At 40.2% G+C, this 57,671-nt stretch carries 34 protein-coding genes and 1 pseudogene (1 of these 35 running past the window's edge); 12 read left to right on the forward strand and 23 right to left on the reverse strand.

The window, feature by feature from the left end:
* Positions 1 to 336: 336 nt before the first annotated feature.
* Positions 337 to 1,584 carry a peptidase C1 gene (locus tag HYU69_15980; GenBank protein MBI2271841.1) on the forward strand — a complete coding sequence of 416 codons (1,248 nt, stop codon included), beginning with the start codon at positions 337 to 339 and terminating at the stop codon, positions 1,582 to 1,584.
* Between the two features lie 59 nt (positions 1,585 to 1,643).
* On the opposite strand, the gene HYU69_15985 is transcribed toward HYU69_15980, so the two are convergent.
* Together HYU69_15985 and HYU69_15990 are read right to left on the reverse strand one after the other, a co-directional pair.
* Positions 1,644 to 1,814, reverse strand: a complete 171-nt coding sequence (locus HYU69_15985) for a hypothetical protein (GenBank protein ID MBI2271842.1) — start codon at positions 1,812 to 1,814, stop codon at positions 1,644 to 1,646.
* A gap of 165 nt (positions 1,815 to 1,979) precedes the next feature.
* On the reverse strand, positions 1,980 to 3,533 hold the full coding sequence (locus HYU69_15990) for a hypothetical protein (protein ID MBI2271843.1): 1,554 nt from the start codon (positions 3,531 to 3,533) through the stop codon (positions 1,980 to 1,982).
* 357 nt (positions 3,534 to 3,890) lie between these two features.
* Between HYU69_15990 and HYU69_15995 the strand changes: the two genes are divergently transcribed.
* Together HYU69_15995 and HYU69_16000 are read left to right on the forward strand one after the other, a co-directional pair.
* Positions 3,891 to 5,825 carry a T9SS type A sorting domain-containing protein gene (locus HYU69_15995; GenBank protein ID MBI2271844.1) on the forward strand — a complete coding sequence of 645 codons (1,935 nt, stop codon included), beginning with the start codon at positions 3,891 to 3,893 and terminating at the stop codon, positions 5,823 to 5,825.
* A 252-nt stretch (positions 5,826 to 6,077) separates the two neighbouring features.
* Complete coding sequence (locus tag HYU69_16000; protein ID MBI2271845.1) at positions 6,078 to 10,193, forward strand: SBBP repeat-containing protein; 4,116 nt, start codon at positions 6,078 to 6,080, stop codon at positions 10,191 to 10,193.
* A gap of 182 nt (positions 10,194 to 10,375) precedes the next feature.
* Here HYU69_16000 and HYU69_16005 read toward each other — a convergent pair whose 3' ends face one another.
* The 3 genes from HYU69_16005 to HYU69_16015 all read right to left on the reverse strand — a co-directional run bounded on the left by HYU69_16005 (position 10,376) and on the right by HYU69_16015 (position 12,404).
* A complete protein-coding gene (locus HYU69_16005; protein MBI2271846.1) occupies positions 10,376 to 10,585 on the reverse strand; it encodes a hypothetical protein in 210 nt (69 codons plus the stop codon).
* 89 nt (positions 10,586 to 10,674) lie between these two features.
* Positions 10,675 to 11,520 carry a hypothetical protein gene (locus HYU69_16010; protein MBI2271847.1) on the reverse strand — a complete coding sequence of 282 codons (846 nt, stop codon included), beginning with the start codon at positions 11,518 to 11,520 and terminating at the stop codon, positions 10,675 to 10,677.
* Entirely contained in the window at positions 11,520 to 12,404 is an 885-nt protein-coding gene (locus tag HYU69_16015) for a DUF488 domain-containing protein (protein ID MBI2271848.1), read from the reverse strand. The genes HYU69_16010 and HYU69_16015 overlap by 1 nt, the downstream gene beginning before the upstream one ends.
* 163 nt (positions 12,405 to 12,567) lie before the next feature.
* On the opposite strand from HYU69_16015, the gene HYU69_16020 reads away from it, so the two are divergent.
* Positions 12,568 to 12,960, forward strand: a complete 393-nt coding sequence (locus HYU69_16020; protein MBI2271849.1) for a hypothetical protein — start codon at positions 12,568 to 12,570, stop codon at positions 12,958 to 12,960.
* 3 nt (positions 12,961 to 12,963) lie between these two features.
* On the opposite strand, the gene gldC is transcribed toward HYU69_16020, so the two are convergent.
* Complete coding sequence (gene gldC, locus HYU69_16025) at positions 12,964 to 13,299, reverse strand: gliding motility protein GldC (protein ID MBI2271850.1); 336 nt, start codon at positions 13,297 to 13,299, stop codon at positions 12,964 to 12,966.
* A 285-nt stretch (positions 13,300 to 13,584) separates the two neighbouring features.
* On the opposite strand from gldC, the gene HYU69_16030 reads away from it, so the two are divergent.
* The gene (locus HYU69_16030) at positions 13,585 to 14,556 is read left to right on the forward strand and encodes a hypothetical protein (protein ID MBI2271851.1); all 972 of its coding nucleotides are present in this window, start codon (positions 13,585 to 13,587) and stop codon (positions 14,554 to 14,556) included.
* A 65-nt stretch (positions 14,557 to 14,621) separates the two neighbouring features.
* On the opposite strand, the gene HYU69_16035 is transcribed toward HYU69_16030, so the two are convergent.
* Entirely contained in the window at positions 14,622 to 18,173 is a 3,552-nt protein-coding gene (locus HYU69_16035; GenBank protein ID MBI2271852.1) for a hypothetical protein, read from the reverse strand.
* 309 nt (positions 18,174 to 18,482) lie between these two features.
* On the opposite strand from HYU69_16035, the gene HYU69_16040 reads away from it, so the two are divergent.
* Together HYU69_16040 and HYU69_16045 are read left to right on the forward strand one after the other, a co-directional pair.
* Positions 18,483 to 19,043 (forward strand): RNA polymerase sigma factor, encoded by a 561-nt coding sequence (locus tag HYU69_16040; protein MBI2271853.1) that lies wholly within the window; start codon positions 18,483 to 18,485, stop codon positions 19,041 to 19,043.
* Between the two features lie 8 nt (positions 19,044 to 19,051).
* Positions 19,052 to 20,554 carry a gliding motility-associated C-terminal domain-containing protein gene (locus tag HYU69_16045; GenBank protein MBI2271854.1) on the forward strand — a complete coding sequence of 501 codons (1,503 nt, stop codon included), beginning with the start codon at positions 19,052 to 19,054 and terminating at the stop codon, positions 20,552 to 20,554.
* Positions 20,555 to 20,635: 81 nt separating this feature from the next.
* On the opposite strand, the gene HYU69_16050 is transcribed toward HYU69_16045, so the two are convergent.
* From HYU69_16050 to HYU69_16075, 6 genes are all read right to left on the reverse strand, one after another.
* Complete coding sequence (locus HYU69_16050) at positions 20,636 to 21,373, reverse strand: hypothetical protein (protein ID MBI2271855.1); 738 nt, start codon at positions 21,371 to 21,373, stop codon at positions 20,636 to 20,638.
* Between the two features lie 17 nt (positions 21,374 to 21,390).
* The gene (locus HYU69_16055) at positions 21,391 to 21,822 is read right to left on the reverse strand and encodes a GNAT family N-acetyltransferase (protein MBI2271856.1); all 432 of its coding nucleotides are present in this window, start codon (positions 21,820 to 21,822) and stop codon (positions 21,391 to 21,393) included.
* A 19-nt stretch (positions 21,823 to 21,841) separates the two neighbouring features.
* On the reverse strand, positions 21,842 to 22,333 hold the full coding sequence (locus HYU69_16060) for an energy transducer TonB (GenBank protein MBI2271857.1): 492 nt from the start codon (positions 22,331 to 22,333) through the stop codon (positions 21,842 to 21,844).
* 132 nt (positions 22,334 to 22,465) lie between these two features.
* On the reverse strand, positions 22,466 to 22,927 hold the full coding sequence (locus HYU69_16065; GenBank protein ID MBI2271858.1) for a hypothetical protein: 462 nt from the start codon (positions 22,925 to 22,927) through the stop codon (positions 22,466 to 22,468).
* Between the two features lie 13 nt (positions 22,928 to 22,940).
* On the reverse strand, positions 22,941 to 23,255 hold the full coding sequence (locus HYU69_16070) for a type II toxin-antitoxin system HigB family toxin (protein ID MBI2271859.1): 315 nt from the start codon (positions 23,253 to 23,255) through the stop codon (positions 22,941 to 22,943).
* A gap of 111 nt (positions 23,256 to 23,366) precedes the next feature.
* A complete protein-coding gene (locus tag HYU69_16075; GenBank protein ID MBI2271860.1) occupies positions 23,367 to 25,433 on the reverse strand; it encodes a tungsten formylmethanofuran dehydrogenase in 2,067 nt (688 codons plus the stop codon).
* 279 nt (positions 25,434 to 25,712) lie between these two features.
* Between HYU69_16075 and HYU69_16080 the strand changes: the two genes are divergently transcribed.
* The 3 genes from HYU69_16080 to HYU69_16090 are packed head-to-tail and all read left to right on the forward strand — an operon-like array spanning position 25,713 to position 31,554.
* The gene (locus HYU69_16080) at positions 25,713 to 28,148 is read left to right on the forward strand and encodes an OmpA family protein (protein MBI2271861.1); all 2,436 of its coding nucleotides are present in this window, start codon (positions 25,713 to 25,715) and stop codon (positions 28,146 to 28,148) included.
* Positions 28,149 to 28,158: 10 nt separating this feature from the next.
* Positions 28,159 to 29,745 (forward strand): hypothetical protein, encoded by a 1,587-nt coding sequence (locus tag HYU69_16085; protein ID MBI2271862.1) that lies wholly within the window; start codon positions 28,159 to 28,161, stop codon positions 29,743 to 29,745.
* 54 nt (positions 29,746 to 29,799) lie between these two features.
* Positions 29,800 to 31,554, forward strand: a complete 1,755-nt coding sequence (locus HYU69_16090; protein ID MBI2271863.1) for a tetratricopeptide repeat protein — start codon at positions 29,800 to 29,802, stop codon at positions 31,552 to 31,554.
* 19 nt (positions 31,555 to 31,573) lie between these two features.
* Here HYU69_16090 and HYU69_16095 read toward each other — a convergent pair whose 3' ends face one another.
* The 7 genes from HYU69_16095 to HYU69_16125 form a co-directional block, all read right to left on the reverse strand.
* The gene (locus HYU69_16095; GenBank protein MBI2271864.1) at positions 31,574 to 32,338 is read right to left on the reverse strand and encodes an enoyl-CoA hydratase/isomerase family protein; all 765 of its coding nucleotides are present in this window, start codon (positions 32,336 to 32,338) and stop codon (positions 31,574 to 31,576) included.
* 56 nt (positions 32,339 to 32,394) lie between these two features.
* On the reverse strand, positions 32,395 to 32,772 hold the full coding sequence (locus HYU69_16100) for a GxxExxY protein (GenBank protein MBI2271865.1): 378 nt from the start codon (positions 32,770 to 32,772) through the stop codon (positions 32,395 to 32,397).
* Between the two features lie 54 nt (positions 32,773 to 32,826).
* Positions 32,827 to 34,872 (reverse strand): phenylacetic acid degradation bifunctional protein PaaZ, encoded by a 2,046-nt coding sequence (paaZ, locus tag HYU69_16105; protein MBI2271866.1) that lies wholly within the window; start codon positions 34,870 to 34,872, stop codon positions 32,827 to 32,829.
* 205 nt (positions 34,873 to 35,077) lie between these two features.
* The gene (gene sprA / locus HYU69_16110; protein ID MBI2271867.1) at positions 35,078 to 42,481 is read right to left on the reverse strand and encodes a cell surface protein SprA; all 7,404 of its coding nucleotides are present in this window, start codon (positions 42,479 to 42,481) and stop codon (positions 35,078 to 35,080) included.
* 91 nt (positions 42,482 to 42,572) lie between these two features.
* Complete coding sequence (ruvA, locus tag HYU69_16115) at positions 42,573 to 43,160, reverse strand: Holliday junction branch migration protein RuvA (protein ID MBI2271868.1); 588 nt, start codon at positions 43,158 to 43,160, stop codon at positions 42,573 to 42,575.
* Positions 43,161 to 43,419: 259 nt separating this feature from the next.
* Positions 43,420 to 44,634, reverse strand: coding sequence for a GTPase HflX (gene hflX / locus HYU69_16120; GenBank protein ID MBI2271869.1), 1,215 nt, complete (start codon positions 44,632 to 44,634; stop codon positions 43,420 to 43,422).
* Positions 44,635 to 44,648: 14 nt separating this feature from the next.
* Positions 44,649 to 45,260 carry a cytochrome c gene (locus tag HYU69_16125; GenBank protein MBI2271870.1) on the reverse strand — a complete coding sequence of 204 codons (612 nt, stop codon included), beginning with the start codon at positions 45,258 to 45,260 and terminating at the stop codon, positions 44,649 to 44,651.
* Between the two features lie 477 nt (positions 45,261 to 45,737).
* Between HYU69_16125 and HYU69_16130 the strand changes: the two genes are divergently transcribed.
* On the forward strand, positions 45,738 to 50,507 hold the full coding sequence (locus tag HYU69_16130; GenBank protein MBI2271871.1) for a T9SS type A sorting domain-containing protein: 4,770 nt from the start codon (positions 45,738 to 45,740) through the stop codon (positions 50,505 to 50,507).
* Between the two features lie 24 nt (positions 50,508 to 50,531).
* Here the strand turns inward: HYU69_16130 and HYU69_16135 are convergent, their stop codons facing one another.
* From HYU69_16135 to HYU69_16145, 3 genes are all read right to left on the reverse strand, one after another.
* Positions 50,532 to 51,830 (reverse strand): amidohydrolase family protein, encoded by a 1,299-nt coding sequence (locus HYU69_16135; protein ID MBI2271872.1) that lies wholly within the window; start codon positions 51,828 to 51,830, stop codon positions 50,532 to 50,534.
* A gap of 63 nt (positions 51,831 to 51,893) precedes the next feature.
* On the reverse strand, positions 51,894 to 54,995 hold the full coding sequence (locus HYU69_16140) for an amidohydrolase family protein (GenBank protein MBI2271873.1): 3,102 nt from the start codon (positions 54,993 to 54,995) through the stop codon (positions 51,894 to 51,896).
* 94 nt (positions 54,996 to 55,089) lie between these two features.
* Positions 55,090 to 56,070 (reverse strand): hypothetical protein, encoded by a 981-nt coding sequence (locus HYU69_16145; GenBank protein MBI2271874.1) that lies wholly within the window; start codon positions 56,068 to 56,070, stop codon positions 55,090 to 55,092.
* Between the two features lie 320 nt (positions 56,071 to 56,390).
* Here HYU69_16145 and HYU69_16150 point away from each other — a divergent pair.
* Positions 56,391 to 57,671, forward strand: a pseudogene (locus tag HYU69_16150) (2-oxoacid:acceptor oxidoreductase subunit alpha) (it continues 503 nt past the right edge of the window).

Here is a 57,671-nt window from a genome sequence, read left to right on the forward strand (position 1 = left end):
GGTATCTGCATTAGTTGGGTTTATCCCGATTTACTTGTGCCCATGGGTAGAAAATCACCTTGAAGGTTGAATGAAATGAAGCCTGAAAGCCTGATTTTCTTAATCGCTATGCATTAGAGATTTTCTAATGCATAGTTTGGGATAATGACATTGCTCTAAATCCCTGCTACAGGCAGGCTCCAAGTGGGAGACTTTGCTGGCACAATTTCAAGTTCCCGATTTTGGAGATAGATATAGGGGGCAATATCCTCAACTCCCTGTTAATAACAATTCCACGTTCAGTTTCAATAAACATCTTATGTCGTTAATTTTGAGAAATTATCAAAAAAACATATCATGAACAGGAAACTTACAATTATTCTTTTGTCACTCGTAACCTTTACGATTGTTGCACAGGAAAGAAAAGATAAGGCAACGTTTAAACCATACGTAAATGCTTTTTATGAACAGATAAAAAAGGCAAACGAAACTTTTTACAGCGAGAAAAAGGAACCATCAAAGAGATTTTTGATGGATTATACAGCTATTGACGTACCTAAAAGTGCTACAGAGTTTAAAACGGTATGGGCCCATAAGCCGGTATCGCAGGGTGAAACAAATACCTGCTGGAGCTACTCAACTATATCATTCTATGAAGCGGAGATAACCCGTCTGACCAAACAAACGATCAAACTATCGGAGCCGTTTATTGTTTACTGGCAATACGTCGAAAAAGCCCGTGAGTTTGTGAGGACACGCGGCAAATCATTGTTTGATGAAGGTTCGGAGAGCAATGCCGTTACATTTATGATGCGTAAATACGGAGTACTGCCTGGTCATGCGTACACGGGGGTAAAGCCGGGTCAGCAGTATCCAGATCACAGCAAAATGATATCCGAACTGAAAGCGTATATGCAATCGATAAAAGCGACAAATGCCTGGGGCGAAGAACAGGTTGTGGGAACAGTTAAGGGCATCATGAATTTTTATTTAGGCGAGCCGCCGACCGAAGTGACCGTTGATGATAAAAAATTTTCACCAAAGGAATACCTGGTTGCTATTTGCAAATTAAATCCAGATGATTACGTAGATTTTATGTCACTTATGGAAGCTCCCTACTGGACACAGGCTGAATATAAAGTGCCTGATAACTGGAATCATTCAAATGACTATTACAACGTACCCCTCGATGATTTTATGGCAATTGTAAAATCTGCTATCAAAAAAGATTTTTCTATGTCGATAGGCGGTGATGTTTCCGAGAGCGGCATAAGTTCATACACCGGAGTGATGATGATTCCTACGTATGATATTCCATCGCAATACATCGATGAGAATGCGCGTGAATTGCGATTCCTGAATGGTGCCACCACCGATGATCATGGCATGCACCTGGTCGGCTATCTCGAAAAGCCAAACGGCACCTGGTTCCTGATAAAAGATTCCGGCAGCGGCGGACATAACAACGTGAACAGCCCCGGTTATTATTACATGCACGAAGATTTTGTGAAATTAAAGATGATGAACATCACGGTTCATAAAGATGCGGTGAAAGAGTATATAGAGAAGTTCCCGGACAGGAGGATGATAAAGTATACGAAGTAGTTCCGGAGTTATCCTATGAATCTTGATGCTGTGAGGTAAAATGCTCCAGGTTATTTTGATCATTTCCGAAATTTTGCCATCACTTTTTCATGATCAATCGTTTGGCCTTTTTTAGCTTGCTCAAGTCCTTTTTCTACCTTATTATTGAAAACAAGGCGTTCAAGAAGTTCGTCCAGATCAAGTTCTTTAGGAAATTCATTAATAGTATTAATTGCAGATTTCTTTTTCATTACAAATATTCTTTGTTTAAAGTTGCAAACTTTCAAACAAAATGACTAAAGACCATCTCAAAAATGAATTTTTAAATGAAATCAGTGCGGTTGGTCACATTGTCTACGGGGAAGCCTTGCAAGGCAGCTAATTTTTTATCATCCCATTCCCGTTCTACTTCCTCCTCAATGTGCTGCCGACTTTAACTTTTCTTCTACCATCTCTGCAAATGGACAGTTTAAAATTTTACTATCGACCCAGGAAATAAAATCAAAATAATCGAACGGTTTTTTCTCATAGCTGTTTTTCATTAGTTTAAGCAGCTCCTTTTTTAAAGCAACAAAAGCAGCATTTTGTTCCGGTTTATTTTGTTCATCAAAAATGTTTCTTTGAAAGAATGACAACATGATATTTTCAAATTTATATAGCCTTCTTTTTTGTTCCAGATCACGATAAGCCGATCCGGCTTGCAATCGTATCAGGTCAACATTCCCCAGTTCAAAATGTGTCATTATGGAAATTATCCGCGCAATTGACTGTAAATCGCTTCGGATTTCTTCAGTAAACTCATTGAATAATTTATTGATCCATTTCAGACATTTTTTATAGTCTGCGGCAATAAAATAAATACTTATAATATTATAAAATATCACAATCAGGTAGGCCTTTCTGCTGGAATTTATATGCAAGGGTAGCTGTTCATCAAAATCCTTGATCTGGGGTATAATAGCAGAAAAATCATTTGTTTGCAGCGCAATATTTGTCAGGTGTGAATAGTAAAAATTAAAAGCATTTGTCCGGGCAATACCAGGAATAAATGGGTCACTCAGGTATTGTTTTAATTCGACGAGTAGTTCTTCCGATGCTTCTTTGTATCTGCGTAATCTTACCAGGTTTACAATAAAATTATTAAGATCAATAATGTATTGGTCAGTATGTTCATTGATCTGGTGAGGGTTATTTCTGAAATGCTCTATAAGTTTTTTGGTGTACTGAAGAGATCTTTTATTATTTTCTTCAATGTAAGCGATGGCCGCTTTTATATAGTAAAATATACGTTTGGATTTAAATGAAACTGTGTGATTTTCATTCTGCATGATCCCGGATCTTCTTATCGGATCAATGTGTTTCCTGTTTTCTTTTTTGGATCGCGAGGTGCGCTGCTTGTTGAGATAGGTATTTATTTTTAATAATAAATGATCGTACTCTTTCTCAATATTTATTTTCCTGTAAATTTCATTTTCTTCTGTTATTATTTTGTTTTCTCTTTCTGCAGAATACTGCGATACATATAATTTTCTTTTCCATGAATATAATTCGGCCAACAACAGAAAGTTCTCAAACTGCAAAGCGAGCCTGCCGGCTTTGTTTAATATTGTTTTGCACTGCCAATACATTCCTTTTCCAAACAGGATCTGCAATTGATTGATGTGTTTTCGAATAATTATGTCAATTGATGCGCCGGTGTTGCTTTGTTCAAGACTTTCGATAATAATTTTGCACAGGTAATTCTTAAAACCCGGGAGTTGGCGGGGTTTAATTTCTCCGATTGTTTTTAATATACGAGGTTCATTGTAAACTTTCTGTTTGCTTATTGTATCAAATAGTTTGATGTAAAGGCGTTCATCTTTTTTTTGAGGATTGGAGTCTTTCAGAACATGCCATCGGAAAGATCGTTTCTCGCCTTTTGTCATAGAATGAATTAATTGGTGGAGAAACGCAGATGTCTTTCTTGCCATATTTTTGTAGAATGATAATGCAAATTTAGGTATTAAGTGGTTAGATAATAGGATATATATGATTTTTTAGTTCAAAATAAATAATGTTGTTGGTTTAAAATGTTTTGTTAAGATATCTTTATAAACACTTAATAATTAATATGTTAATATATTAAATTGTTTTATGGTGTTTTTAAAATTGGTATTTTAATACATTTTAGTTTCAAATTAATTAAAAATATTTTGTTGACAAGCGCTGGTTTATTATCTAACTTCATTAGGCTCAAGTATTAAAACAATCATCTTTTTTAAAAGCGAGGTACTCATTTGCTTGCATATTATGGGCAACCCTAAGGAGAAAACATAAAAATATGACACATGAGTAAACTTTTGAAAATTATTATTGCAATCGGACTGCTCGGACAAAATTCAGTTAAGGGGCAATCTGTTTTAAATATTTACCCCGACTCTTTAATTGCTCCTGTAAACGAAAATTTTTCTCCCGGTTGTTTTTTTAGTCCTAAGACATTACAGGCTTACAATGACTTTATGGGCAATGGGATTTTTCAGAATGTAATCAGAACAAATGCTATTGAAAGTGCCCTTAATAATTCAACGGACCTGACGAGTTGCCTCAGCTTGTTGTCTTCTTACCAAGCCGACCTGATGGCTCTTTCCTTAAGGTGTGATAAATTCATATTTATTTTTGAAAAAATGCCATTATGGCTGAGCAGTTCAACTGATGGCACTCCGGTTACTGGTATAGCAGGTTATTATGTTTTTAATACAAAGCCCCCTGCAAATTGGAATACATGGCAAACTGTGATAGACAGTATTACAGCAAAGATTGTTAATCAGTTTGGAATTACAAACGCATATTTTGAAATCTGGAATGAACCCGATTTAGGTTCATGGACTGGAACAATGAATGAATATTTTACGCTTTACAAAAGAACCTATGATGGAGTAAAATCAGCAAATCCATCAGCAAAAGTTGGTGGCCCAACAGTAAATTTTTGGGCCAACAATTTAAATTGGCAGCCACCCTATGGGTATATCTCTAATACAAAGGCAGACTCTTCGCTAATTGGTCAATTATTGGATTCTGTGGTAATTTGGAATAAAATTCCCGATTTTATTTCATGGCATAATTTTAATATATCGTATCAGGAATTTACTAATGCTGCAAATTATATTCAGCAAAAATTAACTTCACTTTTTCTTCCTGCTATTCCATTGATTATCACCGAATGGAATGCGCCATCGGCAATAAGGGATACGAGGCTTGCGACACCCTATATGATCAAAGTTCAAATAGAACTCTCCAAAACTGTCATTGCAAATAATTCCATTGCTGCCTGGCAAGATTTTAATTCCAGTACCACAGAGTTTCATAACGATTATGGTTTGTTGACTTATGGTGCAATTCATAAACCTGCTTACAATAGCATTTTGCTTTCAGATAAAATAGATGGAACTACTTGTAAAATGACTTCAATTTCGCCTTATGACGGAGTATCATCAGTTATCAACGACACACTATTCGTTCTTATCTCTAATTATTGTCCTCCACCTTTTGTTGAAGCGTTTAATTATACTTTGTATCAAGGACAATTTAACGTAAATCAATTAGACAGTGCGGGTTACATTGATATTGTCGGTAATAGTGTTTTGCACCTTGACTCTATTTACAAAGGATTGATTATTATCCCAAATTCCAATGTGATGCAAATTGCAATTAATAATTCAATTGGCATTTATCAGCATTATGATTCTATTGCAACTTCACCAAGACAATTTAACTTGAATATTAGCGGATATTCAGGAAGTTATTCTGGACAATTATTCATGGTTGACTCAACTCAAAACAATATGCAATTTAAGTACGACTCACTATTAACGGCTGGCTATACACAACCCTCAGCTATTTCCGCAATACTTCCTAATCAAAATATTAATTTCTCAACAATTTCAGTAAATGCAGGGCAATATTCGTTTTCATTGCAGCCCAATGCAGTTTGTTTATTTAAAATTGGTATTCCTGGCATAAATAGTATTACCGGAAATAATTTTACTAAAAATAATTTTGTTGTTTACCCAAACCCGGGTTCCGAAAGTTTGACAATAGTACTCACATTGCAGCAAGTAAACACAGAGACGATGCTAATTTATAATTCAATGGGAGCTTTAGTAAAAACAGTTCACATAAATCAACCTGCTACAGTAATTGATGTTTCGGAATTATCAAGCGGACTTTATTTTATTCAACTGAAAAATAATCAACAGCAGACAACAAAATTTATAAAACAGTAGACAATAACCATATAACAATAAAAGGGCAGCCCAACAGTGGCTTTAATAAATGCGGGTTGATGTGGGTAAATCAAGTTCAGTTTTTCAATCAACCTTTTGTGCAGGTAAATAGTTTATCGCTCCGAAATCCCATGCTTCTTAAAGCCGCAGAACGATAATAAGCAAAAATTGAATTGATGAGAAGGCCTGTTTGGAGTAAATTTGTTGAATAGAAACATTTAATCCATATAGTTTATTTTAACGGATATCAATATGAGAAGAAAGTTAAACAGTACAGTTTTTATATGCAGCATCATCGGTCTGTCAATTCCGTGTTCAGTATTTTCATTCTCTACAGGAAAAGCCCGGGATAAAGAAAGAGAGGATATTCAACAGTTCTTGAAAAGCCAACCGGTCAGATTTTTGGAGAATAAGGGGCAGATGTATGATATGACGGGTAAACCGGTTTCTTTTGTATTGTTTAAAGCTTCAGTTCCCGGAATGGATATGTATATTACCGAAAAGGGTCTTACTTATTCATTTGTTAAGTATGAGGAAGATCCTAAGGGTGAAATGCACGCTGAAAAATATGATTCAGCAGGTGAAGAGAACCGGAAAGCTGAATTTCGTCGTGTTGACGTTGAGTTAAAAGGTGGCTCTGTTAAACGTGAAAATATTATTAAAGAGTTCCCATCGGTCGCTAACTATCATTTTTTCTATAGCCATTGCCAGGATGGAGTTTACGGCGTTAAAGAATACGAAAAAATAACTGTTAAAGATGTTTACCCTGGTATTGATTGGGTGTTTTACAATTCGGACGAAAAGGGTTTTAAATATGACTTCATTGTTCATCCGGGCGCCAACCCCAGCCTTATCAGACTTGCATACAGCGGTGCCGACCTTAAAAATATTAATGGTAATATTCAGATATCAACCTCGCTTGGTTTTGTTACGGATAACCGTCCTGTTTCTTATATTGCCGCCACTCGCCAAAGTGTGGAATCTTCATTTGATCTTTCTGAACAAAATGAAATATCTTTTTCCATTGATAATTATTATACCTCTCAAACACTTGTTATCGATCCTCAGATAAATTGGTACACCCGTGGGCAGATAGGGGGGTTTGGAGGAGTACTGGATATGGAAGTGAACCAGGTAAATGGAGATTTTGCTGTGACAGGCTATTACCAGGGAATTGGTTATCCGCTGTTAAATCCGGGTGGAGGCGCATATTTTCAGACCAGCGGTCAGATCATTATAATGTTGTTTAATTCAAAGGGTGTTTTAAAATGGTCTACTTTATATGGGTCTCCATCAGGTAATGCAGATAATTATGGTTATTCTATATGCTTTGATGCGGCCGGAAATATTTTTTTATCGGGCAGAGGTACTACAGCTGCTAATGGATTTCCACTACAGAATCCGGGTGGCGGAGCTTTTTATCTGGCTAATAATTCCGGGTTTAATACGATTATCTTAAAGTTCGACCCGAATGGAGTACGTTTATGGGCCACGCATTTCGGTTGGTCCTGGAATACATCCCAGGGTGGTCATGAAGTTGAAGTTGATGCAGCGGGAAACCTTTTTGTGGTTGGATCCTGTGGGGGATCAGGTTCTACCACCGCTTTGCCAGTATTAAATCCGGGTGGAGGAGCCTATTTTCAGGGTACAGGATCTGCAAATGACAATATGTTTATTGCAAAATTCACTAACTCGGGCGTTCTTTTGTGGTCGACCTATTTTGCCGGTAGTGGCGGAAGTTCGGGAGCTGATCTGGCAATAGATAATAATGGAAATATTTTTTGCACAGGTTATGCCGGTACAGGATTTCCTGTTCTATCAGCCGGAGGCTATTTCGATAATACGGTAAATGGAATAAGCGATGTGTTCGTTGTGAAATTCAATAATAACGGAGTTCTGCAATGGTCAACTTATTTTGGAGGTAATGGTAACGCCGATCAGGCCTTCGGAATTGATTGCGACAATTTGAATAATATAATTATAACCGGGGTAACAAATTCAACGGCCGCTTTTCCGCTTCAAAATCCGGGCGGCGGAGCTTATTACCAGGCAACCAATGCGGGAGTGAGTGATATTTTTGTTTCCAAATTCACTCCGGCCACAAACCTGTTTTGGTCAACCTACTATGGTGGTGCGGGTGATGATGTTGGTATAATATCCGCTGTTTTTGTTGGGGATGTTGTTACAGACAATTGCAATAATATATATGTAGTTGGAGCGACCAAAGCGCCCGCCACATTCCCTACGTACAACCCGGGCTGTGGATCTTTCTACTATAATTATGGCAACCAGGCGATTCTACGTTTTTCCCCGGCGGGAGTGCGGAGCTGGGCAACGTTGTATGGGGAAAGTAATTCTCCTGCAAGTCAAAGAGCAACAATGACCTGCGCGTATGATAAAAATTCCCGTTGCTTTTATACAGGTGGCGAAATTTATGGTCCTTCCGGACCTAACCCACCACCGGTTGATCCGGGCGGTGGAGCTTATTTTAATAGCTATTTTGGTCAAACCGGAGATGATTCATTTATTGCCAAGTTCTCTCCCGATACTCTTAAGTTAAGTAGTACATTCTCTCCGCCTTCGGTATGTTCATGTAACGGTAGCGCAACAGTGAATATTACCAGTTGCGGAACACCTCCTTATAATTATAAATGGAGTAATGGAAGCCAGGCGCTGAATGTTTTAACAGCAAGTAACACCCTTACAGGTCTCTGCTCCGGAAATTATTGGGTTGAAGTAACAGATGCCGCTTGCAATAAGGATACTGTTTTTTATACTTTTCCCGGAGGACTTTCTTTGAGCAGTACATCCGGAAATGTTATATGCGCAGGATCCTGCAACGGGAGTTCGACCATAACACCGGCAGGGGGATCTTCTCCTTACGGCTACTTATGGAGCAATGGTCAAACTGCGCAAACCGCTACCGGACTTTGTACGGGCACTTACTCCGTAGTTGTGACGGATGCAGCGAACTGCACTTCGGTTTTGAATGTTACAATAAATAAATTAACCGTCAGTACATCGCAGACCAATGTTTTATGCAGTGGAAATACAACAGGTAATGCTGTTGTATCGGTTGCGGGTAATACTGGAACCGTAACATACAGCTGGCTGCCTACAGGTCAAACTACAAAGTCAGTAACAGGATTGACTGCCGGAATTTATACTGTAAGGATAACTGATGCGAACGGTTGTTCGTTAAATGAAAAAGTATATATTGATGAACCGGAGCCTTTGATCATTACTCCGACCAGTCAGAATATCAGCTGCACCACAAGTGGAAGTGCCTCAATAAGTACAAGCGGAGGAATTATACCATATACTTATAGCTGGAACACTGGTCAGACAAGTTCAACTATTTCGTGTCCTACCGCGGGGGACTATACTGTAACTTTGACAGATGCCAATGGATGTACAAGCAGTCAGGTGTTTAACATAACCGGAACTAGTCCCGTTTCAGCATCATTTACCACTTCATCGACATGCACAGGCAGTTCAGTAACCTTTACCAATACGGGTTCAACGGGCACCTATAGCTGGCTTATTTCACCGTTAAATCCAAACGTAAGCGGTACTACTACTAACTTTACGTATACTTTTTTAACGGCAGGGAGCTACAGCGTTACACATACAGTTAGTGACGGAACATGTAATAACTCCATCACAGAAACTATCACAATGATAAATTGTGCCGGTCCTGCAGTAACTGCAACAGGAAATTCAGTATGTTCAGGTAATTGCGCTACAGTGAGCTCCAATGGAACAGGAGGCTCGGCTCCATACACCTATTCGTGGAGTAATGGTTCCACGACTCAGAATATTAATCCATGTCCTGTTTCAACCGCCACATACACAGTTACAATAAAAGATGCGGGTGGAAATACATCCACTTCAATGGCTGTGGTAACTGTTAATCCTGCTGTGAGCGTGACAACTACTGTAACAAATATAAGTTGTAACGGGGGAACAAATGGCAGCGCCAGTGCAAATGTGAGTAGTGGTACACCTGGCTATACATATAGTTGGAGCAACGTGTCGGGTTCCGGGTCAGTGGTTTCAGGTTTAACTGCCGGAACGTATTCGGTTATGGTAACGGATAGCAAGGGCTGTACTGCCTCATCAACTGTAAATATAGCCGCACCTCCTGCGCTGGCCGGACAATTTGCCAAAGGAACTTCCAATTGTGCAGGTTGCGGGTGTAAAGAATGGATAATGATCAATGCTGCCGGTGGAACTAATCCATATTCTTATTCCTGGCCGGATGGCTATGTGAACAGGTACAAAAATCAACTTTGCCCGGGTGCTTACACTGTAAATATTAAGGATAAAAACGGTTGCAGTGTGAATGTTAACTTTACAACGCCATGAGCTTTTTGGTTTTCCGGTTTTAAAATCGATCAATCTGTCTGCCTGAGGAGGAGCGGAAGCCGATTATTGATTCCGATTTCTATCACTGATCACGGATTGCCAGGTCCTCACTACTTCTGTCTTACGCTTGTGCCGTAGCTTCAGCGTAGGAGCACGGCCGAGGAAGTTGCTCTTCGTCTGATTCAGTCGGCAACTGGCTTGCTCTCAATTTTACTTTTCAGCCATGATATGAAATCAAACATTTCTAAAATCTTTGCTTCAAAGGTGTTTTTAGTGATCGCTTGCAATTCCACTTGAAATTCTTTAAAAAATACAATAAGCTCTTTTCGTGAATTTGATTTGGGCAATTTATTCCGAATAAACCTAAGCATAGCACTTTCGGTTTTATACAATCGTTTTCTTTTATGCAGAAAGCGATAAGTAGAACGAACGAGATAAGGCAACAATTCATCATTCCCTAATTCATAATGAATTATCAGATTTAATATTCTTGCAAAGGCAGACTTGTCTGTATTTCTTTTTTAGGATAGAAAACTCCAATGATTACAAATGGATTGGGAGCTCTGCGTGTGTGCCATTCTTTAGTAGTCCCCAAAAACAAAAAAATATCTTTTTCTTTGAAAAATTCAGTTTCATATCGGTAACGTACTTTTTCCAAAGCCTCTTTTTCATTGCCTTCCGCAGCTCTCAAGCAATTCCAATATAAACTTCCAATTTCCCAATCTTCAATCATAAGTGTGCTGGAAACTCCTGCATCATCCAGAAAAGTGTAAGAGAATTTATAAGGCAATTTTGGAATGAGTATTTCGGGTGATTTATCGGCATCAAATAAATCTTTTTGTTTCCGCAGTTCTTGCCATTCGTTTTTCCATTCTCGCTCATCTTCTTCAATTTCAAAAGAGACAAGTTTCGATGGTTTAAATGTTGCAAGCGAAATATTTGAAGGGGCTTTAGAATCTGCCAGCAATTTAGCTTTGTTCGTATATATATTGGTAAGGCAATATTTTTTACGTTCCTGCCAATTATTTTTAGTGTCGATTTTACCTTCGATTTGAATATTTGAAAAATTATAATCGACAGGAGAGTGACTTTCTGGACGAAAGTCATCCTTTCTTTTTATCACGTCAAGTTCAATCCAGTTATACTTAAAAGATTCTACCTTCCCATCTTTACGAAGACCAGTTAAAAATTTTAATGGAACGGGATAAATTCGTATCCATTGCCCATCTTCTGAAACACCAGCAGTACAAACAAGCTCATCGTAGCTTCGAGAAGGCAGGGGATACGTAGCAACAGTTATTAAGATTTTTTTACGACCAGATTTCATTAAATATGTTTTACTTCATATTCAAAGCTTGGCAGTGATTCGATGGCTTCCGCTAAATGCTTTCTATGACACTGGCATATATTAGCTTCGAAACAAGTTATAGCAATACGTTGATGTTGTTTCAATAGATTTAAAATGGCAGTCTGTGTAGGTTTTGTTTTTGTAAGGTTATCTTTACGATACACAGCAAACAGCTTATCATAGTCGTTTTGCGAATTTAACTCTTGACGCTGATTAGATTGGATACCTACTTCAGGGAAATGTAAATATTGTACGCCTACACTTTCACAATATCTTTTGAGCTGATTTTTACTAAAACCATACTTCATGCTTAGTGGATTGTTGCGAACATCCACCAGTATTTTCACATCGTTTTTAAGAAGGCGGTTTAAATATTCTTCCAGAGAAATACCTTCGTATCCTATAGTAAACAAAACAGTTTTATTACTTTGAGGTTTAGCCTTGTTTACTTTTTCCAGTTCATCCTTTGTCAAGATGCTTGTAGCCTTTACACTTTTAATAGCATAATATGGGTAGTTGATATATGTATGCTTCATCAGTGCAGTACTATCCATTTTACCATATAAGGTTTTTATTTCCATTAACCTTTTTTGGTCATCTTCTTTAAGTGCTTTCAGATAATCCGTCTTATCGGCTCTTTTAAAATGACTATCGGTTTCAGTTAACATACCCTTTTTTACCATCGTGAATAAATCAGCGTAAGCTGAAAAAGAAAAACACCCAAACTTATATGGGACAAAATCGTATTCGGTTTTTAATTGTTTTATGGTAAAGAGGAAAAGGAGTTTTTGAAGGGAAATTTTCTCCAGCTCACCGCCCAAAAGTTGTATTAAACCTAATATGACTTTTCGTCTATAAAACATAATAGTATAAAGTTACGGCTTTAATTTGTAAGCATAATCGAGCCTCTGGAATTTATCTACGATAGCCTGTTAATAAAGACTTTGCCTGAAAAATGTATTTTAAAAAAATGCACAGGGTATTTCTATTATGACGGGGTACACTATGTCAACCAATTTTCCTGTCTTGGCCGGATTCCAAATGTTTTTCGGAGGGGCGGGTGTTGCCGGTACCGGAGATGCCTTCGTTGTTAAGTTTGACCCTGTAGGTAAACGTCTTTGGGCAACTTATTATGGCGGAAACGGTGATGTTAAATTAGTACTCATCACAGTTTGTAAAAAAGATAGCTTAACGAAAAGCAATTACATTACAACCACCAAAGGCACTGCCAACTGTACCGGTTGCGGTTGCAAACAATGGATAATGATTAATGCAACAGGCGGCACAAGCCCTTACTTCTACTCTTGGCCGGATGGGTACGACAAGAGATACAAGAACCAATTATGCCCCGGAAATTACACTGTAAATATTAAGGATAAAAACGGTTGCAGTGTGAATGTTAACTTTACAACGCCATGAGGGCTATTGTTGATCAGGCGCCAGGATTCCCATTTTATCGGCAAAGTGGCTGCAGTAATCTTTCAGATCATCTGTTATTTTGTCTTCTCCTGTAGCTTTTTTAAAAGTATCGGCCATCGATAAAAGACTTTGATGGAAAAAACGTTTCATTTCATCGATCGACATATCTTTTGTCCAAAGATCAATACGCAAAGTATTTTGTTCCCTGGCATCCCAAAGAGCGATCATTACCGATTTGCTCTGACTTTTTTCGCTCCCATCACTCGTTTCCCAGTTTATTATTGAAGGCAGGTTGTGTTCATCCAGGTTGACTGTAAATTTTATCTCTGAGGTCTTCATTTATCTATAACTTTTCTTGTGCTTAACGAAAGTAACAAATTATGTGAATCATTAGAGTTTATATCGAATAAGCTTTTGGCGTTTGTGCTTTAATCGCAATTGGATTTTGGTCACCAAAGCCTGTCTCCATCGGGCGAACTGATTTATCCGAATGAATTTAAAGCAGTCTAGAAGTTTTTCAACCCTCTTTTAGAGAATTTTGGGCCTGCCTGACAGGCTTTCGTCATTTGGTGGCATTTTACTCATAGTAAAATTCTTACATTTGTGCATTAAGTAATTATAAACATGGAAACAAAAGCACCAACGCCCGAAGTAAAACCTGAAGTCCAAAACATTAAGCAGGAGGAGAGGGAGGAAAAAAAATCGGGTAAAAGAATAATTCTTATTTTGCTTTTATTGATTTCGTTTGCAGGAAATGGCATTTTGGCGTGGATGTATTGGCAGGAAAGAAACCGTGCAAATATTGTTATCACTGAGAAAGAAACAATTATTGTTGAACGCGAGAATGTAAAGGCTGATCTTATTCAATTGCAGGCAGATTATGGGGAATTAAAAACCACCGATGAAAAAATTCAAACAGAATTGGAAGAGAAAAGGGCTGAAATAGCCCAATTAATTGTAGAAGCCGACAAGCATAAAAATGATGCCTACTTTATTTCGAAACTTAAAAAGGAAACAGAAACACTGCGTAAGATCATGCAGGGGTATGTTCATACGATAGATTCTTTGGGTACAATGAATAAAACATTGCTGACCGAGAATGTTCATGTACGCACACAATTTTTAAGTGAAAAGGAAAAGGCTGCTCAATTATCAAGAGAAAAGGAAGACCTGCAGGGAGTTGTTAATACTGCGTCAATACTAAGGGCAAACGGAACAAAAGCAATGGGGGTAAATATTCGCTCAGGCGGAAAAAAGGAATCAGAAACAAAACGGGCGCATAAAACCGATAAAATAAAAGTATCGCTGACTATTGGCGAGAATACAATAGCAAAGAAGGGTACCCGCGATGTGTTTCTGCGTATTTTAACTCCTGATGGTAAAGAATTGGCACGTGCGTTGGATGACGCAAATAGCTTTTCTTTCAGAGGGGTAAGAGGCTTTTTCTGTGCACGTCAAACCATCAATTACGATAATAAAGAAGTTCCACTAGTGCTGTATGCCGAGAATAAAGCCGGCTATATTCCCGGAAAATATATTGTGGAGGTATATTGTGAACAAGCTTTGATCGGACAGACCACGCTTTTGTTAGAATAGTTCAAGGTTCAAAGTTCCTGCAAGGTCGAAAATTGAACCTTGAACTTTGAACCCGGAACCAAGTATTAAAAATATGCCCTTACCTGTGCCCCACCTGTATGTATGACTTTGGTATTTTCAGATTGGCGTCCATCGTAATTAATGCTGATCGTTAAATTGTTCGCGAGGTTCTGTTGGTAGGATAATCCCCATGTAATATTTTGTCCTTGTTTTAAACCTTCCATCATCTCATATGCAATAGGTGAGTTGGGTGACTCGCTGAACGCGATCTGAATGTAATTGGCTTTTGCGTTGAAACTTCCTTTTTGCAAAACGTTATAGCGCATTTCTGTTCCGTAGTTCTGTTGCGATAGTTTTTGTGCGCCAAGGTCAGGCGTATTTTGTTTATCCACATATTTAAAGACGAGACTGATCCTGAACGAAGTGTTGGGCTGGTAGCTTATTTTAGGTTCGGCTTCATAATAGTTGATATTGTAATTTCGTGTACTGAAGTATTGTGAGTTATTGTATTTGCTTCCGTTTCTAAGCCCCGCATTAAAGCTGAATGTACGGGTAATGTTCCAGCGTAATTTTACCTCCCGCGAAACTGCAATACGTGTTTCAAGCCCATTGGTCAGAAGTGATCTGCCCCGGACTTCCTGGTAACTGAATTCCATACCAAATACAGAACCCAGCTGATTAAAAAAGATTGAGTTGCGCAGCGAAGAGTTCAGCGACTTTAAAGAGCTGTCGGCGTTGGATCGCCGGAATGGATTATACGCATTTTCAAGATCCTCGTCGGTTGTTTTTTTGTCAACACGATAAGCGGTTTGGTTAGCAAATAATGAAAAGAATCCTTTCACCCCCTTCTTTCCCGACCAGATAGCTGCCGGTCTGATGTTAAGCGCTTCACTGAATTGGTTGGTATATGCGGTAATTGTTTGATCGGTGGGTGTATATATTTTTATATAATGCGCCTGGTCACGGAACACGGCCACCTCAAATTCATTCAATTCCTTTATACCATTCCCATTATAATCAGTCCATGCGTAAACACCTTGTCCGGCAGCTACTTCAAGATAAGAAAATTCTTTTTTCACTTCCTGTCCTGATCCGATCTCGTAAAATGTATTCGTGTTGATGAATCCGCGCAGCGCGCTGAAGTTGTGCTCAATGCGTCCCAACAATGTTTGATCGGGTTTTATTTTTGATATTAATGTATCCATTATCTCAAGTACGCGGTAAGATGTTGTTATGTTCACCTGGTTGTTGGGATTGTTAAAAAAGCCCACACTGACAGCGGTTTCCTGAGCAAATGTACTTTTTCTTAAAAGATTGCTACGGGCGCCATAGTCGCTGCGTTGTTTATAGCTAAGGTTGTATTTAATTTTCGAGGTGTCTGAATTAACGGCGAAGGCTGTCCATTCAAAGAATTCAAAGCTGTTGTATTGCAGGGTATCAGTTGTTTTTTGGCGTACATGGTTGCGTTCGTGCAGTTCTTTTAAGCCCAGTGTAATGAAGCCAAGTCTTTGCGAAACCTTTCCATTATGTCGCAGAAAAGTTGAATTGGTAAGACTGTTTGAACTCATCAGGCTTCCATCGAAATTCATGTTAAAACCTTTATTGGTAATGGTTGTCGTTACTCCCTGCTTAAAGGCATCATACACAGAGCCTTCAAGGAATGAGTTGAAACGATACCCAATGTGAAGCAGTTCCGGTTTAACAAGTGAAAGGCCGGCTCCAATAATATGCTGGTCAGAATTCTGGGTGGTGCCTGTACGGTTCCAGTCGCGTTCAAACTCTACCGCCCTGAATCGTTCAATGGGGTTAAAATATTGCTGAACATATTCATAATTTATGTTTGACACTATTTGTAAATTTTTTCTGCCTTGTTCTGATGAATCATTTTTGTTTCGGAATAATTTAATATTATCAAGCCCCATTTTAATACCGTAACCAATGTCATTCGATTTATCTGATTTCGAAAATGTATTAATATCATTATTTGAGACAGCGGTTTCAAGAGTAAAAGAAGTATTGTTGCCTGTTTTGTATTCACCACCCAGGGTAACCATTTGCCGCTGCTTGGGTGCGATCAGTTGAATTACCGGTTCGTGATCCCCCTGAGGCTCTCCTGCAATGGGTGGTACCCATTGATACACTTTTCCGTTTGCTCCTGAGCTTATTTGACGATAGTTACCCTTTCCCACACGTGAGAATTTAAGTCTGTAATGGGCTTTTGCAGGATCGGTGGAGTAGAGGTAAATGTCTTTGTAGAGAATTGAACTTATTACAGTGTCCTTTTTTTCATACATTACTTCTGTTGTAGAGAATGCAATGCTGTCTATGCCCGGAGAATAGGCCAGGTTGGGGTTATCGCCGGCATTTGCCAGAATTTTTTTCTGATCTTCTGTAAGTTGCTGTTGAACGGGCTTGTTTTTGCTGTCCTGTTCTGAATACACATTGAAGTGTATCCTGAGGTTTCCTTGTTTGTATTCATTGCCAACATGAAACAATGAGCGCGCGAAATTCCTGTCAGAGTACTGAAATTCTACCACAATGCGTTTATCTTTTGTGATGAGCCGTTTGGCGGTGAATATAATTTGCGAGGTGTTGTAATCAATTATGTAATCATTCTGCTGGCCGCGTTGCAGAAGTTGCCCATCGATATATACTTTCTCCGAACCCGACAGAACAATGATGAATTGCTCTCCTTCAGCTCCTCTCAGAAAATAGGGGCCCTGGTTCTTTTCAATTCCAGGTATAACATTGCGCGCGAACTTTCCCCGCGAAACGGCTGCGCTTCCGGTAATGGTCATTATTCCTGTTTTGGAAGTATCTTTTTGTGCGGGTCTAGTTTCAAATCGTGTTGTGAAATTCGCACCTTGGGCTTTTTTGAAATAGCGCATGAAATAGCCGGCCTGGCTGGCTATCTGGTAGTCGCCGGCAATTAGTTTTGTCTTTTTATCATTTAGTTGGATGAACACTTTGTCGAATTCCTGTAACTGTTGTGTATTTCCTTCAGGTTGAATGGGTATGTTGTTATCAGTCGCAGCGAGCAATACCTCAACGTTGTCGGTCAACTTTCCTGCCACTTGTAGATTCAGATTTGAGTTCACAACAATATCCTGGTTATTGCCAAAATTTATTCCGCGCGATATGCTGCCATTCTTGGTAAGCCCCTCGGTTTTAAAAAGATCACCAACAGGTTTGTCGATCACATATTGGAACGGATTTACGGCGCCGGACCGATCAGGTTGAATGCGTTTAATGTCCTTATGCTGAATTATTTGGCTAAAATAAAAAGGGAAAACACGATACGAAAAATAGAGTGTATCAATATTGAAAGCTTGCTCTTTTAATTTTTTACGGTTGAAATAGATTTTGCTTTTGGGAAAGTCGGTCTGGTAAAATGAAGTGTCAATTGCCAATTGTTGTTTATTAGTAATGATGACCGTTCCGGGGATGAGGCTTAAGGTGTCCAATTGTATTGTGTCGGACAGCAGGGGAATTATTTTTTTTCGTTTATTATTTAGATTCTGGGCGAAAGATGAATTTAATAAAGCAAGTCCAAACAATAGAATAAAGGCTATTGACAGCTCACATTTTTTAACTTTATATTTTTTCTTTTTTACCACTACTACGCTTATTACTTGGGCGACATCCGTAAAGGTGTGTTAAGTAAAATTTTAGTTCGTTCTTTCGCAAATCTACAAATTAAAACAGGTAACAATTCTTATGAGAAACGGGCCTGGATACGCTGAAATACAAACGATAAGATCAAAAATTTATTGGTGTAAAACAGGTACAAAGAATTAAAAATTGCGCTATTTATTGCATGAAATTAACTATATTTATCTAATTCATTTTCAACCTGTTGTGTATTCAATTATGCGAAATATGCAACTTTTTTGATCAATCAAGTCTTTAGTGTAGCAGGTAAAGCTATGCTATTGGACGCAGCAGTAATAAATATGGACCTGAACGTTCAATTAATTGATGACTGTAAGAATGGAAGCAGGAGTGCGTACGAGGAATTGTACAGGCTATATGTAAAAGCGATGTATAATGTTAGTATACGCATAACCAATGATCGGGAAGAGTCGGAAGATGTTTTGCAGGAATCATTTTTAAGCGCTTTTCAGAATATAGACCGTTTAAAAGAAAAGGCGTTATTTGGAAGCTGGCTGAAAAGAATTGTGATAAATAAGTCGATTGATTCGGTCAAGAAAAAGAAAGAGAAGTTTATTTCTTTTGATGATATCCGGGAAAAGGATCTTGCGGAAGAAGAAATAACAGAGAATGAAAAGGAAATTGAATATGACATTGAATCGGTCAACAAAGCAGTGCAGCTTTTGCCGGATGGTTTCAGGACTGTACTGACATTATATTTATTTGAAGATTATAGTCATAAGGAAATAGCGGATGTGTTGGGGATAAGTGAAAGCACATCCAAGACACAATATTTAAGAGCCAAGCAAAGATTAATACAATTGTTGAAAAAGTAATAGTTAACATGACCGATAAGCTAAAAAAATTCGTGCAGGAACACCGCGATCAAATGGATGTTCATGAGCCTTCTCCGGAAATGTGGAACGCTTTGAGCAAACAGTTGATTAAAAAATCTTTTCTGAACGGGCTTCTTCAGAACAGTGTAGGGAAATTACTTCTTGTAGGAGCAGCGATAGTTACTGCTGTTGCGGTTTATACATTTGTTTCCAATAAGGATGATCAGAAAAATAACCAGGAAGCAATAACTAGTGCTACTGATCCGGAATCAAATTTATCCGAAGGTACACAGTCGACTGTAATTGGTGATAATAATAACTCAGCTGATGGTGCCGGCATAACGAATGAAACAATAAATAGCACACAGTTTTCAGGGGCAAAACCCGAATCAACTGTTACGGATATCAAACGACATACTGTCATCGTATATTATAACCTGGATCGTATGTCCGGTGGCGGTGTGAGTAATAATTTTTACAATGGTGCTGGAACAAAGGTCGACCCCAGGGCTTTATCCTCCGGTAATAATGGGCCGTCCAAATATTTTGTTTCTACCGCTGTTAAAAATCTCACATGCAGCGGCAATAAGTCAGGACAAATTGATATTACTCCGATCGGGAACAAAGAGTCGTATTCATTTCTCTGGCTTCCGGTAAATAAAACCACAGAAGACATCAGTGGCTTAAATGCAGGTACATATACTTTATCCATTACTGATTCTCATGGTTCTGTCGGAACATTCACCTATACAGTTACTGAGCCAACTCCCATTTCATTATCGGTTTCTTCTGAACAGGCACATTGTGGTTTGAATAATGGTTTGGCTGTGGTTACGGTAAATACAGGCGGGCCGGGTCCCTATGTCTATTCATGGAATAATGGCGGGACTGATGCTTCTATCAATAACCTGGCAAGCGGATCATATAATGTAACTGTAGTTGATAACCTCGGATGCAAAGGGGTTACATCCGTGAATATAGGAAGTGCTGCAGGTGTCAGATCTGTGTTTACCGCATCGCTTCCTGGTGAAAATGCTCCGCTAAAGGTTAATTTTTCCAATACCAGTTTCGGCGCCACAATGTGGACATGGAAATTCGGAGATGGTGAAACTGATTCGAACAGGAATACCAGTCATACGTATGCCAGGGAGGGGACATACAATGCCTGTTTAATAGTTCAAAATGCAGCAGGATGTAAAGATTCATCGTGCAGTAATATTATGGTAAACCCCGCACATTCTGTTATGGTGCCAAATGTTTTTACACCAAACGGGGATGGCAAGAATGATAATTTTGTAATAGCTACAAAAGAAGTTGAAAAAATTGAAGTGTATGTATATGATCAGTTAGGGGCGAAGGTATGGGAATATGCGGGACCCGTGGCGGTTTGGGATGGAACTACAAATACAGGACAGCCCGCTATTGATGGAAATTATATATATGTATACAAGGCCTACGGAACTGATGCTAAAATAGTGGAGAGTAAGGGAATTGTAAGGCTTGCACGATAGATTGGGAGATATTATTTAGTAGAAAACTGTAAAATCAGAGCCGCTCCGACATTTGTGTCGGGGCGGTTTTGTTATATAATGTCAATTAAAATAATGGCTGCGCCAAACAGCAGAGCTGAAATTTTTATGGAAGGCTAAAAAGGCATAAGTTAATGCCGCACCCTGGGCAATAATGCACCAGATAAACACAAAGGAACGATATACGATCATATCATCAACAGGCACTTCGCGTTTGAGCATGAATGAAGCGGGAAATATCAAGGCCGCGAGAAAGGCTAACGCGACAACTATAATTGCCAATGATTCAATATTACGGAATGGGAATGACCAGAACTTACGCTGCCATGATAGGTCGGTACCCCATTTGTAAATTAAATAATAGTTGTTGTTTCCAATATGCGCAAACAGCAAAGGGTCTTTGTTACGATCCTGCAGCTCAAAGGCTTCCGCAGGTGCTATCAAATAAAGATCATTCAATTGTTTTCCGCTTTTCCGCTGCACCTCTTTGATTTTTATAACTGCTTCATAAGGGAATTCATTTTTGTAGTAACCGGTTTTTAAGAAACGGAGACGGTATTTCATACATACTTTTTCAATCTCTGAGATTGAAAATACCTTGGCGCGATCTACATTATTTAAATTCCCATCCTTATTATCAATAGGTAATTTTTTGAGCCGAAGATTTTCTTTAATGGATTGTTCAAGTTGAATCTCGTTTTCGAATAGTTGCCTTACTTCATCAATGACTATATTGTCGCCGATAATTGAGGGGCGCACATTGAGCAATTCTTTTTCAATATTTAACGACGAGAATAGCATGTATCTAAATTACGAAATCAAATACTTTTTAAAAAATGAAATCCCCGGATAACATATCCTTCCCGAAAATAAAAACGGTGAGCGTCCTTATTTTCCACATAAGCATCCAGCATAGCAGTTTTGCAGCCTTTTTGTTTGGCTTCATTAATGATCCAGTCGCATAATAATTTCCCAACTTTTTTTGAACGGTGTTTTTCGTCAATGATCACATTGTCCATTTCGACATATTTATCAGAGTATATCTTGACGCTTATCCAAAAACCTGAAATACCTATGCATTGTCCATTCTCAAAAGCTCCAACTTGCCGGTATCCGTTTACAAGCATAGTGTCAAGCATCTCGCTGTATTTCGACCTGGTAATGCCCGCCGTTAACTGTTGTACCAGGTGTAACTGCGAAAGCATTTGCTCTTTGCCGGTGAGTTCGGCTATGGTGATAGCGTTTTCCATAGGTTCTTATCGACCCGTGTTACCTTAAACGATAAACGATAGGAATTATAAATTTTAATGAAACTTTTTTATGTCCCATAAATGCGGGTTCCCAGTATGGCATTTTGGCAATTGCATTCAAACTAACCGCGTCAATATCTTCGCTGACATGTTCTACAACTTTTGCATTTTCAACAGCTCCATCTTTATTTACAATAAACTCAATTTTCACTTTCCCTTGAATGCTGTCTTTTAATGCAGTCTCGGGATATTTAATATTGGCTTTGATATATTTACCTAATGAATCAAATCCCCCTGGAAATTGTGGTAAAGTAACCTTTTCAGCGCAATACAAATCCTCAAATTTATCATCAATGACAGTATATTCTATATTCAAGCCTCCAGAGTCTAACACGCCTTTTTCTATTTTACCGTGCTGCCTGTTTTGCTCTTCCTGAGTATTCCCGCAAGAACTCAATATGAAAATTATTGATAGAAGTACAAATGTGTTTTTAAGATTTACGGAAATCATTTTTGGGGTTAAACCAGATTCTAATTAATACTTTAAAACCTTACCGATCACCTTCACTACCTTATCCGCATTAGGAATACATGGTCGCCTCCAATATTGTTGCGTTTAACGGGATCGAGGGAATCAAATAACTCACGCGTAAACGCTCTCCCTTTTAAACTTTTGCAAAAGGCGGGGGTCACTAAACGCTTTGGCGTCACGTACTTTTTTACTGAATTTAAAACCTGCATTAAGTTTTTTATTTATTAACGAAGTCAAAGAAATACCAAGGTAAGTGTGTAATAAAATAATTGTTTCAAGACTCAAAGGCCTTTTACGATGAAGAACCTCAGAGGCTCTTGTTTCACCACCAAAAAAGCCAGCAATTTCCTTTTGCTTTAGATCTCTTTGTTCTATCGCGAATTTAATTGCTTCAATCGGGTCGGGTAAATCAAATTTGGCATGATGAAATTGGTAATGCTCAATAAAAGCCTCTAATAGCTCCATTTCTTTAACTTCTTCTTTAGTGCGCTTTCCTGTTTTAAAATCAAGATCGTAAAGCCTTTTGCAGGCCTTATTGTAATCAACATCATTTTTTATAACACCTATTTTCATTTTGTAATAGTATTTATTCTTTAAAAGGTATGTTTTCTATGTTTTCCAATTTATCATATTCATTATGTGTGCCAAACCAAATTATATAAACCCTTTTAAACTGATACCTGATGCGAACAATTAATCTGAAATGATTTCCATTTATGTTAAAGATAACAGTGTTGTTACCTACAAAATCAGCAGATGCGTATTTGACTCTTATTTCATTGGGAGAAGAGTAATCGCAAGATGAAAAATCATTTATCCAGCTTTCCATTGCATTTTTGGCGTTTTTGTATTTGGGTATGTGAAGCCAATGGTATAGTGTTTTAGTTTTAATGATATTCATACCCTTACAAAGGTACTAAAAAGTTACACATTTTGGTAATTTTTATTCAACTAATTTGTATGCAAAATTTTCGTTTGGATTACTATTCGTTGAGACATTATATGAGAACACTCAATACTTCAAAACCTTTTCAATCACTTTGGCCACCTTATCCGGATTCGGCAGCATGGTGGCTTCCAGGGTCGAGTTAAGTGGTATGGCAGGCATGTTTTCAGCGCCAACACATTGTACAGGGGCGTCAAGGAATTCGAAACACTCCTGTCCTATTCTTCCGGCAAGGGCTTGTGCGAAACTGTTTTGCAGTTGTTCCTCAGTGAGTACAATGCAGCGGTTATGTTTTTTTACTGAATTGAAAATGGCTTCTTCGTCAATCGGGTTTAGTGTTCTAAGGTCAATTATTTCCACACGGTCAGGAAATTGTTTGGAAGCATTTTTTGCCCAATATACGCCCATGCCATAGGTGATTATTGTTGTTGTTGATTGGGAATCTTGGGTTACTTCCTGAACAATCCGGGCTTTACCAAAAGGAATTATATAATCCTCATCCGGCTCAATCGTTTTGGAATCTTCTGTCCCTTTTAGTTTACTCCAGTATAAACCCTTGTGTTCAAATATTACAACGGGGTTGGGGTCATAGTAAGCAGATTTCATCAGTCCCTTGAGGTCTGCGCCTGTTGAGGGATAAGCGATCTTTAAACCTTTTATATTGCATACTACACTTTCCACACTGGATGAGTGATAAGGGCCACCGCTTCCATAGGCACCAATTGGCACACGCAGTATCATGCTCACCGGCCATTTTCCATTTGATAAATAGTTGGAACGTGCCACTTCGGTGAATAATTGGTTCAACCCGGGCCATATATAATCCGCGAACTGAACTTCAACAATGGGTTTTAAACCTGCCGCACTCATACCTACTGTGCTGCCAACTATAAATGCTTCCTGGATGGGGGTATTAAACACACGCTCGTTACCAAATTGCTGTGCAAGGGTTGCTGCCTCACGAAACACTCCGCCAAGCCGCCATCCTACATCCTGCCCGTAAAGCAAACATTCTTTATGTTTGCTCATCAACTCCCGTATGGCAAATAATGCGGAGTCGACCATCACCACCGGTTGTTTTCCTTTCGGGGAACGCTGTCCTTTTTCCTCTGTGACAGGGGTTGGCGCGAAATCATGCTTAAACAGATCTTCCGGTTTAGGGTCTTCGGCTTTCAATGCACGTTGGTAGTCCGCTTCAACCGCTTGTTTCGCTTTCGCTTCAATGGACTCCAATTGGGAGTTATCAATTCCCGCAGACAATAATTGGTTACGTAATCTTGGAAACGGATCCCGTTTTGCCTGTTCAGCCAGGTCGTCGCGGTACCATTCTTTACGAACACCCGATGTATGGTGGTTCAGCAAAGGTACTTTAGCATGTATCAGGAATGGTCGACGTTCTTTACGGATCAAACCAATAACTTCCCGGACGGTTTCGTAACATTTAATAAAATCAGTGCCGTCAATGGTGCGCGTTTCAAGTCCCTTAAAACCTTTTGCATAATCACTTGCATCCATTGACCGGAAATCTTCTGAATGGGCCGATATATCCCATTCATTATCCTGTATAAGGTAAAGGATCGGTAATTTTTTTAAAACAGCCATTTGAAAAGCTTCCGCCACTTCGCCTTCCGTAATTGATGCATCGCCTAATGAACAAACTGCAAAGGCTTTATCTGCTCCTTTATACTCGGGTATTCCGGTTTTTTCACGGTACCAGATCCCCATAGCCACACCGGTTGTGGGAATAGCCTGCATGCCGGTAGCAGAACTTTGGTGAGGAATTTTAGGCATATTATCCCTTCGAAGGCTGGGGTGGCAGTAATAAGTTCGTCCACCCGAGAAAGGGTCATCACGTTTCGCTAAAAGTTGAAGCATTAATTCGTATGGGGTCATTCCAATGCCAAGCAAGATGCTGTCATCACGGTAATAGGCGGAGAGATAATCCTGCGGTTTCAGCTGCAAGCCAAGTGCCAGTTGTATGGCTTCGTGACCACGTGAGGTGGCATGAACATATTTGGCTGTAACTTCTTTATTTTGCTCGAATAACTCGGTCATGGCTTTTGCCGTGCACATCAACTCAAAAGCCTTCAGTAAAGCCTCCTTTTCAATTAGTAATTTCGTGTTATTCTCCATAACCCCTGTTTCGGTGCCTGCCATGATCGTAAAAATCAGAGCCTTAAATATAGTAATAACACATATTATAAACAATCCAATACAATAAACCAGTATGGTTTTTTCATTTTGTTAACAGGAGATGGATAATATATTTTATCAATTGTATAAAATGCCTTAATTTGCATCTTTAAACATTGGTCTATGTTATTTTTAATTAAAAGGCTTATTCTTTTATTGTTACTGATTTTTTGTGTCAACAATGTTCATGGCCAGGCTAGAACAACAAAGACTATTGAATTGGTGATTAAAGTAAAAGATGTGGCGCTTGATCCGATCGCAAATGCATCTGTTTCTGTTAATGACAAAATTACAAATGATCTTGTCGCAGCTAATACAACTCCTCCAAACGGGTCCGTTACCTATACACTCGATCTGTTCCGCGAATATATTATTACGATCGGTCATAAAGATCATGTAACAAAGAAGCTGTGGGTCGATGGAAATGTTCCCGGCAAGGAAAACAACACGAAGGTTTCTTTTTATTTTGAAGAAATTGTTCATCTGCTTACTCTTTCATCTGATAAGCTGGGAGCGGAATTGATAGATAAACCTTTTGCGAAAATATATTATAATACCCAGATAAGAGATATGGATGTGGATAGTGATTACGATGCAATTGTTAAAAAGGAAGTGGCAGCGCTTACAGGCAAGGAAAGGGTTGCTTTGTTAAACAAGCTTAAGGGCGGAAATTCGGCAGCTGACTCTAAAAAAACAGGTAAGCCGGCTATCCCCGGTGAAGATGATCCTGGATTTGATTTTTTGGGAAGTACCATCAAAGAGCTTGTTAAGAAAAATGAAACCAGGGCTGAACAATCCATTCTGACTCAAGCTTCTGTAACAATATTCAGCGATGCAGATAAACTCATAGAATTGAAAACTGATAAAAAGGACGGACGTTTCAGGACCAGGCTGGAGTACGGCCATGTTTACAAAGTGGCGGTTTCACACCCTTCTACAGTTCCTATGTTTTTAACCATTGATGCCCGGATACCAAAAGATAAGTATGATCTACGTATGGGCGTCGAGGCTATTAACATACCTTGTGTGGATAAAAGGAGTGTGAATGTTGATACTGCAAAATACCGTTTTGCTTTCGATAAATATATGTTCGATGGTAAAAAAACACTGGTGCGTGATAAGAAGTATTTCGAGGATTTTTTGAATGGAAGAACCCGGGAATACCTCGATTATAAAGCATTAGTGCGTGAGCAGAATAAGAATTCGGGAGCGGGAAATGCAGATCAGGCCGGTCTGCAAAAGATAAATTATATTTCGGGGAAGATACTTTCGGGCACTCCTCCTTCAACACCTGTTAAAAATGTAAAAGTCATACTGACAGGTGATCGTGGAGAGCCTGTACAAGCATGTGTTACAAGCAATTTTGGCCGGTTTTTGTTTTCAAATGTGTTGCTTGACCAGAATTATACGATCAAAGTTGATGAGGCTGATATGAAACAACTGAACGGACAAAAGATCACGATATTAAATAAGAATGATAAGGAGGTAACTGTAATGATGGCTGACGCAGGCGGAAAGTTCACATTCCGCTTACTTAATTCGGATAAAAAAACGCTTGAGCTGTTAGCTTCTGATGAGGAGAGCCTGATGATAAGTGGTAATTTGCTTGCACTCATTAACAATTTAACACAGCCTCTTGCTAACACAAAAGTTCAGCTTGTAAATGAGAAGGGGGAAATGATTGAAGCGGTATTGACCAATGAATTCGGGACATTCGTATTCACAAAACTTCCTCCTAATCAAAGCTTTTTGATCGAGTTGGCTGATGGTGATCCGAAGCTGGCAGGTATAAGGGTTATCATTACCGACCGTAACGGAAAGGAAGTAAACTCAACAGTATGTAACAATCAGGGCAAGTTTAAGTTTGAGTTTTTGAAGCAGGACGAGTTGAAACCAAAGCTGATGGAGGTGGAGGAAAGCGAACTTCGTCTTGATCTGAAAGGAAAGCTGTTTAAGAATACAAACCAGCAAGCCCTGGCTAACACCAGGCTTGATCTGGTAAATGAGAAAAATCAACTGGTTCAATCAACCCAGACCGATAATGCAGGTAACTTTAAATTTTCCAAAGTGAGTTATGGGAAGAATTATTCTCTTAATGCCTCTTCGCAGCAAGCTGAAAAAGTTATTCTTGCGGATGCCAATGGCGTTGTTGTAAAAGAGTATACGGCAGGTGGCGGGATCAGCACAATAAAGATGCCCCTGTTGTCTTCCGATCTTCAAAAAATAACTTCAGTATCATTTGACGACCCCTGGTTAAAAGTTGCCTCCAGGAGCAATAAAAATGAAAAGCAGGAAACTGTAGTAATACCGGAGAAGGTTTATTTCGAATTGAATGATTCTAAAATTACAACCGAAGGCAAGGTTATCCTGGATAAGGTGATACAGGTAATGAAAGGTAATTCTAACGTCAGTATAGAAGTAAGTTCACATACAGATTCCCAGGGCTCGGATGAATATAACCTGGATCTGTCAAAGAAAAGAGCAAAGAGTGCCGTGGACTATATGATCGGAGGAGGGATATCTAAAGATCGCCTGGCCGGAGTTGGTTACGGCGAAACAAAACTGGTGAATAAATGCGCTAACGGGGCATTATGCAGTGAAGAAGAACATGCTCAAAATCGCAGACTTGAGTTTAAAGTAATGTATATCAAATAATGTAATTTATATGCACCGTAAAATAATCACATTTTGTTTCGCATTGTGTGTAATATTTTTTGCCAATGCACAGGATAAGGGTAAAATAAAAGTTGTAGGCTATACCATTCATACCGACAGCAAAGGAAAGAAATCACCTCTTCCCAATATGAATTTAACGGTATTCAGGGGGACAGAGAATATCGAAGAGTTAATGTCGAATAAAAAAGGACGTTACGAGATCAAGCTTGAATATGGTTACATGTACAAAGTTGTGTTCGATAAAAATGAAGGATATATTGACATGTCATTCGCCGTTGACGCTAAAGTTCCCCCGCAGAAGCAGGATCTGAATCCGACCATCGAGCTTGATGTTCCTATGTTTACGACCGGCACTGCCGAAATAGACACACTTAAATTCAAATTTCCATTCACTAAATTCAAATTTGACGGGAACAAAAAATTTATTGATGATGCCAAGTATCTGAGCGAATTCGAAAGAGGCTTGTTCAAGGAGTATAAAGAAGCACAAAAGCAGGTTAAGAAGCAGCAGGCTGAAAGTATTGCCCAGGCGAAGTTTGAGGCCACTGCGAGGTTTGTGATGGTGGGCGGAAAGCTATTGGCTGGTGATCCCCCGAATACAGTTGTAAGGAACATGAAAATACATTTGCTCAACGATAAAGGAGCTGTTATAGAAACCGCCACTACTGATAAATTCGGCAAATTTGCTTTTTCAAAATTAACTTCTGACCGCAATTATACGATCAGGATGGACGAGAATGATTCCTTAAAACTGTCAGGAACAAAGATCACCATGTACAATAGAAAGGGTAAAGAAGTTTTTGTCACTACTTCGGGCGAGAAAGGCGGTTTTAAGTTTCAGTTATTGGCAAGTGATAAAGCTAATCTGATGCAGCTTGAAATTGAAGACAACAGTTTACTGATTGCCGGTACGTTGGAAGCATTGTTAGCCGGTAAAACCCAACCTGTATCCAAAGTTCGGGTGGTGCTGGCCAATGCCGGTACAAATGTGGTGTATGAAATTGTTGAGACAGATGTGAATGGTAGATTTGTTTTCTCTAAACTTCCGCCCGACAAAAATTTTGTCATTCGCCTGGAAGATACTTCAACCGAACTTGCCAATATTAAAATAACTTTCAGGGATAGGAATGGCAATGAGGTTGCCTCAGGTGATGCTGATGGTTTTGGTAAATTCAGGTTCGAGTTTTTGGCCGGCGATGGAGAAGTGTTGAATAAGCTGCAGGTTGAAGAGAGTGATATTAAGATGGATCTGACTGGAAAATTTCTGATCGGTGACGAAAAAAATGTTCCGTTAAATAATATAAAGGTTGATCTGCTTGATGATGTGGGAACTGTTCTTCAGTCAACGACAACAAACGATACAGGTGTTTTTTTATTTAAGGAGTTGATTCTTTATAATGGTTACTTTTTCAGGCTGGATGAGGCTGACACCAGGATAGCTTCACTTAGCGCCGTAGTTTTGGCAGATAAAATCGCGAAACCTGTAAAGGAGTATAAGCTCAATCCAGCACAAGGCATTAAATACCGTCTGCTTGTTTCAGATCAGAGGAGACTCGGAAGACTTTACCTGAAATAGGCATCCCCGCAATTGCTTACCGGCATTCCTGATCTAATTCAATATTTTTATTCTGTGAAGATCAAAAACAAAAAACAGGCTTCTTCAACTATAAGATCTGAAAAGCAGGTTTCGCAGGGTTTGCCTGCATTTAATAACGACAATATTGATCGGAAGAAGAATAGTATTGTCGCACTGATACTTGTTGTTACGTTTTTAAGTTTCCTTCCATCACTCCATAACGATCTGAATAAAACCTGGGATGACCAGTCTTATGTCACCAATAACACACAAATAAGAAGTCTTTCCTTTGAAAATATCAAGCGGGTATTTATGGAAGATGGGTATCATTATCCCAATTACCATCCTTTTTGCACTTTGTCACTTGCAGTTAATTATCATTTTTCGGGTTTGGGGCCGGCAGGATACCATTATACTAACCTGTTGCTGCACCTGTTGAACACATTGCTCGTGTTCGTGTTTATTTATGTTCTTACGGGCAGGCGTATAGTGACAGCCGCTGTAACATCCCTTTTATTCGGGCTACTTCCTGTGCATGTGGAATCTGTGGCCTGGATATCCGAACGAAAGGATGTATTATACACTTTCTTTTTCCTTTTATCACTTATAAGTTACCAGTATTTTATTCGCGATAATAACAGGAAATTTTATTTCCTGACGATTTTATTTTTTCTCTGCTCATTATTATCGAAAGCGATGGCAGCAAGTTTGCCTCTTGTATTATTATTGATCGATCATTATATGAAAAGGGAGTGGAGTAAAAAAAATCTTTTTGAAAAAGTTCCCTTTGTGATTCTCTCCATTGCTTTTGGCCTTTTGGCAATGTATATCCAGTCGGAATACGGGGCTTTGGTGAAAGGCCCTGATCTGCCTGTTTTTCGGCGCCTGCTACATGCGTGCTATGGCTTTGTGGAATATATTCCCAAAATTATTGTGCCATCAGGACTTTCCGCTTTCTACCCATATCCATATCCTTTTCGGAATGGATCATCGGTTATGAATCAGGTTCCATTGATCCTGTACATTACATTTGTCATTACACTTTTGATAGCGGCTTTTATTGTGTACAATATTATTAAGAAGCGTAAGTACTCCGCAATTATTGTTTTCGGAGTTTTTTTTTATACGATCACCATTGCGTTGGTGCTGCAGTTTTTCCCTGTAGGCTCAGCCATCATGGCCGACAGGTACGCATATATTCCTTCAATAGGGTTGTTGTTTGTTATAGGTGAGTTTTTCACTATTGGTTATAATAATCCTAAATACAAAGTTATTGTGATCGTGGGACTCTGCATCTATTCCGTATTTTTATTTGGCATGACGTATGAGCGTTGTAAAGTCTGGAAGAACGATGAAACGATATGGACGGATGTCCTTAATAAATACCCCAACGACAGCCGGGTATCTATCGCATTGAAAAATCGCGCTATATACTACATGGATATTAGTAATTATCCTGCCGCATTAAATGATTTTAATGCCTACCTCCAATCAAATCCGGGTGATGCGGATGCGTTAGACAAGGCGGGTAAAATTTATGCGCAGAAGTTGAACGATACGGATAGGGCTTTGGCCTATTTTCAAGCGGGCTACCAGATAAATCCATTAAATGTGGATGTAGTTTATGACCTCGCTATCATATATGGCGTTAAAGGCGATTACACTAATTCGCTTAATTATTTTCTGAAAGTAATGGAGTTGAAGGGTGGAGGTGACAGCCAGTTATATCAATACATCGGAAATTGTTACCGGAATTTAGGACAGGCTGAAAAAGCGAAAGCGTTTTTTGATAAGGCAGGGGTGAAATAAATAGTCTGTGTTAAAGAAACTACCTCGTTCCCGCTTTAAACGTCTCAATAAATTTTCGTGTAAATTCGGATAGCACAAGTTTTCCGCTCATTTCAGCCCGTTCGATCAATAATGTATCCCAGTTATCGGTTCCTTCCCACATTATTTTTTTGAGCATCATCATGGCTTCGGGGTTGCTCTTTGCCAGTTTATCAGCTAATGTGTTTATAGCGGTATCGAGATCGGCTGCGGTCGGGAATAGCCCGGCATACAAACCTTGTTCTTTTGCCCATTGTGCGGTGTGCCATTCGCTTGCGTTGATGGTAAGTTGTGAAAATGCGGCCTTACCAACTTTCCGTTCAACAGCAGGACCCACAACAAACGGGCCTATGCCCACAGCCAGTTCACTTAGTTTTACTAAAGCGCTGTCAATAGCAAATGTATAATCGCCTGCACTGGCAAGCCCCACGCCGCCGCCCACCGCTTTTCCCTGAACACGGACGAGCACAAATTTTGGTGCTTTACGCATGGCATTTATGACCGCTGCAAAGCCTGAGAAGAATTTTTTACCTGTTTCGAGATCTTTAATAGAAATAAGTTCATCAAATGAAGCTCCTGCGCAAAAAGTTTTTTCGCCCTCACTTTTAAGGATAATTACTTTGGCCTCCGGATCATTGCCTGCCTTGGTTATTTCGTCGGCCAATGTTCGCAGCAGTGTGCCCGGTAAGGAGTTGCTTTGGGGATGAAAGAATGTTACCGTGGCTATACCATTTTCAGTTTTGGTTTGTACTGTTCCTGTTTCCATATAGAATGTTTAAACGCAGAGGACGCAAAGACTTTCGCAGAGGGCCGCTGAGGGATTTAGTATTTATTGACTACTCGTTTCAGACCATCAATTAATTTCAAAACATTAAAGTTGATCAATAGGCCGACTTTTGAATTAGAAAGTGTTAAATAAGTTAATGTTTGTGCCAAAAATATATCATTCAGAGCATCAACTGATTTTACTTCAACAACCACCTTCTTTTCCACAAAAAGATCTACTCTATATCCAACTTCTAATTTGACTTCTTCATAAACTAACGGCAAAGGCTTTTGTTTTTCTACCATTAGCCCTGCTTTGCATAATTCATAATACAAACACTCCACATAAGCCGATTCCAATAAACCGGGCCCTAACGCTTTGTGTACTTTTATAGCACAACCAATAATTATTTTTGTTGTCTCATCCTCGTTCATCTATTTCTCTGCGGCCCTCTGCGTAAGCCTCCGCGTCCTTTGCGTTTAATTTATTTATTTTTGATCCCGCTTCTTCACCATCGTCAATATAGTTGCAATGGCAACGGTCTCACCCGTTTCGTCAAACACATCAACAAGCCATTTTACTATCCCTTTCGCAATATCATCCGGCGTCTTTTTCTCTTGCTCGGCCTTTTCTTTGCATGTAAAGCGCACACCAATGGTCGATCCCGGGTAAACGGGTTTTGTGAACCGGCACTCATCAATGCCATAGTTCAGCAGTACAGGGCCCTTGGGTGCATCAACAAAGAGTCCCGCAGCTCTCGATAAAATATAGTAGCCGTGCGCAACACGCCCTGTAAAAATTGTGCCTTCGAGTGATTTTTCATCCATGTGGGCATAAAATTTGTCTCCACTCAATTCAGCAAAGTCCTCAATGTTTTTGAGTGTGACTAAATGTGTGCCGGTAATAAGCGTTTCGCCAATTTCGAGTTCTTCAAAATAGCGTTTAAATGGATGGATTTTTTTGTCGATGTATTTAGCGCCATATTGGTATTGATTGGTCACTTTTGTAAGTGTTGTGGGTGAGCCCTGTATGGCGGTACGTTGTAAATAATGGAACACGCCACGTTTGCCGCCCATTTCTTCGCCGCCACCCGCACGACCGGGCCCGCCGTGTACCAGTAAAGGCATAGGTGAACCATGTCCTGTACTTTCTTTAGCGCAATCATTATTTAAGATCAGTATGCGGCCATGCATACTTGCGGCACCTAATACATATTGTTTTGCGATGTTGTCATCGGCAGTAACTATCGAGCTTACCAATGAACCCTTTCCCATTTTTGCGAGTTGTATCGCTTCGTCCGTGGTTTTGTAAGGCATTAATGTGCTCACGGGTCCAAAAGCTTCAATGCTGTGGCAATCGGTATTTGTAAATGGATTATCATTTAGAAATACGATCGGGGGCATAAATGCACCTTTGTTTTTGTCAGCACCCTTCACTTCAAATTTTTCGAAACTGCCGATAATTATTTTTTGTGTCTTACTTAGCTGTGCTACTTTTTCTTTTACTTCCAGTAATTGGGCTTGTCCGGCCAGCGAGCCCATACGTACACCCTCTACATTGGGGTCGCCAATAATAGTTTGCGCCAGTCGTTTGCCCAGCGCGATCTGAACATCTTCAATTTTATTTTCCGGAACAATTATTCTGCGTACAGCGGTACACTTTTGTCCGGCCTTGGTTGTTATTTCACGTACCACTTCTTTAATGAAAATATCAAACTCGGGCTTATCCGGTGTTACATCGTTTCCTAAAATGCAGCAGTTGAGGGAATCCGCTTCCATGTTAAAAGGTACAGCTTCTGCAAGCAGGCGGGGATGTGCCTTAAGCATTTTCCCTGTATGCGCAGAACCTGTGAATGTAACTACATCCTGGTTAAGAACGTGATCCAATATGCCATTGGCGCTTCCACAGATCAGCTGGAGTGCACCTTCGGGTAAAATGCCTGAAGCGATGATCTCTTTTACCACGGCTTCTGTTAAAAATGAAGTAACTGTTGCAGGTTTTACTATTGCAGGAACACCGGCCAGCCAATTCACGGCAACCTTTTCAAGCATTCCCCAAACCGGGAAGTTGAACGCGTTAATATGGATAGCGACACCTTCTTTTGGTACACAAATGTGGTGACCAATAAACGTTCCGCCTTTGGAAAGTTTGGCCACATCACCTTCCACGCAAAATGTTTCGTCGGGAAATTGCCTGCGCAGGCTGGCATATGAAAATAAATTCCCTATACCGCCTTCAATGTCAACCCAGCTATCAATGCGTGTTGCGCCTGTGGCCCAGCTTATTTTATAAAAATCTTCTTTTTTCGATTGCAGGTGCATAGCTAATGCTTTCAGCATGCGGCCACGCTCGTGAAAAGTGAGCTTTCGGAGTTTAGGTCCGCCTGTTGACCGGGCGTAACGCGTCATGGCTTCAAAATCCAATCCTTTACTGCCTGCAGTGGCTATATTTTCGCCTGTAATAGCGTTATACAGTTGCTGGCCGTCACCTTCTCCGGCGACCCATTTACCAAGTGCGTAATTTTGTAGTTTCATAACAGAGTAAAAATATATTTATGACCTTAAATTTAGGAAATATTTGTTGACTAAACGGGTTTATTGGGGTGTACCACAAAAACCCCTCTTGCTTGGTGAACCTTTGTGACTTAGTGACTTTGTGGCAAGGAAACATAGCCACCAAAACACAAAAGCACGAAATCCCACCAAAAAATTATCAAAGGGAAATTTGTCGTACACCCGTTTATTGCGCCAGCGTAAATCTTAAGCTTATGCCCGCGTTTGTATTTGAAGTAGGGAAGGAGGAGGAGATGACCGGTCGGTTCATGATACGGTCAAAGAAAGCGCGGACAGTCAATTTATCATTAAGTATGTAATCTGCGGAAGTTTTTATTGTAATTATATTTTGACCTGAAGTGGCCTGCGTGATATCTGTTGCGGCCTGGCGCATTACGGTAATGTTGTTTTTAAAGGATATATCCGCTTTTAAATTAAGGTCACTTTTAAAGGCACGTTTTCCTAATTTGATCTTAAGGTCTTTGATCCTGTAACCCGCGCCTATTACTATATCACGGGAGTTAAGTTCCTGCAGTTGTATGTTCGACATGGCCAGTGAAAGGTTGCGTTCTTTTCTTATTTCAAAACTGGTGAGCAAGCTGTTGTTCCAGGTCATATCAATTTTAAGCAGCGGCGAAAATTGTTCGGATATCGAAACCGAACCGATCGTTAAACGCGGAACAAAATTACTTGTGGCATCACGGACAGTGGTGAGGCCATCGCCATTATCCACAAAGTTTAAATTTTGAGTGAAGGAGGTTACGTTGTAGGTTGAGCGGTAAGAATGGCTCAGGGTAATTGAGCGGAATAATGTTTTTATAATTTCCATTTTGGATAATCCATCATAAGTTATCCTCCAGTTGGGCATTGGAAGTAAAGGGAAGGTGGTAAGGTCGTTTTTGCGTGGTGCTCTGCCTGCGTAGGCGGCTACAAATGCGGGTATGGTTACATCCTGTGATATAGCGCCGTAGCCGTTCATAAAGCCGGATGTATCCTGTTTAAGTTGTGCAAGCGTGTACTTCTGTGCCTGGAAGTTGGAGATCGTTGCCCTGTAATTGAGAAAGTTCTCCCAGTTCTGGGAAAAATGTGTTTTGTTTCGTTTTTCGAAAGCGGTTCGTATACTCAGGAATGATATACTGAAGCTTCCTGAAAAAGTAGGTGTTTGACTTTGAAACGATTTTGAAAGGCCGTCCCACCTGAAAAATTCGCTGCGGGTTTCGCTGTAGTTGCGATTGCCATTCACTTCGATTTTAAAATCAGGTAATGGTTCAATATTTACACGTGCTGTAATATTTTGTGTGCGGTTATTTGTGTATGGAGTATTGATTGAAGCGGTTTTTTCCAGCCAGTCATTATCAATGGCTTTTTGCCGGATGTCGGCCTGGCTGCCAAATATGAAGCCGGGAGTAGGGCCTTCAAATCGGCTATCCATTCCCATAATATTTGTCTTTTGCGAATAACCGGGAAGTGTAGTTCCGGCATTGTCGGTATAGCTCAGTGTAATGTTTTTTACGCTGGTAACAAGCCGGCCAATATAATCCAGTATCTCATATTGATTTTCTTTCTTTTTTGGTTTTAATGTATCGGCCTTTAAAATTTTGGCTTTTAAAGAATCAATAGCTGCCTTATTTGCGCCTGAGGTGTCTTTCGATAAAGATTTTAGTTTTAATTTTAGTTTTGCCATATCCTTCGTAGCGGCAGCGGCTTTTTCGGCTTCTGCTTTTTCTTTGGCTTTTTGTTTTTCATCGGGCTTGATCCCGCCAAGCGGTTTTTTCGATAGCTTTTTAAAGTAAGGTATTTTATTATAAAGAGTACTCATGTTAAATTGTCCGTTCCATTGCCAGGAGCCTGAATTCTGAATGATGTGACCGAGAGAGTCGGCGGCAAAGGGTGCTCGGGTCCAATCGTATGTGCCGGAATAGCGCACGCTTGCATTCACAAAATCAAGCATGGGTAATTTGTTAATAGGTATGGTATAGTTCACATTTAATGAATGCCGGTATTTTGTAGTAAGCCCGAGACCCAATAGGTTATCAATAACAGTATCGCGTTTTTCCTGGGTATCTATCCGTCCTACGGGTTCCATTATCCGTCCCTGGTTATTGGCAGTAAAATCAACCTTAAGGGCTTTCGTCAGATCCCATTTCAGGTCGTACGAACGGTTCATGTTAAATGTTTTATTATAAAGCGGAATAATAATTACATCGGATGATCCGGTGTTATTGCGGATCTTGCTCTCATTGTAAAAGCGATCCACATCAGTTGTAAATCCCAGCCTGTTGGGGAGAAGTGAAAAATTAAGGTCCTTGATAAGTGAAAAATATTTCGGATTCAGTTTTATTTTGTCAAAAGGTTTAATGCTTTTGGCTGTGGGAGAGAAGGACCAGGTAAGACCTGCCTTATAGGTTCGCGTTGTATTGTATTCTATATTTATATCGCGATGAAAAATTTCACTGAAAGAGTAGGAGAGTGCCACATTTTCAATATCGTAAATGTGAGATGTCTTTTTATTTTTCCCTTTGTCTTTTTTTACATTGGTAAAGTTCAGACTCTTTCGTCGTGTGTAATCGACGGTTACCGTACTGAGTGAATCTCTTTGTGTTTGAGGAATGGCCTGATCGCTTAAAACTTCTTTCAGGTTTATATCGGGGTCAAGCGGATTAAACCGCGGAACAATAAACGACTCGGAATATCCGAAATACATAGGAATTTTAATGTTCAATGTTGAAGGAGTGAATTTCCCAAGTTCAATATTGGACGAAAGGTCATATCCGTAATTGGTTGATTGCTGACGTTCGTTCACTTTCTTTTCAATCCCGCCCCAGCCGGGTGTGCTATAATTTCCCGCAATAGAAATTGAACCCAGATCAGCCAGGTCGGTTTTGATCCGTGCAATGGATGCCCATCCGCCTTGTTCGTCAAAATCACTCAGGCGCAATTCGTTTACCCAAACTTCACCGCATTTCGCCAGTCCGTCATCAGTGGTACTCCCGGGTTGCTGCTTTGGATTTCGTATGCCTATCATGATTGTTTTAACACCGGCCAGGTTTGGATTTCCCATAATGTAAATATTGTTGCTTCCATCACTTACCATGTAGCGGATATTTAGCTTGGCTGTGGCTGTGCCATTGGTTAAGGCGATGTTACGCTGCTGTTTAGCCGATTGCAGTTTGGCAAATTCCAGGTCGAGTTCGTTTGCCAGCGGCCATACGGCATACTGGTCGGCCTGGTTACCTCCATTGTAGTTTTTTGGCGCGGTCACTTTCAGTGGAATTTCATACTCGTAATAGTTGCTGCTAAAATCACTCCCCAGCCGGATGAACACACGCAGGTCGCCGTCATTAAGGGCATCGCCATTTGGGCCGGCTTCAGCATGGACGAACATTTTTAACTTTTTATACATGCGTATGTCAAGACTGGTTGTGCGGAACGCGGCCCTTGCATTGCCGTCTTCCAGACCGCAAACGCGCATTGACAATGCCTGCTCGTTCAACCGGGCGAGATTGGAAGACTGAATATTTACCTGGCGATCAATGCCCGGAGGTAAAACGTAGTTTACCGGCGCACGTGTTCCGTTCTCTTCTATGTTGATAGCAGCCGTTTGAAACGAGGCGTTGCGGCCGTCTGTACCCAGGTATTCTCCGTCAGCCAGGAGAGAGTTGTTATATGTTCTCCATTCTCCGCGAATAAATTCCATACGTGCAAAGCGGCACACAATAGGTTTGTCAACACCTTTAAAGAACATGCGTATAAAACGGATGGAACGAAAATCTTCAATGCTTCCTACTTTTGTTTCAAATTCCCTGATTGGTATTTTAATCTGGTACCACTTGATGGGTTTTGTTGTTCCGTTCTTGATATTTTGTCCGGAGGTTGAAAGAATGTCGGTGATATAATTTTGTCCAACTGCATTGAAGTCGGAGGGCCGTAAACTTAAGCGGTATTGAAAATAACCTTCACTTTCACTTAGGGTATTGTCGCGGTTAATATCTTCAGAAGTAGGTGTTGATGTTGCTGAAGTGGTGTAGCTTTCGGTAAGTCCCTCATGATTTGCCTGACCGGATGCCGGGGAGTTGCCATCGGGACCATTGTATTGACGGTAGCGTTCAAGCACTGTGAGCTTAGTGTTGTCATAATCTGAACCGCGATAAAAATGGTAATCATCTCCGGAAGGATCTTTTACAGCATTCAGATAGGCGGCTGAAGTGGCGCCATGCAGGGCGGAGACTTTTTGAATATATGAACTATTGAAAAACGAATTTTCATCACCATTGGTCAATCCATCCAGCCCGACATCCTGGTAAGGGCGCGCTGCTTCATTCACATCAAATGCGTTTACAATTGACTGGATGGCGGGAACTCTGCCCCATTTCGTTTCGTCGTAAGGAATATTTGTTGAATTGCTTCCGTCTATAGGTAAACCATTTTCAAATGCTTTGCGTGAATCTTTCAAAACATCTTCCGAAATGTTGCCGAGGTTTACGTAAAGGTCGCCTGTAGTGTTAGGGTTGATATTGTCGGCGTTAAAAGGATCCATCATCCAGAATTGTATGTACTCAATGTTGGTCGCTTCAAAATCGTTTGTTACCACCTGGCGCATAATACCGCCCCAGCGGCTTTTAGGATTATTTAATTTTCCATTCACGTCAATGCCGCTTGAAATGCCTGATAGTCCGGTTACGTCGTAATTGTAAGGCCCGCGATCCTGTGGATAGTATGCAAGATCAAACACCGGTGTATTGGTAGGCGTTCCGCTTGGCAATTGTTTGTTGGGGAATATTTCAGTTTCAAGCACCTCACGTGTGAAGTTGTCTGACATTTCGTTGGGGCCCAGATTGCCGGGGGTTAAGCCGGGTGTATTACGCAATAAAAGAGGATCGATGATATACCAATTAAGCCTGGCACGGTTAAAACCAGCAGGAAGGCTGTCGTTCAATGATGCTTCGGGAAATAGTCCGGGCTGCCCCTGTGGTATACTGGCCAGCGACCAGGCCTGCGGCGATTTTATATCAATACGTGAAATACTTCCTTCAAAATCATCAATGTATGAATTACCATCCTTGCCAATAGCTTTATTGTGTCCGGGAAATAGTTTTGCTACTTCACCCGATGCTACAAGGTTAGAGGGCTGCTTTGTACTAATGAACGGTAATTTATCAACAAGCTTTGTAATAAAAGGCACTTCTGTTTTATAGTTTCCGTCCAGTCCAACAACTGTATTTGAAATAGGTTCATCACCTATGTTCACTTTTTGTGTCAAAGGGCGTTCAGTTAAACGCATGATCGTACTTCCAAGTATAAAGTCTTTGTTTACCCGGTAATCAAAATGAGCACCTATCATTGTTTTTGACTGTAATGCGAATAGCGAATTACTTTCGAGCGAGATCTTAATTGGTGTGCCCGAGTTGAGTATGCCTTCGTTGATTATTTTTACACGGCCGAGTGTATAGTCAACTGTATAGTCAATGTTTTCAGTAAGTTTAATCCCTCCAGCCGTAACCGTTACTGAACCTTGCGGAACGTTTACGGTATTGAGTGCTATCTCTGAACTTGAAGATGATTTATAAGAGCCTTTGAGTTTGAATCGGTTTTTTTCCGGTATCTGTATGGCCGCTGTTTTGGTGGAATCGTACAACTGTTTGTATGCATATTTTTCGGCAAAAGGCCGGGTGGTTAATGTGTCCGAAGTGGGAGGGCTGCCCAGTATTTTTTTATATAAATAACTTCCGAATGGTTCAGCTACGGGAAAAATGATCCGGCCATTTGCGGCGCTTATGGTAACACCGTCAATAAAGTCGAATACACCGTCAGCCGTTGCGTCACCGTTTAAATTGAGGCGGTCGAGCGGAAGTACCTGCACAAGGGGGATGCCCTTATAAGGCCCGTCAGGGAGAAAATTAATGTCGACGCCGGTTGAGAGGTTGTTGTACCAAACCTCTAATCTGAAATCCTGTGGATTTATCTGGTATCCGCCAATGGAATAAATGTTTTTCATCATCAGGTCCCAAATAGGCAGTCGCGGATTAACTGTTGTACCCTTAAGCAATTTTATATAAAGTGGTTTGGGACTTGTTATCCCATCAGTTGAAAACTCGCCAACCTGGTATGTTTTGCCGTTAATGCTGTATTGAAAAGCCACAGCCAGAACTTCATCATAATTCAATGATTGGTTAAGTGAAATAAACCCCAGGCGCGGGTTGAACGTAAATTCAGTAGGAGCCAGTTTGCGGGCCAGCTCTATTCGTTCATAGTCGCGTGCAATCACGTAAGGCGTACCTGCAAGATTAGCGCTTACTTTTGGAAAATCACGGTCTCTTAATTTTCCGACCAGGGAGTCGGCCATCTGGTAATAAAGATTATTCGCGCCATTTTTTGGTAAGTAGCCTGTGCTATCCTCAATGATCGGTGATTTCAGGTATTTTGAAACATGGCCGGAGTCTTCCGCCAGGTCAGAAAATGCAACAATGTTACGCAGATCGGTGGTGGTGCTGCTTCTGTTGGTGACCCATACCTCAACCTTGGTGACACTAACAGGAGATTGAATAACGGGGAGTTTACTCAGGGCCGTATCAAAGCGATCTCTGAAATATTGGGAAAGAAAGAAGTGGCGGTTGGCTTCGTAGTTATCACCAGTCACTTCAAACTTACTTATTTGCGCGCCGCCGGTTACGTTCACTTCCGATTTTTTCCCTTTTTGCTGCGAGAAAATGGTCGTAGCTGTCAGCTTGCCGAATTGCAATTGGGTTTTTACTCCAAATAAACTTGTGCTGCCGGTGATAAGTGTACCTGTTAAAGGAAGTGTTACGTTACCCGCTTCTATTTTTTTTATGATCTCATCTTCATAGCCGTTATATTCAATCTTCATCTGGTTCTCAAAGTCGAAAGTGGCTTCGGTGTTATAGTTGGTCGTGAGCTTTAGCTTATCGCCGATCTTGCCAATCACGTTAAGCTGAATTTTTTCATTGAAGTCGAATGTAGTAATGCTTCGCTGCTTAACAGGCAGTATAGGGTTCTCGGTTTTCGAATTATTAACACCAAAAATAAGTTCGGCTGTTCCCTGCGGACGAATGTCGACTGTGTTGCCGCCAAAAATACGGTCGAATAGTTCCCCGCTCACATGAAGTTTGGGAATCAGGGCACGGTTCGCCTGAGTTGTAGCTTCGGCAGTTGTACGTTGGCGCCAGTAACTTTTTACCTGCTTTTGTATCTGGTAATCCATGTATTCTTCGGGCGACATATAGGTTGGCGGCCGGTAATCCAGGTTACCCATTTTCTGGCTGATGTTATATTGTCCCGTAACCGGATCATAATCTATTTTCTTATCGATGTTAGTGGGGTCAGTAAGTTTAAGTCCTCCGCTATTGGGGTAGTATAGTGGATCCTGAACAGATTCATCTTTGAAATTGTATTTGAGTTTTGTGGTGGGCACTGCAGGAGAATCGGCCGGTAATGCTGAAGCTGCAATTCCTTCTTCTTTAAAAATGGGATAGGTGCCGGCGGGCCGCTCTTTGGCTTTAGTGCCAATAAAAGCTGATAAGACAGTAGCGGATGCTGCCGCTAAAAAAGTGTATTTAATTGCTTTATTCGCCAAGCTTTTTTGTGAACTTTCGAATCATAAACAAACCGAATTACGAATAGTGTAACAATACTGATCCGTAATTCGGTTTATTTTGAGCCTTGGATTATAAATTTTTTAATGCTGCCTTTATCAGATCCTCAACATTAAGCTCTGAGGATGAGCTGTTTATGACTTTATCAAGGGCTTTTTCTGTAACATTTTTAGCAAAGCCCAGATTCACTAATGCAGATAACGCTTCATCGCGGTTGTTATTGTGCGCAACTATCATAAAATCAGAGGAAAGCTCACTTTTTCCAAGTTTGCCTTTCAGGTCAACAATAATGCGTTGAGCTGTTTTTTCACCAATGCCTTTTATGCTTTTCAGTAAAGTAACATTTCCGGTCAGTATGGCTTGTTGAATTTCCCGGGCCGATAGTGATGAAAGCATCATGATTGCACTTGTTCCTCCGACTCCGGATACGGACACCAGGTGCCGGAATAGCTGCCGTTCCTGCATATCGGCGAAGCCAAACAGTTTTGGCAGATCATCACGTACATACATTTCTTCGGCATATAGCTTACAGGTACCGCTGGCGGCCATTTTGGAGTAGGTGTTCAGCGATATGTTGAGCAAATAACCAAGGCCATTGCAATCGATCACTGCGTACGTAGGTGTTTTTTCGACGAGGTTGCCTTCGATGTGATTAAGCATAAGTAAATTAGTTAGAGTAAAAAAATCCCGCTTTAAGCGGGATGCTTTTTATTTTTTAACGGGACATAAAAATAGGTGATTTTTATGTAATACCGATGCCCGGTATACTATAGTCTAAATTTAAACGCTTTTCCACTCTCGATCGGTTATTCATAGACTAATATTAGCGGATGGTATAAATAAGGAAGTCAATTTTAAATTTAACTTGCTGTTAATCATGCATCTGCGTTGTGATAGAGAGGTGGGGGACGGCTATGGGTTAATACAGTAAGTTATTATGCGGATAGCGTTTAACATGCATTTCTTTCACCATGTTATAAAGTAAAGTTTTAAACTCTTCAATGTTTTGTTTATTGGTTGCTGAAATAAAAATACATTGAGAATTAATTTTCCCCATCCAGCTTTTTTTCAATTGATCCAAACTGAGATTTTCTTTGGTAACAGGAGTTAAATCATCATCGTCTTTTGGAAGAAATTTATACGCATCAATTTTGTTGAACACAAGTATAGTTGGTTTGTCGTGCGCTTTAATATCCGCAAGAGTCTGGTTAACAACGTTGATCTGGTCTTCAAATTTAGGATGCGATATATCCACAACATGTAATAAGATATCTGCCTCTCGAACCTCGTCCAGCGTCGATTTGAAGGATTCAACCAGGTGTGTGGGCAGCTTACGGATAAAACCAACAGTATCCGAAAGTAAAAAAGGAACATTATCAATAACCACTTTGCGCACTGTAGTGTCAAGTGTGGCGAATAATTTGTTCTCGGCAAATACAGTTGATTTGCTAAGCATATTCATAATAGTTGATTTACCAACGTTGGTATAACCAACAAGCGCAACCCGGATAAGTTCTCCGCGATTTTTGCGCTGAGACGCCATTTGCTTGTCAATTTTAATAAGATCTTCTTTAAGAAGGGATATTCTGTCGCGCACAATACGTCTGTCGGTCTCAATTTCTTTTTCACCCGGTCCGCGCATACCTATACCGCCGCGTTGACGTTCAAGGTGGGTCCACATACCCGCTAAGCGGGGAAGCATATATTGGTATTGGGCAAGCTCTACCTGTGTTTGAGCGTGTGCGGTTTGAGCACGGGCGGCGAATATGTCAAGTATAAGATTGGTGCGGTCCAGGATTTTTCTTCCCATTTCTTTTTCCAGGTTACGGATCTGGGAGGGAGACAGCTCATCATCGAAAATGAGCAGCGATACATTATTTTCGTCAACGTATTTTTTTATTTCCAGCACTTTTCCGGAACCTACAAACGTGCGAATGTCAGGTTTATCAAGGCGTTGAGTAAATCGTTTTAGTGTAATTACTCCGGCAGTACTGGCTAAAAATTCAAGCTCATCGAGGTAGTCTTTCACTTCCTGTTCATCCTGCTGTTTTGCAATTATACCAACCAATACAGCGGTGTCAGCTTGTTTTGCAGTGTCAATCAGCTGCTTCCTCAGGGATATTTTTTTTTGCATCTGAAAGGAAAAAATTATTTACGGAGCGTTTTTACATATTCAGATACAGCGGCAATTTGTTCGGGGTTTAGATGGCTGCCGAAACCCTGCATATTGTTCTTTCCGTTTGTGATCATTTCGATAATGCCCGCATCGTCCAATTGTGATAGTGAAATGTCTGTTGCACCCATCAGTCCGGCTTTACCATCCTCGCCATGACATTTGGTGCAGTAAGCAGAATAAAGTTCTTTACCATCGATTGATGAGACAACAGTTGTATCATTGCTTTTTGGTTTTTGTTTTTTATTCACTTCAGCTAATCCGTAAGCCCCTATTATTAATAGCATTGCTAAAGAGGCGAGTGCCTTATTCGACCGTTTAAAGCCAATGATCGCAATCGGGATTGAAGCAAATACAGCGATGAGTTTGAAGATCATCAGTTTATTTATTTCAGGTTGCTGTGTGAGCATATATATGCCCGAAGCAAGAAATAAAAAACTTACTATCATTTCAGGGACTTTGAACAGCCTGGAAAATCTAGCCAGTTGTTCAGTTTTGTTGGCTAACAATAAAATTGTTTTTATAAGATAAATAAGTAAAAACAGCAATACTACTATTTTGTGCGTAGTGTAAATTGATTGGTACATAGTGTTTGTTTTAATTGTCAGTAATTAATCGATCGAAACCCGCTGCCAATGGAGCTGTTGCGATCCTTTCCGATTTTCGGAACTGTGAAACACCCACGAATTCATTTATATCTAAAAAATGAGTGAGGATACCTGCGGTATAAATGTAAAAATAAAATGTGCTTATAAGAAAAATTGCATTTACGGAACAGCTATTTTTCACCTATTGTATACTTATTAACAGGGTTTTTTCAGATTATTCGCAGAGTCCATCAATAATTTTAAGCCGGTAATTTACTGGGCTAAATGAAATTTATTATAAATAATTGAAAATCAATTAGTTATATTTTGTTGATGTATAATTGAAGAGTTATTGATCAGTAATTGTTGAAAAGTGTCAATGTACAATGTAACCTTAGGTTTTGAAATACGTATAAGTACCTAAGAAAAGTCGAATATTTATAGGTTGAATGTTGATATTTCTTAATATTTTTGCCGATGGAAAGACAAGTAGTACCATATCCTTTTAGTTTATACCGCCAGTCGCGGACTTATTCCGATAAGAAGTTTTTCAATTCTTTTGCATTTCTATTTTTAACGGGCTTATTTGTTTTATTGCAATCTGCTAATGCCGCTAACTATTACTGGAGGGGAAATGGAGGAAACTGGAGTGATCTTACACATTGGGCGAGCTCATCAGGCGGAGCGGGAAGTGCTTATGCAACTCCTCCAACAGCCGCTGATAATGTTTTTTTCGATGCCAATTCGATTACAGCCGCTTCGCAAACTATTACTTTTAACGTAAATCCCACTTGTGCCAATTTTAATTTAACAGGAGTTCTTAATTACCCAACCTTTGCCGGTGCATCTACAATTACTTTTTATTGTTCGGGTTCCTGGACCTGGGCTTCAGCGGCGTTAACATATGCGGGAAAAGTGGAGTTTAATGGAACCGGGAGTCATACTATTACAACAACAGGTGTCATTTTTAACAGTTGGGTAACAATAAATTCAACAGGAGGAACTTATACTGTACAAGATTATTTATATGTAGATTATAACAACACTGACGGAATTCTCAGATTACAAAGCGGAACACTAAACACAAATAGCAAGCCTGTATATTGTAATATACTTAATTGCAACATTGTAGATAATGTTCGCGCACTTAATTTAGGGACATCCAGTGTAAATGTTTATGGAACCGGAACGGCGATTGATTTTAGGGGTAATACAACCAACTTTACCCTTACATCATCACCTACCTCTCAGATCTATTTAAATGGTACGAGCGCTACAATTCAGGTTGGTACTATCGCAAAAACAATACCTAAAATTACAGCAAATGCTATCACCGGTACACTGCAAATAACTTCCGGTACAGTTGCAAATACAACAGAGCGGATCACTTTCGGTGATATTGTAACTTCGGGAACTGCCGGCTCTCTTCGTATTGATGCGGGTAGTGTGAACACCAATCAAAAAACATTTGGAAATATAACTTCAAGTAAATATGTTTCGATTTCGGGCGCTAACGGAACAACATGGGGTTCGGCCGACCGCATGATATTTACCGGAAATGTTAATGTAGGTTCGTTTGATATATACGGTAATTTTGCCGAAGTGCAGGGCAATTTTACACAAAACCAGCCTGCGGCTACTCCTGCTGCCGCTTCTCCGGTAGTTACTGCCGGGACCACTTCCTATTTTCGAAATAAAATAAAATTATTAGGGAATTTTACAGTCGGCGTGGGTCCAGACCTTGGTGCCACTGCGCCAAGGGGCTCTATTATCACCAGTGCCGTTGACACGATACAAATTTTAGGTAACATATATGTAAGCAATTCACCGGGTATAATGTATGGAGCGCGTGACGGCTATACATTTAATGTTGAAAAGAAGGCGACAATTTCAGGAGGAGTAATTGTTGCCACAAATTGTATATCTGCGATAACAACTACTTTAACTTCCAATACTGTAATTATTAACGGGACAATAAACACGGGAGTTGGATCTGCATTCGGGTTGGGCGGTTCTACCAATGTCGCAACCGGTATTTTTGCTGTTGACAGTATGATCGTTCAAAAGAATTCCAGCATTACCATTTTACCATCGAATGCTCCCGGTACTTCCACCACTATTAATGAACTGGTAGTGGCTACCGCAAGCACATTCCAATTCGGTACTACCGGGACTGATACAACTGCCATTGGCCGGGTTACTTACACAGGCAGCTGTAACGGTTGGAGTGTATTCAAGAGTATTAGTTCAGGAACTGCAGCGAAGGTGAAGTTTACAAATGGACCTACTTTTGCATACGTGATGGCGAAGGATCTGAATATTACCAGCGCTAACCTTACCATTAATTCAGGTATGGATCAGGGGAATAATACGGGGATCACATTTAATGCACCGGAAGCTGCTAAAACCTTTTACTGGGTAGGCGGACTGGCAGCTAATACCAAAACTGGCACCTACTCAACTGGCGTAAACAACAACTGGTCAAATCCTGATAATTGGTCCCTCGTTTCCGGCGTTTACAGTGCAACAAATGAATGTGCTCCCGGGCCATTAGATAATGTTCGGTTTGACGCCAGTTCATTTACTTCGGCTTCCAACAAAACATGCGATGTAGATCAGATGTATACCTATGTGAATGATTTTGACTGTACCGGAGCTACCGCAGGTTCATTCTTAGATAATGGTATTGTAGGCGCTACGAACACTTATGGGTTTAAGCGATATATTTATGTATCCGGCAACATTACGCTGGCAGCCAATATGACCAATAATTTCGAAGGGACCTTCTACTTTAATGCAGGATCGGCCAAAACAATTACTTCTAATGGCGCTCAGTTTTATGGCCCAATGGTTTTTGATAATACTGCCGGAGACTGGACCCTTGCCGATAACCTGAATATTAATTGCCAGTCGTTTTATGGCTATTATGCAGACTTTACGGTGCAAACCGGAATTGTACGTGCAAATGCCGTTACAATAAACCTGGAAGGAGACTTTACAGTTTCAAACAGTGGAAGTTTTCTTAGTGGAACCGGCTCGGTAATATTTGATGCAACAAATTCACAAAATCCACTTGACCAGACTATAACGACTTCTGCAGCAACAACTTTTTATAATTTAACTGTATTAAGAACAAATGGTACCGCGTTCAGCAGTTGGGTTAAACAGAATAATGCCATAACAATCAACAATAATTTCTTAATTACCAGTGGTTTTCATTATGATAATGGATATCAGATTACTGGTAACGGAACAGGGACAATGACAATGTCGGCTGGTTCATATTTATATATTGGCAGAAGCAACAGTATTGCTACTATTTTTCCAACTAATTTTGTTTATGCCAATATTACGCTTGATCCGACGAGTACTGTTTACTTTGGCGCTAATGCAACGCAAACTGTTTCCGGGTTGCCAGACTACGGTAATCTTGTTTTAATAAGAGCTGTGCCAGGAGTTGCCGCTACAGGCACAACTATGATGACAAAAACACTCACAGAACCGGTTCTTGTGAATACTTCTATTTATATAGCAGTGTATAATAATTTTTATGATGGTGGTTTTCAGATAAGTTTTGATGCTGTCGGTCCGAATGCTATAACAATGCAGGCAACTACAAGTCAACTGACGTTGGGCTCTGCCGGTTCCGTAACAACATTCCCTGTAAATTATACTCCTGCATCAGTCAATTTTGGCCACCCCTCTTATGTTGTATATAATGCCGGGGCGGATCAAACTATTGAAGGGTTGTTTGGTACAACTCCTGCAAACTATTCACATTTAACATTAACAAATTCACCTGCGGCAGCCGCTACTAAATCATTAAATGCAAATACTATTATTCGTGGAAATTTATTGATCGACCCAAGCAATGTAATGGATGTAACTGCCTCTAATTATTCGATAACACTGGCTGGCAACTGGACCGACAAAGGTACTTTTACTGAACGTCTCGGTATGGTAACCTTTAATGGCACAGCTCTTCAAACAATAAATATCAATAATAATGTTGAAACTTTCTATGACGTTACATTTAATAATACGGTGGTTCCGACAGATGCGGCGGGTTCCATTTCAATTGTCGACGATATTGTGATAGCGCACTCGGCCACATTCACTGATGGTGTTGTATGTGCCACTACTGCTTCTCCTGCCGACGAACTGGTAACATTTAATGACGATGCAACCACCAGCGGGGCCAGCAATAATTCATTTGTGAATGGCAGAGTAAGAAAGATTGGTAATGAAGCATTTGTATTCCCTACCGGAAATAATGTAAGCAAGTATGCACCTATTGGCATAACTGCTCCTTCACTTACAACCGATCATTTTACAGCAAGGTATTTCGATAACAGTCCGAATGCCCAGGGATACACCCGAACACTAAAAGATACGACACTTGATCACGTAAGCAGTGCCGAATACTGGATACTCGACCGTACCAACGGTACTTCGGATATAACGCCTTCGTTATATTGGGATTCACCACGGAGCGGTGGTGTTGCAACGTTATCTCTGCTCAGAGTTGCGAAATGGGACGGAACCAAGTGGAAAGACCTTGGATTCCTGAATACGACCGGTACTACCACGTCAGGTAACCTTCAAACCTCCGCGGTTGTAACTTCTTTCAGTCCGTTTACCCTGGCAACTGACAGTTCAGGCGGTTTTTACGAAAATCCTCTGCCTATCGAGCTAATAAATTTTACAGCAAAGGCGGTTGATAACAAGTACACACAATTAGAATGGACAACTTCAACAGAAACAAATAACGATTACTTTACTGTGGAGAGATCAAGAGATGGTATTCATAACTTTGAACAGGTGGCGACTGTAAAGGGAGCCGGAAACAGCAGTAAATTGTTAACCTACAGTACTCAGGATCTCAATCCTTTAAATGGCCTGAGTTATTACCGCTTAAAGCAAACCGATTTTGACGGTAAGTATACCTACTCCAGGCTGGAGTCAGTTGTATTCAGTGATCTTCAGGAGGCATTTTACATATTCCCTAACCCGGCCACACCCGATAATCCTGCACAACTGCATCCTACAACTTCTGAAAATGTAGAGGTGTTGGTTGTGGTATACGATATTTCGGGCAAACAGTACTTTTCGAAGATTGTTATCACACAAAATTCGGGTGAAAATGTTTTTGCACTGGATCTGAATCAAACACTTGCCAAAGGAGTGTATTATATAATAGCTACAACCAACGACACTATTTACAAAAAGAAACTGGTGATACAATAAATATACAATCGTTCAGAAAACCCCTTATCTGAGCGCATATTTCTTTTTGTATTTTTCATACAATGTCTTTTGATCGTTGTTCAGGTCAAGTTTTTTCCCTTTAATAAACGCCATCTCAACATTGTTGGTTTTCATGTCGAACGCATCTCCGGTAGAAATAAATAGGGTAGCGTCTTTATTGTTTTCCAGGCTTCCAACAAGATTATCAATGCCCAATATTTTTGCGGCATTCAACGTAACTGACATAAGGGCCTCTTCTTTACTGAGTCCGTATGCGGCGGCTGTACCAGCATAAAAGGGTATGTTCCGGGTATGTATGGCTGCCATATCTCCTTCGTTTTGTAAACAAAATAAAATCCCCGCTTTTTGTAATAGCGAGGGAAGTTTAAAGGGCATATCAATGTCATCTCCGGGCCGCATGGGCAGATCGTGTATCCGGCTAACCATAACAGGAATATTATTTTCTTTTAACATAGCGGTAAGCATCCATGCGTCCATACCTCCGGTAATAACCGGGCTTTTGATCCCATTTTCCTTAATGAAATTGATCGCCGCTACCAGGTCTTTCACATGATCCGCATTAATAAAGAGTCTCTTAGACCCGTTAAAAATACCTTTCATTGATTCAAAACGAAGATTTTTTTCTTCATGAGCGTCGGCTTCGTTATAGGCTTTTGCGTCAAGAAAGAATTTTTTCAATTCGTTTATTTGGTTTACATATTGAAGCTTCCGGTTGGCGTTGCCGGTATCCGAATTGCTTTTTTCAATCGGCAGACGAGGAAAATTCAAGTGTACACCATCATCGGCTTTTAGCAAAGCATCTTCCCAGTTCCAGCCATCCAGCATAAAAACTGACGAAGTTCCTGAAAGCATTCCTCTACGGGGTGCTGCCTGCACTATCAAAACCCCATTAAAGCGAACAGTAGGAATTATTTTTGAATCCGTATTGAACGCGATCTGTGTTCGCACTTCAGGGTTGATCAAGCCCACTTCATCAAAATCATTTGTGGCGCGGACCGCTTCAATTTCAATAAGACCAAGCGGTGAGTTTGGGGCTATTATACCGGGATAAACATGTTTGCCGGGTATATTAATAATTGTATCGAACGCTGAGCCGTTTATTTTAATTGCGGTGGCGTCCGCCACTAAATTGAGTTTTCCATCCTTAAATCCTATTGCTGAATTTTCAATTACCTTTCCATTACCTAAATGCGCGATGCCATTCATTAATAATATGCTTTTTGTTTGAGCAGGGGCAGGGGTTTGCGCGATGGCGCAGTGAAGAATTAAAAATAAAAAATTAAGAATGAATAATTTTTTCATATTGTTTTAAATTTAAACATATAACGAACAAACTGATTACCGATCACTGATCACCGGTTACTACTAATAACTCTCCTCCTCCTCAAAATCATCACAATGTTTCATCTTTTGCTGTTTCGATTCAGCCCTCTGCGTTTTTTCGCCATTCTTTTTAGCGGCTATCATTTTCTGAATCAAACGCGTCCTTTCTTTCTGCATATCATCGCGCAGTTTTTTATCCTTATCGATGTCATAATAAATTATACCATCAATAATTGTTTTCTCCGCTTTTGTATTTACCGACAATGGGTTGTCTGACCACAGAACCACGTCGGCATCATACCCGACTTTTACATAACCCACTTTTTTATCAAGATGAAGTAACTTAGCAGGATTAAGTGTACACAACTTAAGTGCATCCTCTTCACTTAGTCCTCCATACTTAATTGCTTTTGCCGATTCCTGATTAAGACGTCTGCCCATTTCGGCATCATCGGAATTAATGGCCGTAACAATACCCATTTTACTTAGTATAGCCGCGTTATAAGGTATGGCATCCTTCACTTCCATTTTATAGGCCCACCAGTCGGCAAAGGTCGATCCGCCCGCGCCATGTGCTTTCATTTTATCCGCCACTTTGTATCCTTCCAGGATGTGTGTGAATGTGTTTACTTTGAAACCCATGGAGTCGGCCACATGCATCAGCATATTTATCTCCGACTGAACGTAGGAATGACAGGTGACAAAACGCTTTTTATTTAATATTTCCAGTATGGCATCCAATTCAATGTCTTTTCTTGGCGGTTGTGTCAGAGTTTTTTCATTTTTTGACAGGGCATTGTATTTTTTTATGCGTTCATCATATTCTTTCGCACGTGTAAATACATCATAATATACCTGTTCAACACCCATGCGTGTTTGGGGAAAGCGGGTATTGAATCCATCGCCCCAGTTCGATTGTTTTACATTTTCGCCGAGGGCAAATTTGATAAACCCATCTGCATTTTCGATTTTCATTTTTTCCGGTGATTGTCCCCAGCGTAATTTTATTAACGCCGACTGACCGCCAACGGGATTAGCCGAACCATGGAGTAACTGGCTGGCGGTTACTCCACCAGCAAGCTGACGGTAAATATTTATATCGTCACTGTTGACGACATCTCCAATGCGTACTTCTGCAGTCACGGACTGTGCAGCTTCATTCACATTTCCCGAAACGGCAATGTGCGAGTGTTCATCAATGATTCCCGCTGTTAAGTGCTTGCCTGTACCATCTATCTCCACAGCATTTGCTGTTTTCAGAGGTTTGATCGCATCGTCAATGGCCACAATATGTCCGCTATTGATGTACACATCTTTGTTTTTTAAAACGCCCGTACTGTCATTGGTCCATACGGTAACATTTTTTATTAATATGGCATGCTGGCGTTCCCTGAGCTGCTGCGCAAACGTTCTGTCTTTATCTGGTTCGCCGTAAGCGCAAAACGGATAATACACTTCGCCGATTGTTGGTTTTTCTTTTTGGGCAGTATCTTTTTTAGCAGGTTCCTTTAGATCTGATTTATATGTTGCCGTCCAATCTACCCATTCACCCGTATTCAGTTCCCCGCGACCGCGGAGTATAATGCGCCCTTCAGGAGAGAGCCCGCCTGTAAAAAATTTCTTTTCATCAATAACTCCGCTCAGGCGTATAGTTTCTTTCTGTGATCCGGGAATAAAAGAGATGGATATTGCATTATGATCTGCTTTAATAATAGCAGTTGTTTTATTTGTATCATTAGCGGCAGACAGTATTCCTTTAAAGTCACCGGGCTCACCTTTTATTTTCATTGAATATTGTTTATCAGGCCCTACTTTAAGATCATAATTACCATTCAGGTCCGTAACATTATAATCGTTGATAATATATTGGTTTCCTTTTATCCAATTTTCGTGAATCTTTGTTTTGGCATCGAACAGGTTTCCTGAAGTAATGATAAAGCCGGCAAGCATGCCTTTTTTCAATCGCCCCGCTTTTGCAGATATACCAAGCATTTCGGCGGGCGTTACTGTTAAGGCTTTTAACGCCTGTTTTTCCGAGAGTCCATGATCGATCGCTTTGCGAAGATTCTTCCAGAAGTCGTTTTTATCTTTCAGGTCGGCAGCAGTCAATGCAAACTCAATAGATTTCTTTTCAAAGAATGAAGGATTGGCGGGAGCCATTTCCCAATGTTTCAGTTCTTCCATTGAAATATTCATGGCATCATATGGGTCATCTACATTGTAGGCGTTAGGGAAATTGAGCGGCAGAATAAAGCGGCAATGGGTTTCCTTAATATCTTCCAGTCGTTGGTATTCATCACCGGCACCTTTAATTATGTATTGCGTACTAAACTCCTTACCGATCTTCGCCGCGCGCAGGGCCGATAGTTTATCTTTTACCTCAAAGAATTGCGGCAATGCAAGTAATTTATTCCAGGCATCAAGGGAAGCGTTGAACTCTGTCTTTTTCTGATTTTCTTTATACCATTGTGCATCCAGGTAAGTCTGTCGTATCAGTGCAATACTACCCATCAGCGATGAGGGATATTGCTGGGAAGAACTTCCTTTGTCAAACGAATAACAGGCTGCAGCTTTATCTACGATCACCGATTCATTTTCATTCTCTTCGCCCAGTCCTACTATAGCTGCGGAGCCTCGTGCAATGCCGTCTTTTTGCAACGTCAATACAATGCCGAAACCAAGTTTGCGGTATTCTTCAGCAGCTTTTTTATCATGCACAAAAGAACGGAAAGCGTCAAACTCCGCTTTGATAGCCTGGTTCCAATTATAAGCGCCTTTGGTAGAGCTTTCATATTGAGGAGGCTGAGATCTGTTTCTTGCCGCTTTTTTAACTTCCGGTAAACCGTAACCTGTGTAAATATCTATCAATGAAGGGTAAATATTTTTCCCTTTTAAGTCGTAAGTGAGGGTGCCTTTTGGCAAAGTAACTTTGTCACCGACTTCAACTATTTCGCCATCTTTAATCAGTAATGTTCCATTTTCGATAATAGTTTCAAAATCGGTATATATCCTGGCGTTGGTGAATGCATAATAGTTATGGTTTTTGTTGAATACTCCGTTCACCGGAAATGTTTCCTGTGCTGTAATGTAATGTATAAGCGTCCCAAAAACGCAAAAGAGAAAAACTTTTCGGAGTTGTTGCATTGTGAATACGTTGAATAAATCTGGTTGTTACCGCAAAGGATTAAATGTACACAGGTTTATTGAAATCTGGAAAAGGCGGGTGAATTATTTCCAATTACTGATCTCTCAGCATAGAATGCCGGGATGGCTCCCTGTTGCTTACCCTCGGTTTGCTTAACCAATAAGGAGTTCTGAATATATAGCCGATATTAAAGCCGCCTGTAAAAGCCATTGGAAAATCTTCTCCAAAAAAGGTATGACTGTACCTGCGTGGGTCCCAATCGTAATAATTTGGGATCGGGGTGCCCGAGAAGCTGGTGGCTTTATCCTCCATGCCATAGCCTACACCCATATACCATCCTACGGTTATAAAATTTCCGAAAATAAATTGCCGGCCGTATTGTATATCAAGAGCGAGGCCAAGGTAGTTGTTATGTACGCCAACAGAGCTTGTCGTGTTATTTCCATTAAAATTACTTTGATACGCTGAATGGTCTGTAGAAAGACTATATATAATAGTTTCAATTTTAAAGTACCTGCCTTTTAACGGATGAGCATATCTTGCGCCTTCTATTTCAATATCGGAGGAGTTGCCAAGCAAAAACTTAGGGCCGGTACGGACAAATACACCTTTAGGATGATAATTCATATAACTATCTGAGGCACCAACGCCGGGGCCGACAATGCCTAATCCAGCCTCCCAGTTAAATCCCGGCCTGATCATCCATTCATAACTAAAGGCAAGGTGATGGCTAAGGGGCGAAAAAAAATTAAATTTTATGGAACTTGTTTTATCAATGATTGCACTGTTACTTACACTCATCGGATCGTCCTTAAATTCATTTACGGAAATCAGTTTATCCGCTTTCCCTTCAATTTTCAACGACTTAACTTCTTTTTTGCTGATCACAACTGTAGGGCCATCGGGTGCGTCGAAGTATTTGAACTTTATTTCTGTAGTGCCAATCTCTATTATTTTAGCCTTTATCTGCTCGTTATCTTTTTTGATAATAATATCCTGAGCAATGCTATGACTAACTGATATCAATAAGCAGGTTATTGATGTCGTTATAAAGTGGTTTCTCGATTTTCCCATTGGTAATAATACCTTAAAATTGATCGGTTATAATTTAGCCAGTAAATATATACCTATTTTTGTTTATATACCGGCTCGGTAAATATGTAGAGAAAAAACCTGGTAACTCTGCCGGAATAACTTTGTAATTGGAAATTTATTGCATATACTTAATTAACAAGGTTTCATAAAGTGCGGGTATTGACCCAGATTTTGCATAGGGCCATTGGGCGAGTTTATTTATAGAATGGGCTTCAGTAGGGGCGGCCCAAACAGAATATTTGCCCTGTTTCATAAAAATGAGTACCTTTGTCCCACTAACTCTATAAAGTATATAGACTTTGAAAAATGTAGAAGTTAAAAAAGATGTAGTTATTCTTTTTGCCGGTGATTCAGGTGATGGAATACAACTTACAGGGGCGCAGTTTACTGCCACTAATGCTCTCTTTGGCAATGATGTAAGCACATTTCCGAATTTTCCGGCGGAGATACGTGCTCCGCAAGGTACTCTGCCCGGAGTTTCCGGGTTTCAGTTGCGTTTTGGAAGTGTCGAAATTTATACTCCCGGCGATATAAGTGATGTGTTGGTGGTCATGAATGCCGCGGCCTTGAAAGCGAATTTGAAACAGTTGAAGACAGGCGGAACGATCATCGCCAATACAGATGGATTTGATCCTAAAAATCTGGGGCTCGCCAAATATCCTGCGGGAGTCAATCCTTTGAAGGATGGCTCGCTTGATAAATATTCTGTTATTGAAATTGATGTGACCAAACTAACACGCAATGCGCTGTCAGGTTGCGGCTTGGGGACAAAAGAAACCGACAGGTCGAAGAATATGTTTGTATTGGGTTTTATTTGCTGGATGTATAACCGTAATCTAGACCATTCGATCGATTTTATTAAAGAACAATTTAAGAAGCGTCCTGAACTTATTGATGCCAACCTGAAGGTGTTGAATGCCGGTTTCAGTTATGGGAGTACCGGAACATTACCGGTAACCAGGCAGCTGCACTGGGTTTGATCGCGGCTGCGCAAAAATCAGGACTAACCTTGTTTTATGGATCGTATCCGATAACACCGGCTTCCGATATACTACATGAATTATCGAAACATAAAAATTTTGGTGTAAAAACGTTCCAGGCTGAAGATGAAATAGCAGCGGTTACTTCGGCCATAGGCGCCTCTTTCGGGGGTAGCCTTGGTGTTACTGCTTCCTCCGGCCCTGGTATTGCATTGAAAACTGAAGCCATTGGGTTGGCATTGATGCTTGAACTTCCTCTTGTTATTTGTAATGTACAGCGCGGTGGACCAAGCACAGGTTTACCTACTAAAACAGAACAGGCAGATCTGCTACAGGCTATTTATGGCCGTAATGGAGAGGCTCCTGTTCCGGTTATCGCGGCGAGTACTCCTTCAGATTGTTTTGATACGGTTTATGAAGCTTGCCGCATAGCTATAGAGCATATGACCCCTGTGTTTTTTCTGAGTGATGGTTATATAGCAAATGGCGCTGAACCATGGGAATTTCCCAAAGCAGCTGAACTCCCTGCGATCACTGTTCAGTTCGCGACAAATGATATGAAAGAGGGGGAGAAATTTTTGCCATATAAACGGAATGAAA

This window comes from Bacteroidota bacterium, assembly GCA_016183775.1.
Classification (GTDB): domain Bacteria; phylum Bacteroidota; class Bacteroidia; order JABDFU01; family JABDFU01; genus JABDFU01.

Excerpts from the sequence above, each read along its gene's own strand:
- paaZ (MBI2271866.1), bottom strand. The coding sequence starts at position 34,872 with ATGAAACTACAAAATTACGCACTTGGTAAATGGGTCGCCGGAGAAGGT.
- HYU69_16095 (MBI2271864.1), bottom strand. The coding sequence starts at position 32,338 with ATGGAAACAGGAACAGTACAAACCAAAACTGAAAATGGTATAGCCACG.
- HYU69_16085 (MBI2271862.1), top strand. The coding sequence starts at position 28,159 with ATGCACCGTAAAATAATCACATTTTGTTTCGCATTGTGTGTAATATTT.
- HYU69_15985 (MBI2271842.1), bottom strand. The coding sequence starts at position 1,814 with ATGAAAAAGAAATCTGCAATTAATACTATTAATGAATTTCCTAAAGAA.
- HYU69_16010 (MBI2271847.1), bottom strand. The coding sequence starts at position 11,520 with ATGAAATCTGGTCGTAAAAAAATCTTAATAACTGTTGCTACGTATCCC.
- HYU69_16135 (MBI2271872.1), bottom strand. The coding sequence starts at position 51,830 with ATGAAAAAATTATTCATTCTTAATTTTTTATTTTTAATTCTTCACTGC.
- HYU69_16040 (MBI2271853.1), top strand. The coding sequence starts at position 18,483 with ATGCTATTGGACGCAGCAGTAATAAATATGGACCTGAACGTTCAATTA.
- HYU69_16075 (MBI2271860.1), bottom strand. The coding sequence starts at position 25,433 with ATGGAGAATAACACGAAATTACTAATTGAAAAGGAGGCTTTACTGAAG.
- HYU69_15995 (MBI2271844.1), top strand. The coding sequence starts at position 3,891 with ATGAGTAAACTTTTGAAAATTATTATTGCAATCGGACTGCTCGGACAA.
- HYU69_16015 (MBI2271848.1), bottom strand. The coding sequence starts at position 12,404 with ATGTTTTATAGACGAAAAGTCATATTAGGTTTAATACAACTTTTGGGC.
- HYU69_16045 (MBI2271854.1), top strand. The coding sequence starts at position 19,052 with ATGACCGATAAGCTAAAAAAATTCGTGCAGGAACACCGCGATCAAATG.
- HYU69_16130 (MBI2271871.1), top strand. The coding sequence starts at position 45,738 with ATGGAAAGACAAGTAGTACCATATCCTTTTAGTTTATACCGCCAGTCG.
- HYU69_16055 (MBI2271856.1), bottom strand. The coding sequence starts at position 21,822 with ATGGAAAACGCTATCACCATAGCCGAACTCACCGGCAAAGAGCAAATG.
- HYU69_16060 (MBI2271857.1), bottom strand. The coding sequence starts at position 22,333 with ATGATTTCCGTAAATCTTAAAAACACATTTGTACTTCTATCAATAATT.
- gldC (MBI2271850.1), bottom strand. The coding sequence starts at position 13,299 with ATGAAGACCTCAGAGATAAAATTTACAGTCAACCTGGATGAACACAAC.
- HYU69_16070 (MBI2271859.1), bottom strand. The coding sequence starts at position 23,255 with ATGAATATCATTAAAACTAAAACACTATACCATTGGCTTCACATACCC.
- HYU69_16100 (MBI2271865.1), bottom strand. The coding sequence starts at position 32,772 with ATGAACGAGGATGAGACAACAAAAATAATTATTGGTTGTGCTATAAAA.
- HYU69_16050 (MBI2271855.1), bottom strand. The coding sequence starts at position 21,373 with ATGCTATTCTCGTCGTTAAATATTGAAAAAGAATTGCTCAATGTGCGC.
- HYU69_15980 (MBI2271841.1), top strand. The coding sequence starts at position 337 with ATGAACAGGAAACTTACAATTATTCTTTTGTCACTCGTAACCTTTACG.
- ruvA (MBI2271868.1), bottom strand. The coding sequence starts at position 43,160 with ATGCTTAATCACATCGAAGGCAACCTCGTCGAAAAAACACCTACGTAC.
- HYU69_16125 (MBI2271870.1), bottom strand. The coding sequence starts at position 45,260 with ATGTACCAATCAATTTACACTACGCACAAAATAGTAGTATTGCTGTTT.
- HYU69_16000 (MBI2271845.1), top strand. The coding sequence starts at position 6,078 with ATGAGAAGAAAGTTAAACAGTACAGTTTTTATATGCAGCATCATCGGT.
- HYU69_16140 (MBI2271873.1), bottom strand. The coding sequence starts at position 54,995 with ATGCAACAACTCCGAAAAGTTTTTCTCTTTTGCGTTTTTGGGACGCTT.
- HYU69_16065 (MBI2271858.1), bottom strand. The coding sequence starts at position 22,927 with ATGAAAATAGGTGTTATAAAAAATGATGTTGATTACAATAAGGCCTGC.
- HYU69_15990 (MBI2271843.1), bottom strand. The coding sequence starts at position 3,533 with ATGGCAAGAAAGACATCTGCGTTTCTCCACCAATTAATTCATTCTATG.
- HYU69_16145 (MBI2271874.1), bottom strand. The coding sequence starts at position 56,070 with ATGGGAAAATCGAGAAACCACTTTATAACGACATCAATAACCTGCTTA.
- hflX (MBI2271869.1), bottom strand. The coding sequence starts at position 44,634 with ATGCAAAAAAAAATATCCCTGAGGAAGCAGCTGATTGACACTGCAAAA.
- HYU69_16030 (MBI2271851.1), top strand. The coding sequence starts at position 13,585 with ATGGAAACAAAAGCACCAACGCCCGAAGTAAAACCTGAAGTCCAAAAC.